General features: G+C 35.4%; 47 protein-coding genes and 3 tRNA genes. 20 read left to right on the top strand and 30 right to left on the bottom strand.

All coding sequences use genetic code 11. The features are described from left to right. Positions 1 to 489: 489 nt before the first annotated feature. From M0051_RS12615 to M0051_RS12630, 4 genes are all read right to left on the bottom strand, one after another. Entirely contained in the window at positions 490 to 2,943 is a 2,454-nt protein-coding gene (locus M0051_RS12615; protein WP_306741881.1) for a helix-turn-helix domain-containing protein, read from the bottom strand. A 499-nt stretch (positions 2,944 to 3,442) separates the two neighbouring features. Next, entirely contained in the window at positions 3,443 to 4,087 is a 645-nt protein-coding gene (locus tag M0051_RS12620) for a response regulator transcription factor (protein WP_054715478.1), read from the bottom strand. 7 nt (positions 4,088 to 4,094) lie between these two features. Continuing rightward, entirely contained in the window at positions 4,095 to 6,818 is a 2,724-nt protein-coding gene (locus M0051_RS12625; protein WP_306741882.1) for an ABC transporter substrate binding protein, read from the bottom strand. Between the two features lie 217 nt (positions 6,819 to 7,035). Next, positions 7,036 to 8,676 (bottom strand): Zn-dependent hydrolase, encoded by a 1,641-nt coding sequence (locus tag M0051_RS12630; RefSeq protein ID WP_306741883.1) that lies wholly within the window; start codon positions 8,674 to 8,676, stop codon positions 7,036 to 7,038. A gap of 188 nt (positions 8,677 to 8,864) precedes the next feature. On the opposite strand from M0051_RS12630, the gene M0051_RS12635 reads away from it, so the two are divergent. Beyond that, positions 8,865 to 10,058, top strand: coding sequence for an aminopeptidase C (locus M0051_RS12635; protein ID WP_306741884.1), 1,194 nt, complete (start codon positions 8,865 to 8,867; stop codon positions 10,056 to 10,058). Between the two features lie 198 nt (positions 10,059 to 10,256). On the opposite strand, the gene M0051_RS12640 is transcribed toward M0051_RS12635, so the two are convergent. Together M0051_RS12640 and M0051_RS12645 are read right to left on the bottom strand one after the other, a co-directional pair. Continuing rightward, on the bottom strand, positions 10,257 to 10,835 hold the full coding sequence (locus M0051_RS12640; protein ID WP_306741885.1) for a pentapeptide repeat-containing protein: 579 nt from the start codon (positions 10,833 to 10,835) through the stop codon (positions 10,257 to 10,259). A gap of 333 nt (positions 10,836 to 11,168) precedes the next feature. Continuing rightward, positions 11,169 to 12,779 (bottom strand): SulP family inorganic anion transporter, encoded by a 1,611-nt coding sequence (locus tag M0051_RS12645; protein WP_306741886.1) that lies wholly within the window; start codon positions 12,777 to 12,779, stop codon positions 11,169 to 11,171. Between the two features lie 292 nt (positions 12,780 to 13,071). On the opposite strand from M0051_RS12645, the gene M0051_RS12650 reads away from it, so the two are divergent. Next, on the top strand, positions 13,072 to 13,338 hold the full coding sequence (locus M0051_RS12650) for a hypothetical protein (RefSeq protein WP_120238203.1): 267 nt from the start codon (positions 13,072 to 13,074) through the stop codon (positions 13,336 to 13,338). On the opposite strand, the gene dxs is transcribed toward M0051_RS12650, so the two are convergent. Continuing rightward, on the bottom strand, positions 13,335 to 15,248 hold the full coding sequence (gene dxs, locus M0051_RS12655; RefSeq protein ID WP_306741887.1) for a 1-deoxy-D-xylulose-5-phosphate synthase: 1,914 nt from the start codon (positions 15,246 to 15,248) through the stop codon (positions 13,335 to 13,337). The two genes, M0051_RS12650 and dxs, sit on opposite strands and share 4 nt — an antisense overlap. Before the next feature lie 313 nt (positions 15,249 to 15,561). Between dxs and M0051_RS12660 the strand changes: the two genes are divergently transcribed. The 8 genes from M0051_RS12660 (at position 15,562) to M0051_RS12695 (ending at position 24,162) form a co-directional block, all read left to right on the top strand. Further along, positions 15,562 to 16,572, top strand: a complete 1,011-nt coding sequence (locus tag M0051_RS12660) for an OmpA family protein (protein ID WP_306741888.1) — start codon at positions 15,562 to 15,564, stop codon at positions 16,570 to 16,572. A 73-nt stretch (positions 16,573 to 16,645) separates the two neighbouring features. Next, positions 16,646 to 17,434, top strand: a complete 789-nt coding sequence (locus tag M0051_RS12665; protein WP_306741889.1) for a BtpA/SgcQ family protein — start codon at positions 16,646 to 16,648, stop codon at positions 17,432 to 17,434. 228 nt (positions 17,435 to 17,662) lie between these two features. After that, positions 17,663 to 18,037, top strand: a complete 375-nt coding sequence (locus tag M0051_RS12670; protein WP_268191876.1) for a BlaI/MecI/CopY family transcriptional regulator — start codon at positions 17,663 to 17,665, stop codon at positions 18,035 to 18,037. Between the two features lie 3 nt (positions 18,038 to 18,040). Beyond that, the gene (locus M0051_RS12675; protein WP_306741890.1) at positions 18,041 to 19,324 is read left to right on the top strand and encodes a M56 family metallopeptidase; all 1,284 of its coding nucleotides are present in this window, start codon (positions 18,041 to 18,043) and stop codon (positions 19,322 to 19,324) included. 375 nt (positions 19,325 to 19,699) lie between these two features. After that, positions 19,700 to 20,113: a hypothetical protein gene (locus M0051_RS12680; protein ID WP_306741891.1), complete on the top strand. Its 414-nt coding sequence runs from the start codon at positions 19,700 to 19,702 to the stop codon at positions 20,111 to 20,113. A gap of 308 nt (positions 20,114 to 20,421) precedes the next feature. After that, positions 20,422 to 20,619, top strand: a complete 198-nt coding sequence (locus tag M0051_RS12685; protein WP_306741892.1) for a hypothetical protein — start codon at positions 20,422 to 20,424, stop codon at positions 20,617 to 20,619. A 56-nt stretch (positions 20,620 to 20,675) separates the two neighbouring features. Continuing rightward, positions 20,676 to 21,518: a GLPGLI family protein gene (locus M0051_RS12690; protein ID WP_306741893.1), complete on the top strand. Its 843-nt coding sequence runs from the start codon at positions 20,676 to 20,678 to the stop codon at positions 21,516 to 21,518. 1 nt (position 21,519) lies between these two features. Beyond that, a complete protein-coding gene (locus M0051_RS12695; RefSeq protein WP_306741894.1) occupies positions 21,520 to 24,162 on the top strand; it encodes a hypothetical protein in 2,643 nt (880 codons plus the stop codon). A gap of 39 nt (positions 24,163 to 24,201) precedes the next feature. On the opposite strand, the gene frr is transcribed toward M0051_RS12695, so the two are convergent. The 6 genes from frr to rplM all read right to left on the bottom strand — a co-directional run bounded on the left by frr (position 24,202) and on the right by rplM (position 28,535). After that, the gene (gene frr, locus M0051_RS12700) at positions 24,202 to 24,765 is read right to left on the bottom strand and encodes a ribosome recycling factor (RefSeq protein ID WP_306741895.1); all 564 of its coding nucleotides are present in this window, start codon (positions 24,763 to 24,765) and stop codon (positions 24,202 to 24,204) included. Between the two features lie 221 nt (positions 24,766 to 24,986). Then, complete coding sequence (gene pyrH, locus M0051_RS12705; RefSeq protein WP_306741896.1) at positions 24,987 to 25,697, bottom strand: UMP kinase; 711 nt, start codon at positions 25,695 to 25,697, stop codon at positions 24,987 to 24,989. Positions 25,698 to 25,921: 224 nt separating this feature from the next. Beyond that, positions 25,922 to 26,746, bottom strand: a complete 825-nt coding sequence (gene tsf / locus M0051_RS12710) for a translation elongation factor Ts (protein WP_306741897.1) — start codon at positions 26,744 to 26,746, stop codon at positions 25,922 to 25,924. A 29-nt stretch (positions 26,747 to 26,775) separates the two neighbouring features. Further along, positions 26,776 to 27,585, bottom strand: coding sequence for a 30S ribosomal protein S2 (gene rpsB / locus M0051_RS12715; RefSeq protein ID WP_306741898.1), 810 nt, complete (start codon positions 27,583 to 27,585; stop codon positions 26,776 to 26,778). A gap of 102 nt (positions 27,586 to 27,687) precedes the next feature. Continuing rightward, a complete protein-coding gene (gene rpsI / locus M0051_RS12720; protein WP_054715526.1) occupies positions 27,688 to 28,074 on the bottom strand; it encodes a 30S ribosomal protein S9 in 387 nt (128 codons plus the stop codon). 5 nt (positions 28,075 to 28,079) lie between these two features. Then, complete coding sequence (rplM, locus tag M0051_RS12725) at positions 28,080 to 28,535, bottom strand: 50S ribosomal protein L13 (RefSeq protein WP_306741899.1); 456 nt, start codon at positions 28,533 to 28,535, stop codon at positions 28,080 to 28,082. 416 nt (positions 28,536 to 28,951) lie between these two features. Here rplM and M0051_RS12730 point away from each other — a divergent pair, with 416 nt between their 5' ends. Then, positions 28,952 to 29,464, top strand: a complete 513-nt coding sequence (locus M0051_RS12730) for a DNA-3-methyladenine glycosylase (RefSeq protein ID WP_306741900.1) — start codon at positions 28,952 to 28,954, stop codon at positions 29,462 to 29,464. A 4-nt stretch (positions 29,465 to 29,468) separates the two neighbouring features. Here the strand turns inward: M0051_RS12730 and M0051_RS12735 are convergent, their stop codons facing one another. Beyond that, the gene (locus M0051_RS12735; RefSeq protein ID WP_306741901.1) at positions 29,469 to 30,602 is read right to left on the bottom strand and encodes a hypothetical protein; all 1,134 of its coding nucleotides are present in this window, start codon (positions 30,600 to 30,602) and stop codon (positions 29,469 to 29,471) included. 307 nt (positions 30,603 to 30,909) lie between these two features. Between M0051_RS12735 and M0051_RS12740 the strand changes: the two genes are divergently transcribed. Beyond that, on the top strand, positions 30,910 to 33,846 hold the full coding sequence (locus M0051_RS12740; RefSeq protein ID WP_306741902.1) for a pitrilysin family protein: 2,937 nt from the start codon (positions 30,910 to 30,912) through the stop codon (positions 33,844 to 33,846). 139 nt (positions 33,847 to 33,985) lie between these two features. Here the strand turns inward: M0051_RS12740 and M0051_RS12745 are convergent, their stop codons facing one another. The 5 genes from M0051_RS12745 to M0051_RS12765 form a co-directional block, all read right to left on the bottom strand. After that, a complete protein-coding gene (locus M0051_RS12745; protein ID WP_306741903.1) occupies positions 33,986 to 34,183 on the bottom strand; it encodes a PspC domain-containing protein in 198 nt (65 codons plus the stop codon). A gap of 15 nt (positions 34,184 to 34,198) precedes the next feature. Beyond that, complete coding sequence (locus tag M0051_RS12750) at positions 34,199 to 34,693, bottom strand: DUF4252 domain-containing protein (RefSeq protein ID WP_306741904.1); 495 nt, start codon at positions 34,691 to 34,693, stop codon at positions 34,199 to 34,201. A 92-nt stretch (positions 34,694 to 34,785) separates the two neighbouring features. Next, positions 34,786 to 36,363: a PspC domain-containing protein gene (locus tag M0051_RS12755; protein WP_306741905.1), complete on the bottom strand. Its 1,578-nt coding sequence runs from the start codon at positions 36,361 to 36,363 to the stop codon at positions 34,786 to 34,788. Between the two features lie 20 nt (positions 36,364 to 36,383). Next, positions 36,384 to 36,707, bottom strand: a complete 324-nt coding sequence (locus M0051_RS12760; RefSeq protein ID WP_054715551.1) for a PadR family transcriptional regulator — start codon at positions 36,705 to 36,707, stop codon at positions 36,384 to 36,386. A gap of 20 nt (positions 36,708 to 36,727) precedes the next feature. After that, complete coding sequence (locus M0051_RS12765; RefSeq protein WP_306741906.1) at positions 36,728 to 37,144, bottom strand: hypothetical protein; 417 nt, start codon at positions 37,142 to 37,144, stop codon at positions 36,728 to 36,730. Positions 37,145 to 37,352: 208 nt separating this feature from the next. Between M0051_RS12765 and M0051_RS12770 the strand changes: the two genes are divergently transcribed. Continuing rightward, positions 37,353 to 37,574 (top strand): ferredoxin, encoded by a 222-nt coding sequence (locus M0051_RS12770; protein ID WP_306741907.1) that lies wholly within the window; start codon positions 37,353 to 37,355, stop codon positions 37,572 to 37,574. A gap of 100 nt (positions 37,575 to 37,674) precedes the next feature. Here the strand turns inward: M0051_RS12770 and typA are convergent, their stop codons facing one another. Beyond that, positions 37,675 to 39,474 carry a translational GTPase TypA gene (gene typA, locus M0051_RS12775; RefSeq protein ID WP_306741908.1) on the bottom strand — a complete coding sequence of 600 codons (1,800 nt, stop codon included), beginning with the start codon at positions 39,472 to 39,474 and terminating at the stop codon, positions 37,675 to 37,677. Positions 39,475 to 40,217: 743 nt separating this feature from the next. Between typA and M0051_RS12780 the strand changes: the two genes are divergently transcribed. The 3 genes from M0051_RS12780 (at position 40,218) to M0051_RS12790 (ending at position 45,134) form a co-directional block, all read left to right on the top strand. Beyond that, positions 40,218 to 42,770 carry a TonB-dependent receptor gene (locus M0051_RS12780; RefSeq protein WP_306741909.1) on the top strand — a complete coding sequence of 851 codons (2,553 nt, stop codon included), beginning with the start codon at positions 40,218 to 40,220 and terminating at the stop codon, positions 42,768 to 42,770. Between the two features lie 34 nt (positions 42,771 to 42,804). Beyond that, entirely contained in the window at positions 42,805 to 44,217 is a 1,413-nt protein-coding gene (locus M0051_RS12785) for a hypothetical protein (protein WP_306741910.1), read from the top strand. A gap of 203 nt (positions 44,218 to 44,420) precedes the next feature. After that, positions 44,421 to 45,134, top strand: coding sequence for a DNA-binding domain-containing protein (locus M0051_RS12790; protein ID WP_306741911.1), 714 nt, complete (start codon positions 44,421 to 44,423; stop codon positions 45,132 to 45,134). Positions 45,135 to 45,480: 346 nt separating this feature from the next. Here the strand turns inward: M0051_RS12790 and M0051_RS12795 are convergent, their stop codons facing one another. The 4 genes from M0051_RS12795 to M0051_RS12810 form a co-directional block, all read right to left on the bottom strand. Beyond that, on the bottom strand, positions 45,481 to 47,217 hold the full coding sequence (locus tag M0051_RS12795; RefSeq protein ID WP_306741912.1) for an endonuclease: 1,737 nt from the start codon (positions 47,215 to 47,217) through the stop codon (positions 45,481 to 45,483). Between the two features lie 233 nt (positions 47,218 to 47,450). Then, the gene (locus tag M0051_RS12800) at positions 47,451 to 48,890 is read right to left on the bottom strand and encodes an MFS transporter (RefSeq protein WP_306741913.1); all 1,440 of its coding nucleotides are present in this window, start codon (positions 48,888 to 48,890) and stop codon (positions 47,451 to 47,453) included. 42 nt (positions 48,891 to 48,932) lie between these two features. Then, positions 48,933 to 49,676 carry a phosphatase PAP2 family protein gene (locus M0051_RS12805; protein ID WP_306741914.1) on the bottom strand — a complete coding sequence of 248 codons (744 nt, stop codon included), beginning with the start codon at positions 49,674 to 49,676 and terminating at the stop codon, positions 48,933 to 48,935. Positions 49,677 to 49,773: 97 nt separating this feature from the next. After that, complete coding sequence (locus M0051_RS12810) at positions 49,774 to 50,697, bottom strand: AraC family transcriptional regulator (protein ID WP_306741915.1); 924 nt, start codon at positions 50,695 to 50,697, stop codon at positions 49,774 to 49,776. A 296-nt stretch (positions 50,698 to 50,993) separates the two neighbouring features. Here M0051_RS12810 and M0051_RS12815 point away from each other — a divergent pair, with 296 nt between their 5' ends. Beyond that, on the top strand, positions 50,994 to 52,328 hold the full coding sequence (locus tag M0051_RS12815) for an isocitrate lyase/phosphoenolpyruvate mutase family protein (protein ID WP_306741916.1): 1,335 nt from the start codon (positions 50,994 to 50,996) through the stop codon (positions 52,326 to 52,328). A gap of 123 nt (positions 52,329 to 52,451) precedes the next feature. Continuing rightward, entirely contained in the window at positions 52,452 to 53,210 is a 759-nt protein-coding gene (locus M0051_RS12820) for a radical SAM protein (protein ID WP_306741917.1), read from the top strand. 89 nt (positions 53,211 to 53,299) lie between these two features. Here M0051_RS12820 and M0051_RS12825 read toward each other — a convergent pair whose 3' ends face one another. The 4 genes from M0051_RS12825 to M0051_RS12840 all read right to left on the bottom strand — a co-directional run bounded on the left by M0051_RS12825 (position 53,300) and on the right by M0051_RS12840 (position 53,981). After that, positions 53,300 to 53,602, bottom strand: a complete 303-nt coding sequence (locus M0051_RS12825) for a GIY-YIG nuclease family protein (protein WP_306741918.1) — start codon at positions 53,600 to 53,602, stop codon at positions 53,300 to 53,302. Positions 53,603 to 53,666: 64 nt separating this feature from the next. Next, positions 53,667 to 53,740, bottom strand: a tRNA-Asn gene (locus tag M0051_RS12830). Positions 53,741 to 53,788: 48 nt separating this feature from the next. Then, positions 53,789 to 53,862: transfer RNA gene (locus M0051_RS12835), tRNA-Asn, on the bottom strand. A 45-nt stretch (positions 53,863 to 53,907) separates the two neighbouring features. Next, positions 53,908 to 53,981 (bottom strand) — tRNA-Asn (locus M0051_RS12840). Positions 53,982 to 54,361: 380 nt separating this feature from the next. Between M0051_RS12840 and kbl the strand changes: the two genes are divergently transcribed. Both kbl and M0051_RS12850 read left to right on the top strand, forming a co-directional pair. After that, positions 54,362 to 55,552 (top strand): glycine C-acetyltransferase, encoded by a 1,191-nt coding sequence (gene kbl / locus M0051_RS12845; RefSeq protein ID WP_110363603.1) that lies wholly within the window; start codon positions 54,362 to 54,364, stop codon positions 55,550 to 55,552. 80 nt (positions 55,553 to 55,632) lie between these two features. Continuing rightward, on the top strand, positions 55,633 to 56,295 hold the full coding sequence (locus M0051_RS12850) for an outer membrane beta-barrel protein (RefSeq protein ID WP_306741919.1): 663 nt from the start codon (positions 55,633 to 55,635) through the stop codon (positions 56,293 to 56,295). On the opposite strand, the gene M0051_RS12855 is transcribed toward M0051_RS12850, so the two are convergent. Further along, on the bottom strand, positions 56,292 to 56,906 hold the full coding sequence (locus M0051_RS12855; RefSeq protein WP_120238234.1) for a deoxynucleoside kinase: 615 nt from the start codon (positions 56,904 to 56,906) through the stop codon (positions 56,292 to 56,294). The genes M0051_RS12850 and M0051_RS12855 overlap by 4 nt on opposite strands. Positions 56,907 to 56,991: 85 nt before the next feature. Then, positions 56,992 to 57,606 carry a deoxynucleoside kinase gene (locus M0051_RS12860; protein ID WP_306741920.1) on the bottom strand — a complete coding sequence of 205 codons (615 nt, stop codon included), beginning with the start codon at positions 57,604 to 57,606 and terminating at the stop codon, positions 56,992 to 56,994. Positions 57,607 to 57,671 lie beyond the last annotated feature (65 nt).

A 57,671-nucleotide genomic window follows, 5' to 3' on the forward strand; every position in this document is an offset into this window, starting at 1 on the left:
TCGATAGACTAAAGGGTGGAGATACATATAAATTCAATTAATCCTTTCAATCATGCAAAATGATTCTAATTGATCCCAAAGAAAAATCCCGAACTTACGAGTCCGGGATTTTCTCTAACCACTATTTACTAACCTAAATCTAATTCTATGAAAAAACTTCTCTGTTTTGTACATTACAAATGTAGGGTAGAAGTGTGCTAAATGGTTTAAACAAAAGTTAATGAAACTTAAAAGTGGAGGTACATTAAGCAATAACTCCAATAAAATGAAGAAAGATTAATAAAGCTACCATAAATATAAATCCCAAAAACCCATTATCCATTCTTTTTGATATTTCCTTGTAGGAAGGTAATTTCTCTCTTTTATTGAATGATCGAATAATTTCAATTATATATCGTAAAAAATTTCCTATTTGTTTAAAGAAAAAATAGCTCATAATAACATTAATAAAGTATCCTTGTGTTTTATTTTTTGGCAAATTAAATGAATCTACTCCTTCGAATTCCTCAAAAAAGATTGTACATATCTTAGTTCCGAATAGCTGTAATCATTTCCCAATGCTTCTTTTACTGGGTTTAAACTATCGGTACCATGCTTTTTGAACTGCTCTTTAATTTTTTTGATTTTCTTTTTTTCCACAAAGTCTTTTAAATCGAGCATGCCCAGGCCAACATAGTGTGCCAGGTGCGATTCAATTGTGGTTTGTGACAAGTTGCGCAGAGCTGCAATTTCCCGAACATTTTTGCCATCGGAATACATGTCGTAACTCACCTCTTTGGTATTGGGTTTCTTGGGTTTTTCTTCTGGTTCGGGCGTAAAATTAAGCATGCCCAAACCTTTTTCTTGCCTGTATTCCATTACTAGCTTTATTACCTCGCCACCATATCGTTCAATTTTCTTTTTCCCAAATCCTTTTACCGCTTTTAGCTGGTCGGCCGAGCATGGCAACATGTTGGCAATATCAACCAAGCTGCGTTGCGAGGCAATCATATAAGCAGGAGCATTTATATTCTCCGATAGCTCTTTACGCCAGCTTTTTAATTTTCGAAGCAAGGTAGGATGTTCCACATTTTCATCTACCACATCGCTTTTTCGTTTGGCTCTATAACGAACTTTTTCCAAATGTGCCTTGGCCCTGATATCCAAATAAGAATCAAGCTTAAACCCATTGAGGCATGCCTTTACACAGCTAAGTTTCACGTGCGAAAGCTCGTGCAATTGCTTCAGGTATTCTTCAATCAGCTTTTCAATGGCCTGATTATCGGTTTCAAACGAATGATTGTTTAAGATGGAAATTAGATGCTGATCGAGCTTATCGGTGAAATACTTGCAGCCATTTTTTATTCTTTCCTGTGCTTCCTTGTTGTCATCCAATTTTTCATCTCCAAAGCAATACCTTTTTAAACTTGGAATAAACTTATCGGCAACAGTTAAAATCTCGGTTTGGAAGGCATCGAAGCCAGCTTTGATTTTCTCAGGCAGATTGCCCTGGAATGCTTTCAGGTTATCCTGTAGTTGCTTGTTGATATTTCGATACACTCTGTAAAGATCGGAGTAGGTAAACAGTTCCTCCAACAGCTGAAACTGGAAACTTCTTTTTGCCATTTCCAATTGTTCTTCCCTTGGTGGATTTTTCTCGATGTATTGGGTGAACTGAGAAACAGAACGATCGCAAATGATACCGCTTTCGCTTAATTTGGATTTTAATACCAAACCTTCGAGAGTTTTGCATCGGCTCAAAGCCACATAAACCTGACCATGAGCAAAGGCTGCATTGGCATCGATAATGGCCTTGTCGAAAGTCAAGCCCTGGCTTTTGTGAATGGTGATGGCCCAAGCCAATTTCAGTGGATATTGGGTAAACTGACCAACCACATCTTCCTGAATCTCTTTCGATTCCTGGTTGATGCTGTATTTAATGCTTTGCCACTCTTCAGGATGTACCTCAATTTCGGAATGATCGTCTTCACATTTTACCAGAATGGCATCTTCTTCGAATCCGGTAACGGTACCAATTTTTCCATTGAAATATAGTTTTTCGGGCGAGCTATCGTTCTTAACGAACATTACCTGAGCACCTTTCTTTAATTTCAAATCTTCATCGGTAGGATAGGAGTATTCGGGAAACTGTCCATCAATTCTGGCACTGAAAGATTCTGTGTTGCTTTTAAGCTTTTCCAGTTGTTCTTCGTTTATTTTTTGAGCTCGCGCATTGTGCGTAGTCAATGTAATGTAGCCATCCTTATTTTCTGGATTAAAATCAGGCAAATATCTTTTTTCCAATTCTTTGAATGAGGCCTGGGAAAGATGGTTGTTCCTGATTTCGTTTAAGATTTGAATGAAATCCTGATCTTTCTGGCGATAAACATGTTTTAACTCTATGCTAATGTGTTGCGAGGAACGAAAAGCACGACTGCTAAAGAAAAATGCAGTATCGTAATGCTGGCTGAGCAAACTCCACTCCTCATTTTTTACTACAGGAGGAAGCTGTTGCAAATCTCCAATCATGAGTACCTGCACGCCACCAAAAGGCAGGTTTCGGTTCTTGAATTTTCTCAGCACTTCATCAATTCCATCCAGTAAGTCTGCACGAACCATACTAATCTCATCAATGATGAGAAGATCCAAAGATTTAATCAGGTTGATTTTTTCCTTTCGGTATTTGCGCACCGAAGCTTCGCTTGCATTGGGTTTTTCATTCAGGATTTGACCGGGAAGAATGGGGCCAAATGGCAACTGAAAAAAGGAATGTATGGTAACACCTCCCGCATTAATGGCTGCCACACCCGTTGGTGCAACCACGACCATTCGCTTAGGCAATTCAGCCTTAAGTTGTTTCAGAAATGTGGTTTTACCAGTACCGGCTTTTCCTGTCAGAAAAATTGTGGTATTCGTATTTCTAACGAATTTATGCGCAAGTTCGAGTTGTGAATTGGATTCCATTTCGTGCAATTTTGTAAGAATTTAAAATTACAAAATGCTTATCAGACTAAACAAAATATCAATATGAATTTAATCAAAATTCAATAATTTTATTTGTATATGTTCCAAACAAATTTAAAATAGGTTTCACATCGTTGAGATCAAACATTTTTCCTACAAGAATATCAATATCATAAAAAACTTTTATGAAATAGATGAATTTTTGTCACCCAAATTCAATCATTATGCATCTCAATAATATAACCTAATATTAATTTAAAAACGAGAATGTTTAGAATTAGTGATAATCAAAAAAAGCAATTGGCCATGTCTTTTTACGTGAGTGTAATTTTGTTTTACGCGCAGACATCTAGTTATCTGGAAGCAACATTTATAAGTTTATTTGTTTGTGTTGCGGTCTATATCTCAATGGTTTTAAAAAATAAGGGAAAAGAAAGCAAATAAGTGCCAAAATATACTGACCAAAAAGCCGAGTTGAAATAGAATAATTAATATATAATTATTCTATTTCAATAATTTTATTCTTAACAGCATACATTACTAAGGATGTAGAGTTTTTGCAACCTGTTTTACTAAGTAAGTTGGCACGATGACGATCAACAGTTCTGTGACTGATGAAAAGGTGTTCGGCAATTTCTGCATTGCTAAAACCATCACAAATTAGCTTTAAAACTTCGAGTTCTCTGGTTGAGAGTTTAACCGTATCGGTTCTGAGTTTTTGCAATCTTTTTTGGTCCAATATATCCACAAGTAACTCTTGAGAGAAGTATGATTTTCCTGCGATAACAGCTTCGATGGCGGCGATTAGTTCATCGGCATCTGAGTTTTTAAGCAGGAAGCCTTTTACTCCTGCGTCCAGCATTTGGTCGTAGTATTCTTCTTCACCATGCATCGAAAGAACAATCACTTTAAGATCAGGATATTTCTCCATCGCAATTCGAGTGGCTTCAATGCCATTCATTTCTGGCATATTAATATCCATTAAGGCAATATCGATTGTTTCATTTTCAGCCATTTTAAGAAACTCCTTTCCGTTCGAGGCTTCTCCAATAACAGTAATGTTTGGAATATTACTTAATAAGAAGCGCAATCCGCTTCTAAACATCTTGTGATCGTCAACAATTATTACCTTATTTTCTTCCATTTTGCAATTATAATTTTATTTCAATAACAGCCATCATTCCGCCGCGTTCCGGATTACTTTTTATTTTGTGTGTTCCATTTAAAGATCGGATACGACTTAGCACATTATACAATCCCATTCCGCTTGAAGTGCCAGCATTTATCTTTTTAGAATCAAAACCTATTCCATCATCAATATAAATTAAGGATAAAAGTTTGTCTTCAAGTGAAAGGTTGATTTCGATATTTGTGGCCTTGGCATGCTTGATGGTGTTATTGATAAGCTCTGTTACTACCCTAAAAATAACAACTTCTACCTGGTGATTCAACCGTTCCTTCATATTTTCGGCATAAAAACTGATGTTTATGGCCTGGGAAACATTAATCTTATTGGTGAATGATTGAATTGCTTTTTCTAAACCAAAATCATTTAAAATATGAGGACTCAAGTTGTTCGATATTTCTTTAATACTTACCAATGCTTCGTTTACGGCGTCTAAAGAGGCACTTATGATATTATCCTTGTCATCTTTGGTTTTTACTTTTCCCAGTGATGAGAGGTATAGATTTATACTTGAAAGCAATGGACCAATGGAATCATGCAAATCGGTTGCAAATCGCTTTCTTTCGCTTTCTTCAGTGTTGATAACAGCATTTAAAATCTTACGTTCGGTTTCTTGTCTGATACTGATATCGGTACCAACAGAAAGAATTAGTTTGCTATCCTGAAGCTCAATTAAACTCAGGTGAATTTCAACAGGAAAAGTGCTACCATCTTTACGACGTTGCACCGATTCAAATGAAACTGAAGGATTTGAAGTGCTTAGTTTCTTGCGATAAGTATGAAGTTTTGAACTGCTGTGAACCGTATCAATTTCACTATAATTTAATTCCAGCAATTCGCTTTGCTTGTATCCCAACCATTTGCATGCAGCAGAATTGGCATCCAAAATCTGACCATCAATATTGTAAATCAGAATTTCATCAGAAGCTTGTTCAATTAGCGAGCGCCAGCGTTGTTCCGAGACTCTAAGTTTTTTTTCTTCCTCACGAATTTGTTCTTCGGCAACCTTACGTTGGTTGATATCAATCAGCGTTCCCACCATGTTTAAGGGTTTTCCATCTTCGGAATAGTCCAGAATTTTCCCTTTTGCCTTGAACCACATCCATGTTTTATTCTTGGAACAAATTCTAAATTCGATTACAAACATTTCGCTTTTACCCGATCTGTTCTGCTTGTCTTTTTGTTTAATAATAATCAGATCCTCTGGATGAATAACCTTACATAGTAATTTCCGGGTATCTTTTTTGGTTACTGAATGGTACCCAAGTTTGTCCCAAATGGTTTTACTAATGAAAATCTCATTAGTCTTAAAATTGTGCTCCCATACACCATCCGAATTCGAATCGAGCATGTGAAGCAACCTGTTTCTACTACTTTTTAATTCCTCATTTGCATGTTCAAGGTTTTCGGTTCGTTCCTTGACCAATTCCAAGAGGTTATGGCGGTGATGTTCGAGTTCTTTGTTTTGTTTTATAATTTGCTCAGTTTGCAATTCCAGTTTTTCATTGGCAAAAATGATTTCTTTGGTACGTTCAGCAACTCTTCTATCCAGTTCCTCATTAATTCTTTTTAATCTTCTTTCATTTCTTTCGCGCTTAATGGTAGTGTATCTAAGAATGAAAATAATTACCACAATAAAAATGGCAATCACAACCAATGAGGTTTGGTATTGTTTTATGATTGAAGGAGGTTGATGGCTGATAAAGCTACCTTTGGGCAGTTGTCGAGGTAGGATTTTAAATCGCTTCATCTGTTCAAAATCAAACTTGAATTGATTATAGCCTTCCTTTATTATGGGAATATCCGAAGCGTTTTCACCATTTAAAATCATCAAGGCTGATTTTGCAGCCAGTTCTCCTTGTTTAAGTCCACTGGTTATCATTCCACCAACAATACCTTCGTTAAAATAAAATTCCCAACTGCTGTATATTGGTAGGTTTGTGACTTTGCGTATGATTTCTATACTTTCCTGATAGGAAATATAGTTTCCTTCTTTATCCCGACTAAAATTGATGAGATATATAATGCTTTGCGGATCAAGTTTTTCTACATTTTGAACAAGTTCATCAATTGATAAATTTTCAAGAAAAACCAATTTGGCATCGGTGTCAACCTCAGGCCAGATATCTTTTACATTATTTCTATTTAAAATTGCTGATCTGGTTTGGTTATCGTTAATCACCACCAATTGTTTGGTTTTGGGATGTAGTTGAAGCGCAATTTCGATGGTTTTTTTCGAATCAATTTCTTCGGTAACACCTGTAACCTGGTCAAAGCCATTAATTAAATTGGATGAATATTCATCGACACCGCAAAATACAATTGGGATTTTATCAAAATAATTCCGATAATAGGTCCTTACAAAATCGAGGGCATTGTTATCGCAAACTATAATAACATCGAAAAGGTTTTTTTGATGTTTTAAATCGTAAAGTTTTGCAAACTCGGTCAAATATTCAGCCTCGGAATGCCTTTTTGTATCCATGTATTCAAAGATGATTTCTATGTCATCATCTTGATCAAGAACGGACAAAATTCCTTCACTGATATTATCAGTCCAATTTAATCCCTGGTGATAGGAGTGAAGTACAAGAACTTGCTTTTTTCGGGCAGCAGTTTCAAAACTGCAAAGCAATACACAAATGCATATTAGCAGAATCCCGATTGATATATTTTTAAAATACTTCATTCTCTTTATTCAGAACAACACATCAAATTAGTTGAATGTTTGGAAAGATACTAAGCTTAATGATGTTTTACAATGTTGTAAAATACCCATTTTTTGATCCAGTTCAGGTAATGACTAATTCTAAAAAAATAAAAGGCTGATTCTTTAATAAGAGTCAGCCTTTATATCTTTTATGAGTAATCAATTATTCATTACCAATTACTCATTATTAATTGAATTATAGTCCAAGAACTTTAGCGCCTTGCTTAAATACAACATCTTTAGGAATTCCCGCAGAGTTTACACGATCAAGATCTTTTTGTAAATCTTCACGGATATAACCTCTTTCAGCAATCATTTGTTTTGCCTTTTCGTAGTTACCGTCACCCTGAACAATTAGAATTTGTTTTCCTAATTCATTCATAGCAGCTTTCATTTTTTCGAAATCTACTTTGTAAGTTCCGGTTTCAGGATTTCTTGTGAAAGCACCTTGTTCTTCGAAGAAATAGAAACGCATCATGTTTGCTTTACCATGAGCACTTGCCGCACCAAAGCGAACAGAACGGAAAATACCAGCCATGAAAGTAACATAGTTATCCATTAGCTTGCTCTTGTCCATTTCGCCCCACTCAGCCATTTGAGTAATCATGTATAATCCTAAAATATCAGCTTTACCTTCCTCGATAGAAGTGTAAGTATCTTTAAGAGCCTTACGAACGCTTACCTTATCTTTTAAAGTGTAGTTGATACCTAAACCATGAGCTACTTCGTGGAACATTACATTTTCGAAGAATGCATCAAAAGTAACGTTCTTACGTTGGCTTTCGTCAATCAATAAATCTGAAATAGGAACCAAGATCTTATCGAATTTAGCTTGCATAGCATTTTTCAACTGAAGTTTTCTACTTCCTTTTGCAGCGTGTACACGAGGATCGTTTGGTAGGTTAATTGCGATGTTTTTGCTACCTGCGTTGCAATCACCAGCGTAGTATATTACATCGTAAGCATTCATGTCAGCATTGGCATTTGCTTTTTCAGCTTTGTATTCAGCAGGAACAGGAAGACCTTCTTGTAAACGTGGCAATAAAGAAGCGAACTTCGATAGTTTTTCACTCCAAACTTTGTCTTTCACCAAAATCTGACCAGAGTGAGAAGCTTTGTATCCGTAAAGGGCATCTTCATAAGTTTCGATAGGACCAACTACAAAATCAATGGTATTCGATTTCATATCCATCCAAGCCAAATCAGAAGCCAAGTAATCATCAGTTAAAAGAGCTTCAGCACGAAGTTCAAGGTATTTCTTTAAACCTGCGTCTTCAGCTAATTCAGCAGCTTTCTTTAACAAGTCAGATGCTTTTTTAATTTCTTCGGGATATACTTCGTGGTAAGGAGCAACTCTTAATTTGCCATCTTCATCACGAACGATTTTAGTATACCAATCAGTTTTCATTTCATCCTCGATAGCATCGAACTCTTCAGCAGTCATATCTTTTGGATAGAAATTAGCTCCTTTTGGTTTAGCTCCAAATCCATCAATGAAAGCTTTATTATCATCTAATCTGTCCCAAGGGCCATAGTTAATTTTTGAGTAAGCAACAGCTGCTGGATCAGTTAATTTAGAAAGGAATTCTGATTTGTCACCAATTGCATCTTTCCAGAACAATTCTTCCATGATATCAGCTACCTCAATTAAAATAGGAAGCATTTGTTTTTCCTTCTCAGTAAGAAGATTCAAATCAGTAGTTAGCTCGAATTCAGCATACTGATCTACCAACTTTTGAGTTGGAGAAACCACTACTTCTTTTTTTTCTTTTTGGTTACAAGCTACTAAACCAATAATTAGGCCTAACAACAAAGTAACAGATGCGAGTTTTTTCATTTTTGCAATGATATTAGTTAGAAAATGTTGTTTATGATATTTGAAATCAGGGTAAAAGTTGATTGATTATTTTTACCTTGCATGATCTTTCAAAACATTCAAAATTACAAGCAAAGATTTGCATTATCAAGATTTATGCATGGAAAGCTGGCAGTTTTGATTTTTTATAAACAACAAACAAAATTACCATGAATTTAAGATTCGTTTTATCGGCTTTACTGGCAGTAGCTTTAATATTGCCTGTAAGCGCAAAAAAGAAGAAGGAAGAAAAGAAATCTTACCAATTTACCATAGAAAAACAGTTGGATGCGACCTCGGTAAAAGATCAGCACAGATCAGGAACTTGTTGGTCCTTTGCAACCATTTCATTCATCGAATCGGAACTGCTGAGAATGGGTAAAGGGGAGTTTGACTTATCAGAAATGTTCATTGTGAACAGAAACTATCACCTTCGAGCAAAAGATTACGTTCGTTTCCATGGAAAGAAAAGCTTTTCTGCAGGAGCCGAAGGTTGGGATGCCATGAATGTGGTAAAAAAGTTTGGAATGATTCCGCAGGAAGCTTATTCAGGCAATACATTTGATGAAACTTTGCCTGTTCATGGAGAAATGGATGCGGTTTTAAAGGCTTATGTGGATGCTGTTGTGAAAAACAGAAATAAAAAATTGACTCCGGTTTGGATGAAGGGATTCGATGGAATTCTAGATGCTTATTTGGGAGAGATTCCTGTGACTTTCAACTATAAAGGAAAGGAATACAGTCCAAAATCGTTTGGCGAAGAATTGGGTATTAATCCAGATGATTACATTACCATTACATCCTACAATCATCATCCTTTTTATGAATCATTCATTTTCGAAGGTCCGGATAACTGGTCGCTAGGAGAGGTTTACAACCTGCCAATAGATGAAATGATGCAATGTGTGGATCATGCCATAGAAAATGGATACAGCATTGCCTGGGGTAGTGATGTAAGTGAAAAGGGATTTGCTTTTAGAAAAGGAGTTGCAGTTGTACCTGATACGGAAGTAAAAAACATGGCTGATTCGGAAATTTCGAAATGGCAAAACATGAGTCGTGATCAGAAAGCTGCTTATGGAACCGAGTATCCTGTAAAAGAAAAGGCAATAAGTCAGGAAATGCGCCAAATGGCTTTCGATAACTACCAGTCAACCGAAGATCATTTGATGCACATGACTGGGATTGCTAAAGATCAGAATGGAACCAAGTATTATTTAATCAAGAACTCTTGGGGAACCGATTTGAACAATTACGAAGGGTATTTTTATGCATCGAAAGCATTTGTACAGTATAAAACTGTGGGATTAATGATGCACAAGGATGCAATTCCGGCTGTCATTAGAAAAAAGTTGGGACTATAGCAATGAAATATACATGATGTGTTGGAATAGAATTTATCATGGAATAAAAATGAAATGCGTTTCGAAAGAGACGCATTTTTTATGAATCAAAAACACTCCATTACTGCTCGAGTCCTCAAGAGTCGTTTGGCTTTAGAAAGGGATTGAGATAGAATTGCGAACCAACATTAAGAGCTAATCTTTTAGTTGAAATTAGCTTTAATCGATATCTAATTGATATTTATTCAGTAAGCCTTCAAGGTTAAATGCTGAAAATTTCGCTTTCTTTACTTTATTAGATTCAGGGTCAATCGAAAAGTTATTTGCCGTTTTAAAATTCACTTTTTCTAGATTAGTATTTAAAAATCTTGCACCTGTAAGGTCACAATCGGAAAATATTGAAGATGATAAATTCACCTCCGAAAAGTCAGTCTCTTTCAAAGAGCATTTATCGAATTTTGTTTTCATCAATTTTGTTCCAAAGAAGGTTGAATAATCCAAGAAACAATTGTGAAAAGAAAAAGAGAACATGAATCTGTTGCATTCCGAAAAATCAACTCCAAGAATTTTACACTCTTTGAACTTTGCATTTCGAAAACCTGCACCTCGAATTTTCGCCATTGAAAAATCGCAGTTTTCAAAGTAGCAATCTTCAAAACTGTTACCAATAAGGTCACTTTTTGAAAAGCTACATCTTACAAATTTACATTTAAAAAACTCTCTATCCCTTAAAGTTTTTTCTGAATAGTCTATATTTTCAAATAATTTTCTTTCGTGTATTTTTATTTCAATTGTCATCAATCTTATTCTTTGCTAATTACTTTATAATTCAGACTTTTTGCATAATTTCCACTATTTGGCGGTCCCATTTTTAAAGGATAAACGTAATAAATTTATTTCGGCACTTCAAATGTTCCGCAGTCTTTCCTTACGTAAAGTGGATGGGCTGGTTCTTGTCAGAATCGGCAGGCTTGTGCTCTATATCCCACCAAATGATGATTTGGAATGGGAAATGTCTCATAAAGGGCAGGGGAGTAAACAAAAACACCTCCTCCCAGCGTGGGAAGGAGGTGAAAAAAAAGTCTGAGGAAAAAGATTCCTCAAACAGGTATTTTCTAATATTTTAAAGCCTTACTCAATTTTTGCTTTATCTGTTACAACATAGTAACGAGGGTCATCGATATCTCGAATAATTACAGTTCTAAAATGATCATCAGCACGATTCAGCAAGTTAATACAGTCTTCACTCAAGTGCTTCAACTTAATGGTTTTTCCTGCATCTTCGTATTTCTTCACCAAACTGCTAATGGCTTCAATTCCCGAGTGATCAGAAACTCTTGATTCAATAAAATCAATTTCTACAGATTCAGGATCGTTTGCAATATCAAACTTGTTCATAAAGGTAGTAATTGATCCGAAAAACAGAGGTCCCCAAATCTCATAAACTTTGGTGCCGTCTTCTTTCATCGATTTACGGGCACGAATTCTTCTTGCATTCTCCCATGAGAAAACCAGTGCGCTCACAATTACACCTACAAGAACTGCAATCGCCAAATCGAAAATAACGGTTAAACCGGATACTAAAATCAGTACGAAAGCATCAGATTTTGGGATTTTATTTAGAATACGGAAGCTCGACCATGCAAAGGTTCCGATAACTACCATAAACATTACACCAACCAATGCTGCGATAGGAACCATTTCGATATATGGAGCAGCAAATAGGATAAATGCCAATAAGGTAACAGCAGCAATAATTCCTGATAATCTTCCACGACCACCAGACTTTACGTTGATTAATGACTGTCCGATCATTGCACAACCACCCATTCCACCGAAAAATCCAGTAACGATATTGGCAGCACCCTGTGCCATACACTCGCGGTTACCATTACCACGACTGTTGGTAATCTCATCCAATAGGTTCAATGTCATAAGAGATTCGATCAAACCAATAGCGGCCAAGATTGAAGCATATGGCAGTACAAATTTGATGGTTTCCCATGTGAAAGGAACCATGGTAAATAGTTGCGACTGGAATGTTGGCAAACCACCTTCCAAACCGGAACCACCACCATCTCTAATGAATGATCCAACGGTGCTAACATCTAATCCTCCAAAAATTACAATGGCCGAAACTACCACAATACCTGTTAAGGCTGCTGGAATTTTAGAGGTTAATTTTGGTAGGAAGAACATGATTGCCATGGTTAAAATTACCAATCCAATCATGGTGTAAAGTTCTGCTCCGTGTAACCATACAGCTTCTCCTGCTATTTTTTCGGTAAACATTCCCAATTGAGAAAGGAAGATTACAATTGCCAATCCGTTTACGAATCCCATCATTACTGGATGCGGAATCAAACGAACGAACTTACCAAATTTGAACACTCCGGCTAAAAACTGAATGATACCAGTAAGAACAATTGTAGCGAACAGGTAATTTAGTCCCATATTTTCTACAGGAGTAGCCATAGCCATTCCCATTTCGTTTCCTTCTTTTACAAGGCTAACCAATACCACAGCCATTGCTCCGGTTGCACCGGAAATCATACCCGGACGACCACCAAATACCGAAGTAATTAATCCGATCATAAAAGCGGCGTATAAACCTACCAAAGGATCTACACCAGCTACAAATGCAAATGCAACAGCTTCTGGAACCAAAGCAAGCGCAACGGTTAAACCGGATAAAATATCATCTTTAGAATTCTTAGCTTTCTTTTTGAAAAAATCTACCATGTTTTAAAACCTAAAATTTTGATTAAGGGCGCAAAAATAGGCTTTTGGTTTGAACTGGCATGCACTTTATATCAATAAATTGTAAATATTTTGAGCGAAAACGATATAAAACCAATTGGCAATTAAGAATTAACAATTATCCACTCTAAATTTGCTTAAAGCGAGGTAAAATATTTTTTTCTGCTATTTCTAATTTCCTTAAATTGATATCAGCAAAACAATCCTGATTTATACACTCTTACCCGAAAGGGATTACATGATTTGGTTTGATAAAAATGATTATCAGTAAGAGATGAAAAGAGTAATTAAGGACTATAAAAGTATTGGAATGGATTTGTTGCAATTGTTGATCAAATCTTTTCCAGATGGAATCTACGAAGATGATTTAATAAAAATCACAAAGCCTAATGGTAAGAAAATTAATGTGATTGAATTACGTACCGAAGATACTGTATACTTAATTAAAATGGATAAGGAAATGCAATCGCAAATGGATTCCTTTACTGGAGATTTTGAAGGCTTAGATCCTTATTCGGATGGATACAGAGATGGAGTTTAGTTTGTGTGTTTTGCCAGTACTTTGTTTACAGTTGCTATAATTCCTTCTTTGTCGTAACCACATTCTTTGTAGAGTTCTTGCTGGGTTCCTTGTTCAATCCATTTGTCAGGAACTCCAAGGCGGGTTATTCTGCTTTGGTATCCATTATCGCTCATAAATTCTAAAACTGCTGATCCCAATCCACCAACAATACAACCATCTTCAAGAGTAATGATATTATTGTGTTTCGATAATACTTCATGCAGCAATTCTTCATCAAGAGGTTTCAAATATCTCATGTCGTAATGAGCGATAGACATTCCCTCTTTTTCCAATTCTTCAATGGCGTCCATTGCTTCTGTTCCGATTGCTCCGATTGATAGAATGGCTAAATCGTCACCCTCTTTTAGTTTTTGACCTTTTCCAACAGGCAGAATTTCAAAATCTTTTTTCCAATCAATAATTCTACCTCTTCCGCGAGGGTAGCGAATAGAAAATGCACCCATATTTTCCTGTTGAGCGGTAAACATGAGATTACGCAATTCAATTTCGTTTAATGGAGCTGCTATGGTTAGGTTTGGAACACAACGCATAAAAGCAAGATCGTAAACACCATGGTGAGTTGCACCATCGGCACCAACTAGTCCACCTCTATCCAAACAGAAAACAACATTTACACCTTGTAAGGCTACATCATGAATTACCTGATCGTAGGCACGTTGCATAAAGGATGAGTAGATGGCACAAAACGGAACTTTTCCCTGTGCAGCCAATCCGCCTGAGAATGTAACGGCATGTTGTTCTGCAATACCAACGTCAAAGGCTCTTTCGGGCATTGCTTCCATCAGTTTGTTCATTGAACTGCCAGTTGGCATTGCAGGAGTAATCCCTACAACCTTGTCATTCATTTTGGCAAGATCAACCAATGTTTCCCCAAATACATCCTGAAACTTTGGTGCTTGTGGTCCATTGTCCGTTGATTTTATAATTTCCCCGGTTTCCTTATCGAATTTACCAGGAGCATGCCAATAGGTTTGATCGATTTCGGCTTGTTTAAATCCTTTGCCTTTTTTGGTAATGCAGTGCAGGATTTTTGGTCCGGGAATCTTTTGCAAATCACTCAATACTTTTACCAAATGATTTACATCGTGACCATCTACCGGACCGAAATATCTAAAGTTAAGCGCTTCAAAAAGATTGCTTTGCTTTAGTAAAATGGTTTTTACACCGTTTTCAACTTTTTGAAACAACTTTTGAGTATTAGGATTGATTCTGTTGAATTTCCCAAGAAGTCTCCATACATCGTTTTTAACCTTGTTATAAGTTTGCGATGTGGTGATGTCCAGAAGGTAATCATTCAAACCACCGGTATTTGGATCGATAGCCATATTGTTATCGTTCAGGATTACCAATAAGTCGGCCTTGTTACCAGCAGCATTGTTCAAGCCTTCGAAAGCTAAACCTGCCGTCATCGAGCCATCTCCAATTACAGCAACCGTTTTTCTATCAGTTTCTCCTTTTAATTGGGCAGCTACAGCCATTCCTAATGCTGCAGAGATAGAAGTCGAAGAGTGACCTACAGTGAAAGAATCGTATTCACTTTCTTGTCTGTTGGGAAACCCACTAATTCCTTTGTATTGACGATTGGTATGGAAAATATCTTTTCTTCCGGTAAGGATTTTGTGTCCGTAAGCCTGATGACCAACATCCCAAACCAAGTTGTCATATGGAGTATTCATGACATAATGAAGGGCAACAGTAAGTTCAACTACACCCAAGCTGGCACCAAAGTGACCTGGGTTATTTGATACCTGTTCAATAATTTCCTGTCGCAATTCAGAACATACCTGAATCAAATCATCTTCAGAAATCTTTTTAAGATCTTCCGGATAATTAATCTGATCCAATAATTTTTTATCTGCTTGCGTCATGTACGAAATTCCTCCTTATACCGTTAAAAATATTGCACGAAGATAATAAATAATTAACAAGTAATGTTGGCATGTTATTCGTATATAAAACGCCGTATTCATATATTTGTTTAGGTAATACCAAATTAACTAAAGACTAAGCAATAAAATTATTTCTTTTGCACTTCTGCTTCATTAAAAAAGCTGCGTCGTAACTCTGCTATGACTTACTTTTTTATCTTGCACAAGCACAAAATATTCTAATTTTAAAAAGCTTATCCTTTAATGAAATTGGTATAAGAGAGTTCTATTACTAATAAAAGTATTATTTAAAATGATTAAAAAATTAAGCCCATCAATATTCGCTTTGTTATTAGCGGTAAGTCTTTTTTCATGTGTTCCGACAAGGCAATATCAAGAACTTCAGAACAAACAGGCCAATTGTTTAGAAGAACTTGAAATGCAGAAAGAGAAAAATCTTGAATTGAGTGAGAGTAATAACGAGCTGAAAGGAAAATTGGATGTTTTAAAAGGAAAGTATGACAATATTCTTTCTGATACCATTGCTTTATCCAGAAGATTACAATCAGCACGAGAAAGGTTAAGCAGAGCAGAACGAAGCAATCGAGATTTGATGGATCAATTGGCAGGTATGCAGGCTGGTAATGCTAGAGAAACAAAAGCTTTACTCGAACAAATCCGTAAAGCTCAAAACGATTTGCAACTGCGAGAAGATGAGGTTTTGGCTCTTGAAAAGCAAATGGATGCTCGAAAGAGAAAGTTGGATGCATTGCAGGCAGAATTGGGAAAAAGAGATCAAAAGCTTAGAGAGTTGGAATCGGCCCTAAGAAGGAAAGAAGAGGCAGTAAAAGCTCTAAAGGATAAAGTAATGAGTGCATTGACAGGTTTTGAAGGAAATGGTTTGTCAATTAGCACCAGGAATGGAAAGGTTTATGTTTCTATGGATGAGAAACTCTTGTTTAGATCTGGTTCTTATACTGTTGATCAACGCGGTGTTCAGGCATTGGGACAATTGTCAAAAGTATTGGCTCAAAATAAGGATATCAATGTAATGATTGAAGGACATACCGACAATGTACCTTATAATGGAAGCGGTGTTTTAAAGGATAACTGGGATTTAAGTGTAAAAAGAGCAACTTCAATTGTAAGAATCATTATTAAGAATAAAGGAGTGGCTCCAAAACGATTAACGGTTGCAGGTCGTAGTAAGTATGTTCCTGTTGAAACCAATGCAACTTCGGCAGGACGAAGCAAAAATCGTAGAACAGAGATTATTTTGACTCCTAAGTTGGATGAGTTGTTTCAGATTTTGGAGAGTAACTAGGTTTTGAAGAGACGCACGGCTGTGCGTCTGTACGTCAATAAAATTATTTTACGTTTGAGTGAAAAATAAAGTCATGAACTTAAATAAAACAATCATCGGCATGGTACATTTGCAAGCCTTGCCAGGAACACCCAACAGTAAGCACAGTATCGAAGAAATTTGTGAAATTGCAGTTCAGGAAGCTAAAACTTATGAAGAAGCTGGCCTGGATGCCATCATGATTGAAAACATGCATGATGTTCCTTACCTTAAAGGCGCAGTTGGACCGGAAATTACTGCAAGCATGGCGGTAGTGGCAAAAGCCATTCGCGAAGCGGTTGACTTAGCATTGGGCATACAAATATTGGCCGGAGCTAATAAAGAAGCTTTAGCAGTGGCCAAGGCTGCAAATTTTCAGTTTATAAGAGCAGAAGGTTTTGTGTTCGGACATGTGGCGGATGAGGGGTATATAGATTCTTGCGCTGGTGAACTATTGAGATACCGCAAAGCAATAGGAGCCGAAGATGTGAAGATCTTTACCGATATAAAAAAGAAACACAGTTCGCATGCCCTTACTGCCGATGTTGACATTGATGAAACCGCAAAAGCTGCTGAATTTTTCCTGAGTGATGGGCTAATTGTAACAGGATCATCAACAGGGAAAGCTGTGTATCTTCACGAGTTAAAAAGTTTGAAAGATAAGGTTCAAATTCCGGTATTGATAGGATCGGGGATTACTGCTGAGAATCTGGAAGAATATTGGAATTATGCTGCGGGCTTTATTGTTGGCTCACATTTTAAGGAGAATGGTTTTTGGAAGAATTCAATATCGAAAGAGCGTTTAAAGATATTTGTGGAGAAGGTGAAGCAGCTTAGAAAGTAGAATCCGTAATTAATAATAGAATTGTAAAAGTCCAAGGGATAATATCTCTTGGACTTTTTTTGTATGTACAAGCTAATATTTAAAGCGATTTTATACAATCTAAACTATAAAATTCGTTCCTTAACGAGAAAGATAGTTAAGGAACGAGAAAAATAGTTGATAAAACGAAAAAAATAGTTACATTTGAATTGTCAACATTATTCATGGTATATAAAAAAGGTAATTTAAATGCATACAAAACGATTAACGAAACGGGAAGAAGATGTAATGAAGATATTGTGGAATGCAGGTAAAGGTTTTGTGAAAGACTTGCTAAAACAGCATTCGGAACCTAAACCACACTACAATACTTTTAGTACAATTATTCGCGGATTAGAGGAAAAAGGCTTTGTATCTCACAATTCCTATGGTAATACACATGAATATTATCCGGTAATAACAAGAGAGGAGTATCGGAAGCTATTCATTAAAAATGTAGTATCGGATTATTTTGAATCTTCCTATAAAAGTGTGGTTTCATTTTTTGTGAAGGAAGAAAAACTAAATGTTGATGATCTTAAGGAACTCATTGATCTGATTGAAAAAAAAGAAGAAAAGGAGTAAGCTATGATCGAAATGTTTTGGGAATATCAAATTAAAGGAGGAATTGTACTGGCAGTATCAGTTCTTTTGTATGTGCTCGTATTATCGAATGATAGCTTTTTTAAGCGTAACAGGTTATGGCTGGTTGGTAGCCTTTTATTACCATGGATAGTGCCATTGATTACCATGCCTGTTTGGATGAAAAGGATGTTGTTTACTGATATGGGTGTCACTGTACCCTTACATACTTTTGTATCGGTAGGTCAAACGAATACGGATATAGTTCAGGCAACGAATCATTTTTCTTTTTCGATAGAGTTTTTGGGCATTGTGCTGTATGGGCTGATTAGTGTTGTATTCTTAATCAGACTTTTTTACGGCTATGCATCTATTTTAAGTTTAAAAAAGAGTGCAGAATGTAAATCCTATAAAGGATTTTCGTTAGCAGTTCTGCCAGACTCAAAGCTTGGGCCATTTTCCTTTTTCAGAACGATTTTTATTCCTAAAGAATTGGAAAAAAGCAAAGAGAGTAGACTTATTTTGGAGCATGAAAAAGCACATTGCGCCGGATGGCATTCTATCGATCTTACTTTAGTTGAATGTATGCTAATCTTTCAATGGTGGAATCCTTTTGCATGGTGGTTACGAAATTTAATTGCCAATAATCATGAATTTTGTGTTGACAACATCATGCTAAAGAATTTATCGGATCCGAAAGATTATCAATACTCCTTACTCAATCTTGTACGTGGGCAAGGACAAAACCATTTGGTTAATAATTACAATCAAAGTCTTACTAAAAAAAGGATAATCATGATGAACAAATCAAATAAAAATAGAACGATACATAGATTAAAAGGATTACTCTTATTGCCTATATTGACTTTTAGCCTCTTGGCATTTACCAATCCTAAGCAGTCCGAAGATGTAAAGGTGGAAAAGAAAGCGGAACAGACAATCGCTAATATGTTGGATTTGCAGAAGAATATTGCCAGAAACGTAAAGTATCCTGTAAAAGCTCAAGAGAATTATACACAAGCCGATGTAATTGCCCATGTTACTATTGATAAAAATGGACAAGTAAAAGATGTTAAAATTGCTCGGAAAAGTCAGGGTAATGTGGTTAAAATTGATGAGGTTGTAATTACAGCCTATAAAAATTCTGGAGGAAATCAGGATAATAGTCAGGCAGGCATAAAGAGCCTGGAAAAAGAGACTACACGTATTTTAAAATCCTTACCAAGATTGACTAATCAGGCTTGGATAGGGCAGAAACTCGAATTCAAGCTTAAATTTAAATTACAGTAGTATATTATAACATCTTTATAAGATAAAATGTTAACCCATGAGAATTTGTTTTTCATGGGTTTTGTTTTTTTAATAAGATATGATTTTTTCTTCTGCCTATTTATTAGGCATGGGAAAAGTAAGGTGAGAATGTTTGAAAAATAAGTAAAATAAAATAGAGCATTAATTATATCGGACGATCACTTGATAGGTGTGATTAAAGTGCAAAAATACCTGATAAGAAACTTAAATAACGTGATTATTAATTGAAATTACGTATTTGTGAAATGTCGCAATAAAAATTTTGTGTTAATAAAAAAAACGACTAAGTTTGATTGTTGTTTATCAAAAACAAATTATAACTCAATTCAATATTAACCCTAAAACCCCAAAGGAATGAGTATTAATTTTAAACCAGTAGGTCGTAAAAACCCAAGAGACCGACAAGCTCCAGCTAAGTATTATGCTTCAATTAATGCTAAAGGCAAAAGAAACATTCGTTTTATTGCTGAAGAGATTGCTGATCGTTCCAGTTTAAATCAAATGGACATCATGTCTGTAATTGAAGGCTTCCTTCAGATTGTTCCCAAAACCTTGCTCGATGGTTATACAGTAGATCTGGGTGAGTTTGGTAATATGGGATTAATTGCCAAGAGCGAAGGCGTAGAAAAGGAAGAAGAACTTAATGCCAGCCATATTGATGGTGTAAAAGTAAGATTCCGCCCAGGAATATTGTTTAAAGATGAATTGGCAAGTGCTAAATTCGAGAAAATTGCCACTATTCACGAAAGCGAAGTGGCAAGCGAATAAATAAGATCAAGTATTTTTTGAAAATAGTCTAGACTTTATTTAAAAAAGTCTAGACCTAAAAAAATAAAGTCTAGACCTTTTTACAAAAAGGTCTTGATATTCTTTTACAAAGGTCAAGATGTTTTTTCATAAAAGTCTTGAGAAAGAAAAAAGCCGCTTTGAGTTTTTAAATAACTTATAGCCATCCTCATATCAAAGCGGCCTGGTAGCTAAGCTACGCTGCAAGTGCAAAGCTACCTAAACGGGGTGAATTATGCAATTGGCAACTGCGTAAAGAAGGTATCTTATGCCAATAAAAATCAATTATTATGAAGATTAAATCTTTATTAATCGCAATTTGTTTTGTATCTCTTATGGGTTCTACTTATTCAGCTAATGCTGAAACTCATTGTATTACTGTGTCAATTGATTGTGGTAATGGAACAGGTACAAATACAGTAGCGTGTGGTGAAACTACAGCAGAAATTGTAAAGGAAGCAATGGAAGTAGCAGATGTAGTTTGTTAATAATAGTAAAGTACTAGTGGGAGACTTTTAAGTCTCCCACATTTAAATGAAAATTCATGATAAAATATTGTTTTTTATTTGCAACGATTTTGATGTCAACTTGTTGCTACTCTCAAGAATTTGTAAAAATAGATGCTGCAGTTAAGGAGTTTTACTATGATTATACATTTCAGCAGGATTCTACTGATCACACTAGTGAAAAGTACCAGGAAATGGTTTTACAAGTAGGGGAGAATAAATCTAAATTTACAGCAGTAAACAAATTATACACCGATTCCTTACTATTTACGGTTAAGGATATGGATCCAAATGCAGGTTTCCTTAAAATATGGCCCCAATTACAAGCTTTAAGAATTCATAAATTTTGCACCTACAATATTTATAAAAATTACCCACAAAAAAAGAATGTAAGATTTGTTGGTGATTTAGGTTCTAAGAAAACCTTAATGGTTGATGAAGAAATTAATATTAATTGGAAAATAGAAACCCAAAAGGATACTACTATTTCGGGTTATTCGTGCCAGATGGCTACATGTAATTTTGCTGGTAGAGATTATATTGCATGGTACACAATGGAAATTCCGGTTAGTGATGGTCCATATAAGTTTCATGGTCTGCCAGGATTGATTGTTCGTATTTCCGACATGAAAAATCAACATATTTTCCAGATGTATAAAGTTAAAAATTGTGATACATCAAAGGATATGTTATTTGTTGCTGAGAATAATATTCAGGAAACAACTGCTCCTAAGTTTGCCAAGGCCATGAAAGCACATATTGCTGATATGTATCGAAAATATGGTGGTAGTGCTTCTCCAATTCAATACAAGAGCCCAGAACAAGAGTCGAAAGTGTTAAGAAATATCCGCAGCAGGAACAATTATATTGAGAGATATTAAGATGCAAAAAGTATTTTTAACGCTTTTTTTAAATCTTTTCACACTGTTCCTTTTTTCTCAAAGCACCATTCAAGGTTATTTATTAACCGATAAGAAAGAGTCGGTAGAGGGCATTGTAGTTAGTTTGCATGCCGATGCAAATACCAAAAAGTTCCTGGCTTATTCAATAAGCAATGCTGAAGGGTTTTACCAATTAAACTACGATGATGATATTGAAGGGAAGGCACTTCGCTTGCGTTCTTTAATGTATCGTGATACTTGTATTATTTTAAGTGGTGTAAAGCATGAATATAATATTAGCCTAAAGGAAAGTATTAAAATGCTAAAGGAGGTGAAGGTAAAGTCGACACCAATTATTGGTAAAGGCGATACGGTAACCTATATTACTGCTGCTTTTGCTCAAAAAAGAGATTTTTCGATTGCTGAAGTCATTAATCGAATGCCTGGTTTTGAGTTAATGGATAATGGTAAGGTGTTGTATCATGGACGTGAAATAGAAAAGTATTATATAGAGGGATCAGACTTGTTAGAGGAAAGGTATGCTTTGGCCAATAAAAATTTACCTCATAAGGCAGTGGCTTCGGTGGATGTAATGCACAATCATCAAAGTAAAAAAATATTCGAAAATAGAATTGCCTCTGATCAAACCTCGCTAAATATTAAACTAAAAAAATCAGTTGCTTTTACTGGGCGTGGTGAACTTGGTGCTGCCTACAAGCCTTGGGGAAGATATGTAAATCTAACCCCAATGATGTTTACCAAAAAATATCAGTTTATTGGTTCCTATCAATCTAACAATATTGGTTCCGATTTATCCGATCAGATGTCTGGTTTGAGGTATAAAAATGGCAAACTGGAAGGTGAAGAGAAAATGCATTTTAGCTTTTTAGGCTTGCCGTCGCTTCATTATCCTAATATTAAGAAAAGCCGATACTTAGACAATGATGCCAACTTGGTAACCATTAATGGGCTTCGTAAATTAAATGATAAAACGGAGTTGAAAATTAATTCGGCTTACCTATCGGATAATATCGATGAGTTAAAGAATAGTGAAACATCTTACTATTTGGATGAGGGTTTGTATAAAACAAACGAGCTTTATGAAAATCGATTTAAGAACCGATCCTTTTTTACCGATTTAAATTTAAGAAAGAACCTTTCATCGGTTTACCTCAACAATAAAATTGGTTACATTCAGTTTTGGGACAAATCCAAAGCAATTATTCAGGAAGGTACAACTCAACAAATAAATGCGCGAACTCCTCACCGTAGCTTGTATAATATTTTAGATTGTACTCTGCCTTTTTTTAAGGGATTTGCTAGTTTTTATTCATCGGTAGATTTAAACGAAAGCGACGAGGATTTGACTTTTACGCCAAATGTTTTCAATAATATTTTAGAGTATGGAGAAGACATATCTGTAAACAAACAAAATTTGAAGAATAGAAGTTTTGTGAGTAAAAACCATTTTAAATTTACCAAAAAATGGCATGCATTTATTTTAGAATCTTTGGTTGGATTTAATTACGAAAGTCAGGAATTAGAGTCTTCTATGTATTCATCCGAGGAGATTTTAGACTTCGATGTCCTATCTAATGATATCACTTGGAATAAAACGGATTATGTGTTTAATCCTTGTTTAAAGTACGAAACCAGCGATTTAAAACTATCTTTTGATTTGCCTTTGAATTACTATTTTTTCAAGTATAATGATCACAAATACTCTTCTCAAATCCGACAGGATAAAGTCCTCTTTAACCCTCGATTTTATTTAAAGTATGAATGGAACTCTGCTTTTGATGCAAGGCTTACGCTAAGTGAAGTAAAATCAATGGGAAATCCCAATTCAATGCTGCAAGGCAATATTGTATACGATCATAGAAGTATGCGCAGTAGAGTAGCTCAAATCGATGAAAGTAAAAGTAGATCGTTCAGGCTTAATATTGGATATAGAGATGCGATTAATGGCTTGTTTATGCGGTTTGGTTACAATAAGCGAATAAAAGAAAAGGACTTCATACTCGATAAATCTATTTTATCGCCAGGCGTATTTCAATATAGTCTAATAGAAAAAGAAAATGATGTTGACATTAACCAACTCACAGGTGATTTTTCGCTGTATCTGTCCAATTTACATTTAAATTTGGCTTTGAAATCTGATTTTACCAATCAAAAATCGGATTACCTATTAAATGGCGATCTTAAAGAATTTAAGTTGAATAGCTACAAGAATCATTTTAAGCTGAATTTTGACAAGTGGAATTTCTTGGCTCTGGATTATGGATATTCTATATTATGGGGTAGACAGGAGAGTAATGGAAATAAAACCAAATCAACAGAACAAGTGCATACTGCTCGCATTTGCTACTATTTTAATTCTAAACAATGGCTTGAGCTTCGACCGGAGTATACCATTTTTAGTCAATCAGAAAATAAAACACAGGAATCATTATTTACAGACCTAATTTATTCTTTTACGCCCAAAGGAAGCCGTTTTTCTTACTTATTGGAGTGTAAAAACATTTTTAATAGTAAGAATGTTTATTCCAGCTTTAATTCAGATTTAAGCTCGGTTTATAGTGAATTTAATCTACGACCAAGGGCTTTTGTAGCTCGAGTAAGGTTTTCTTTTGGGAAGAATTAAAAGCAAAAAAAAAGCTGCCATTTGGCAGCTTTTTTTTTATTATATGGTCATTATATCTTTCTCTTTTTCTGCAAGCATAGCGTCAATCTTTTTACCGAAATTATCGGTCATGTTTTGCACTTCTGCTTCAGCATCTTTTTCAAGATCTTCTGATAATCCTTCTTTAATTAATTTTTTCAACTCTACGTTGGTATCACGGCGAGCGTTACGAATACTTACTTTAGCATTTTCACACTCTGCTTTCGATTGTTTTACCAAGTCACCACGACGTTCCTCGGTTAAAGCAGGAATATTAATACGGATAATTTCACCGTTGTTATCAGGGTTGAAACCTAAATTTGCATTTAGAATTGCTTTTTCGATAGGAGAAATCATGCTTTTTTCCCAAGGTTGAACAGCAATTGTTCTAGGATCAGGAACACTCACATTAGCAACTTGAGCTAAAGGAGTCATGCTTCCATAGTAATCAACCATAACACCATTTAACATGCTAGGACTAGCTTTTCCAGCACGTATTTTAAGTAATTCTTTTTCAAGATGGTCTACTGCAGATTCCATCTTTTCCTTTGCATCATCCAGATACATTTGAACTTCTTCGGTCATAGGAGAAAGATTTTAATTGTAATTATTGATCAATGTATGTGTTTACAAAAATAATAAAATTTAGCTTCTAGCTGTTGGCTATTGTCTTTTAGCTTCTTGTCTTTCTAGTATTAAGAATGCTTATCTAATGGAGCAATCTTAAAAGTCCTCCTTCAAATATCACTAATAAAGATAACATTTTTTCTTAAAGCTAACAGTTAAAGGCTAATAACAAGAAACTTTTAGTTGTGTACTACAGTTCCAATGTTCTCTCCTTCAATAACTTTTTTCAAGTTTCCTTTGGTGTCCATATCGAACACTACAATGTTCAAATCGTTTTCTTTGCACATGGTTGTAGCTGTAAGGTCCATAATACGAAGATTTCGATTGTAAATTTCGTCGAAAGTAATATTTTCAAACTTAGTTGCTGATGGATCTTTTTCAGGATCTGCTGTGTAAATACCGTCAACGCGAGTACCTTTTAGCATTGCATCAGCTTCAATTTCGATACCTCTTAATGAAGATCCGGTATCGGTAGTAAAGTAAGGGTTACCTGTTCCTGCAGAGAAGATGGTAACATAGCCATTGTTTAGGTAATCAACGGCTTTTTGCTTCGAATAAAACTCTCCAATTGGCTCCATTCTAATGGCTGTAAGTACTCTTGATTTACATCCGATTGCATCCAGGGCAGAGTTTAGGGCTAAACTATTAATTACGGTTGCCATCATACCCATTTGGTCTCCTTTAACACGATCGAAACCTTTGGCCGCGCCGCTTAAACCACGGAAAATATTTCCACCGCCAATAACAATTCCTACTTGAACGCCAAGTTCGGTGATTTCCTTAATTTGTTCTGCATAATCGTTCAAACGTTGCGAATCGATACCATATTGTTGTTCACCCATTAATGATTCGCCACTTAGCTTTAAAAGTACTCGTTTGTATTTTGCCATAATTTTATCAGCTGTAAGCTAAAAGCATAAAGCTAAAAGCTTGAGGTTTATTTTTTAGCTACCGTCTTTAAGTAATTTACTTCAAGCGGTTTGTTGTGATTCTAAAGATAAATAAATTAGATATTTAAAAGATGTCAGCTAAAAGCTTTTTGCTAATATCTTTTAATAGTATACAAAAAAAGAGTTCCGAAAAGGAACTCTTTTTATATGTAATAATAATTGTATTAAGCATTCAAAGTAAAACGCTTCATTGCAGTAACAGTAAGGTCTTTGTCAGCTTCTGCAAGATATTGCTTAACTGATTTCTTACCATCTTTTACGAAGTCTTGGTTCAATAAAGTAACCTCTTTGAAGAATTTACCTAAACGACCTTGAGCAATTTTATCAAGGATCTGCTCTGGCTTACCTTCAAGACGAGCTTTTTCTTTACCAATCTCCAACTCTTTAGCTACAACGTCAGCAGGAACTGCATCTTCGTTAATAGCGATAGGAGCCATAGCTGCTGCTTGCATAGCAACGTCTTTACCCATTTGTTCTTCAACTTCTTTGTTGAATCCAATCAAAGTCGCCAATTTGTTACCTGCGTGGATATATGCAACTGCTGATTCAGCTTCGATTGTTTCGTATGTACTCAAATCGATTTTTTCGCCGATTACACCAGTTTGCTCAGTAACATGCGCTTCAACTGTTCTACCATCCATTTCCAAAGCTTTCAAAGCTTCCAAATCAGCTGGCTTGTTTGCTAAAGCAAGATCAAGGATCTGAGTAGCGAAAGCTACAAAGTTTTCATTCTTTGCTACGAAGTCAGTTTCGCAGTTCAAAGTAATCAATGCACCTGTTTTCTTGTCTTCTGAAACTTTTGCTAATACAACACCTTCAGTTGCTTCTCTGTCGGCACGTTTGTTAGCAATTGCCATACCTTTTTTACGAATGATTTCTACTGCTGCGTCAAAATCTCCTTCTGCTTCAGTAAGAGCTTTTTTACAATCCATCATTCCTGCGCCAGTTGCTTTACGCAATTTGGCTACGTCTGCTGCTTTAATAGACATGATATATCGAATTTTTTTGTGTGAATAAATTACTCCTTATCATTCTTTCCTGCTTCAGTAGCTGGGGCTTCTGGTGCAGCTGGAGCTTCTGCTTTAGTCGCTTTTTTAGCTTTAGCTGATTTCTTATCTGCAGATTCTTTTTCTTTTTCTACTTTTCTTTCAGCTAAACCGTCTTTAATAGCTCCGGTAACTTTATCAAGGATAATAGAAATTGAGTTAGAAGCATCATCATTCGCTGGAATTACGAAATCAACACCTTCTGGGCTTGAGTTAGTATCTACCATAGCAAATACTGGAATACCCAAACGGTTAGCTTCTTTAACTGCGATGTATTCTTTCATTACATCAACTACAAACAAAGCTGCTGGTAATCTGGTCAGATCAGCAATAGAACCTAAGTTCTTTTCAAGCTTAGCTCTCTGACGAGAGATTTGTAGTTTTTCTCTTTTAGAAAGGTGGTTAAAAGTTCCATCAGATTCCATTTTATCAATAGAAGTCATTTTCTTAACTGCCTTTCTGATGGTAGGGAAGTTAGTTAACATACCACCTGGCCAACGCTCAGTTACATATGGCATGTTTACAGCACTTACTTTTTCTGAAACGATAGCTTTAGCTTGCTTTTTCGTTGCAACAAAAAGAATTTTTCTACCTGATTTAGCAATTTGTCTTAATGCTGCTGCAGCATCATCAACTTTAACCGCTGTTTTGTGTAGGTCTATAATGTGGATTCCATTACGCTCCATGAAAATATAAGGAGCCATTTTAGGATTCCATTTTCTTGTTAAGTGACCGAAGTGACATCCGGCTTCTAACAATTCTTCAAATGTAGTATTTGACATTTTTTTGTTTTTTTAATCGTTTACATTCATTTTATGGCAATTGTCAAGTAGTTCTTAATAAGAAGTCTTAACAATTTAGATACTAAACCTGCCACAAAAACATTAACGTTTACTAAATTGAAATCTTTTACGTGCTTTAGGTTGACCTGGTTTCTTACGTTCAACTTCACGAGGATCACGAGTCATGAAACCTGCAGTTCTAAGAGCAGATTTTGATTCAGCATCAATTTTTACTAGAGCTCTAGCGATAGCCAAGCGAAGTGCTTCTGCTTGACCTTTTACACCACCACCATCAAGGTTTACTTTGATGTCATACTTATCAGCAACCTCAAGAAGGTTTAATGGCTGAGTAACGATGTATTGTAGAGTTCCGGTAGTAAAGTACTCTTTAAGCTCTTTTTTGTTGATGGTAATCTGACCCTTACCTTCGCTAACGTATACACGAGCAACTGCTGCTTTTCTACGTCCGATAGCATTAATTACTTCCATACCTCTTATTTAATAGTGTTTAAATCTAATTTCTTTGGCTGTTGTGCTTCGTGCTTGTGCTCACCACCTACGTAAACGTGAAGGTTAGTGTAAAGCTTTCTACCTAAACGGTTTTTAGGAAGCATACCTTTTACAGCTTTTTCAATCAATCTCTCTGGGTGCTTCTCCATAAGATCAGCTGGAGATTTAATTCTTTGTCCACCTGGGTGTCCAGTGTAAGAGAAATACTGACGGTCAGTCATTTTGTTTCCAGTCAAACGAACCTTTTCAGCATTAATAATAACCACGTTGTCTCCACAATCAACATGAGGAGTGTAGTTAGGCTTGTATTTACCTCTAAGTAGTTTAGCTACTTTCGAAGCAAGTCTACCTAACACTTCATTTTCTGCATCGATAACAACCCACTCTTTGTTAGCAGTTGCTTCGTTAGCAGAAACAGTTTTGTAACTTAATGTATCCACTTCTAAAACTTTTAATAATTAATACTTTAATACAATTATTCCAATTTGGCTTGCAAAAGTACAAGAATCTCCCAAATACACCAATTTTTTTCTTGATTAATTGATGGATACTTAACCAGTTGTGGATAATCGGGATGATGTGGAGTGATTAAGCGTATCAAAAAATCAAAATTGATATATTACCCAGTATTGAATTTGGTACTTGCTAAGGGTAGTCAAATCAACATGTTGGGGAGGGATTCGTTCTCAAGAAAGCCCATCGTCACAATTTCACTGCAAAAGTATGAAATAATTTTTGCTTCACCTGTAAATTTATCGCTTTTTTTTACGTCAAAATGATTTCTGATTCTTTGATATGCAGTTGGTAAGATGTGAAATTGTTATTTTGTGAACGTTTAATTTCGAAATTGATTCTGATGATAGAAAAATTAGGAAAAGAATTTTTTACACGTGATATAAAATTAGTTGCAGAAGAGTTGATAGGGAAGTTGATTGTGCACAGAAAACCCGATGGAAAGATCGAAAAATTCAGAATTACCGAGATTGAAATGTATATCGGTGAAGAAGATTTAGCATGTCATGCGGCAAAGGGACGAACGGCCCGTACCGAAGTAATGTATGCTGAAGGTGGTTTGGTATATGTTTACTTGATTTATGGAATGTATTGGTTGCTAAATATTGTAACAGGAACAATAAATAAACCTCAAGCCATTTTAATTCGGGGAGTAGAGAATATAAATGGACCTGGCAGAGTAGGGCGAACTTTAAATTTGGATAAAAGCTTTTATGGTGAGGATTTAACTTTATCTGAAAGGTTATGGATTGAAGATGACGGGTACAAGTGTGGTTTTATGTGTCATCCTCGTATTAATATCGATTATGCTGGTGAAATCTGGAAAAATAAACCTTTCAGATATAGAATGAAGTAGTATATTATTTATTCCATTTTAGTTTCTTAAGGAAAAAGTCACCATTTATTCTTAAGTAAATGGCGGCTGCAAAGTTCTCGGCGGAATTCTTAAGGTCATAATAAACATCTAATTTGCCACCAAAGTGAATGCCACTGGCAATTTTATGCTCGTAGTAATAATTAAGAGTTGCCAATTCTCTTCTGGCTTCAAAATATTCAGGAGAATCAATTGCAACAGATTGGAACAGTTTCGATCCACGTGAAGATGCAAAATGATAAGCGTTCCAATAACCTAAGTTTAGTTTAGATTTTTTTGTTGTAATTCCCACTTGTGGATAAAAAGCATGTCCCTTATCAAATAGGTAGTCTTTTTCTGAAGAGTTATCTGAAAAGAAGTAGCCCATTGCTTTTACATACCATGAGGTGATTTTTGAATTTGATATGTTTTTCTCCAACACAAGTCCCGAACCATAATTGCCTATGGTTTGAACCGATCCTTCCGAACTATCTATTTCACCACCACGATGAGCAAAAATTACTTCCAAAGGCATAGATAATTTGGTTTTTGAAGATTGGTTTAATTGCCAGTTTCCTGATAAACCAAATGTAAATCTTTCCTGAAAAGGATCATTTTCTAAAATAAACTTTTCCCAGTTAATCCATGTTTGAAACTGTAATTTGGGAGCATTGTATAAGAATTGAAATCCATTTTCGGCAGTTTCCATAAAGTATCTTTCTGGTTCGAACATTGGTTCGGAAAGATTATGGTTGTTGTTCTGATTTAAACTACCCATAATAAACTCAATTTTATCCGAAGGTTTATAGATAGCTGAAAATATAGGTTCTGTTTCAGTAAAATCTTCTCTGCCTGAATATTTTTGGAGACGAACACCAGCTTCAATTCTAAAATTAGAACTTGGATAATAAACTAGCTTGGGTGATGCAACATATCCAATCCAGGTAGCACCTTTCGAAAATTCACCACTGTATTCGTTGTTTTTTACAAAGTTTAGATTTTCGAAACGAAGAAATAGCTTATTGCTGTCAGCTACCTGAAACTCTTTATGGTGTATGTAAGGAGTATTGACTTGGGCAAAAGTGTTATTGATAAAAGTTGTAAGGGACAATATCAATATTAGGGCATTTAGTTTTTTCATCTGTTTAGTTTACTTTTTACGCTGCAAAAATACGATTATCTATCTTGATTGATTGTTAATAATATATAAAAAGTTTAAATCGAATTTAAATAACGAAGGCTTTAGTTAAAAAATGTAAAAAAAGATATGTAAATATAATGTAATTTGTAAATTTAACAATCTGCGGATTATATTATAATATACTTCGAGAGTTAATAAACTAAACCAAAACAGGTTGTGTGGATCGCACAAGGTTTGTAATCTTTTGCGAATAGAAGGGTTTGAGGATGTTGTGTGGTTGACATGATCATTTAAAACCAAACAAACAATGAAGAAAGTTAATGTTCTTTTTGCCTTTATGCTGGGAGTAATTTTATTTGCTTGTACGCCAAAGGAAAAGTATCAAACTGTTCAAAACACAGACAAGAATGGCTATCGTTACGAAACAGTTACCAATGATCCCATGGGAGTAAGAATTTATACTCTTGACAATGGATTAAAGGTTTACTTATCTGTTAATCGAGATGCTCCAAGAATTCAAACCTTTATTCCAGTAAAAGCTGGTTCTACCTATGATCCTTCAGAAACTACAGGACTTGCTCACTATTTAGAGCATATGATGTTTAAAGGTACTGATGATTTTGGTACTGTAGATTGGCAAAAAGAGGAAGCCTTAATTCATGAGATTTCTGATTTGTATGAAGAGCATAAGTTGGCTTCTACAAAAGAGGCAAAAGCAAAAGTTTATGCAAAAATCGACAGTATATCTGCTTTGGCATCAAAGTTTGCTGTAGCAAACGAGTATGATAAGTTGGTGTCATCAATTGGTGCTAAAGGAACTAATGCTTATACTACTTACGAACGAACAGTTTATATGAATGATATTCCATCGAATGAACTTGAAAAATGGTTGAATATCGAAAAAGAAAGATTTAGTAAACTGGTTCTTCGTCTATTTCATACCGAATTGGAAACAGTTTATGAAGAGTTTAATATGTCTCAGGATAATGACTTTAGGAAGTTGCGTTATGCCTTAATGTCTGGTTTGTACAAAAAACACCCTTACGGCACACAAACTACATTGGGAAGAGCTGAGCATCTTAAAAATCCATCAATGGAAAATATTCACAAGTATTTTGATACTTATTACGTTCCTAACAATATGGCAATTGCCATGTCAGGAGATTTGGATTTTGAAGAGACCATTAAATTAATTGATCAGACTTTCGGAAAACTAGAATCAAGAGAAGTTCCTGAGTTTGTTGCTCCAGTAGAAGATCCAATTACCAAGCCAATTGTTAAAGAAGTTTTTGGTCCTGATGCCGAAAGATTATCAATGGCATTCAGATTTGATGGAATTGGTTCGGAAGATCAGAAATTTGTAACTCTTATTGATGGTATCTTAAATAATTCAAAAGCGGGTTTAATGGATTTGAACCTGAATCAGAAGCAAAAAGTGCTAAGAGCTGGTTGTTACGCAAGTTTTAATATTGATTATGGAATGCATTCATTTTATGGAGTTCCTCGTCAAGGTCAAAAAATGGAAGAAGTAACAGAATTGATTCTTGGTGAAATTGAAAAAATCAAGAAAGGAGAGTTTGAGGACTGGATGCTTGAGGCTGTAATCAATGATTATCGTTTAGGTAAAATTAGAGGACAAGAATCAAATGGTAGAGCTCATGAGTTTGCAGTTACTTTTGCAAACAATGTAGCTTGGGCTGACAACCTAAAAATGCTTGATGAGCTTGAATTGGTTACAAAGGAACAATTGGTTGAGTTTGCGAACAAGCATTACAATAACAACTATGTTGTAGTTTACAAGAGAAAAGGTGAAGATAATAAGGTTGTAAAAGTTGAAAAGCCAGCAATTACTCCAGTTAAAATTGACCGTAAAAAACAATCGGAATTTTATAAGGAACTAACAGCAAAAGAAACTCCTGCATTAAAGCCGTTATGGGTTGATTTTGAAAAAGAAATCCAATCCGAAGAATTGAAACCTGGTGTAACTTACGATTACTTGGAAAACAAATCGAACGAGTTGTTCAAGTTAATTTACATTTATGAAATGGGCAAGAATCATGATAAGATGTTGTCTATTGCTGTAAATTACTTGCCATACATTGGAACAGATAAGTATTCGGCTGCCGAATTGCAAAAAGAATTGTTTAAGTATGGTTTATCGTTTGGCGTTGAAGCTGGAGATGATAGGTGTTATGTGTATATCTCTGGATTGAAAAAATCATTCAACAAAGGAGTAGAGTTGATGGAGCATGTGTTGGCCAATGCCAAAGCAGATAGTGATTCTTACTCAAAGTATGTTGATGGAATTATTAAAGACCGTGCAGACAGTAAGCTAAACAAGGGTGAAATTTTGTGGGGAGCAATGTATAGTTACGCGAAATATGGAAAAAAATCGCCTTATACAGATATCTTGTTGGAAGATGAATTAAGAAGTGTGGATCCAAATCAGTTAACTGAAATGTTGGCTCAGTTAAAAGATTATAAGCATAGAGTATTTTATTATGGAGCAGAAGGAAAGCAGCAAATTGCAGAGAATTTAAAAGTCAATCATAAAGTTTCAGACCAGTTGAAAGAGATTCCAGAGCCAACAAAATATCCAGAATTAGATTATACTAAGAATGAAATTTTCTTTGTTAATTATGATATGGTTCAGGCAAACATCATCATGTTAGCAAAAGATGAAAAGTTGGATATGAACTTAATGCCAGAAATCAGATTATTCAATGAATATTATGGTGGAAGTATGGCATCAATTATTTTCCAGGAAATTCGCGAGTCAAGAGCTCTTGCATATTCTGCTTTTTCATCTTACAGCACTCCTTCTAAATTGGATGATTATGGATATTCATTCTCATATGTTGCAACAAGTGCCGACAAGGTAAAGGACGCAACTGAAGCATTGGTTGAGTTGTTGAATGAAATGCCTTATGAGGAGAAGCAATTTAACGAAGCCAAGACAAACATGCTTAAAAAGATTCAATCAGAACGAATCACTAAAGAAAGAGTATACTGGACTTATTTGAGTAACCTTAGAAAAGGTGTGAAGCATGATTACAGAAAAGATGTTTACGAGAAGGTAAAGAATCAGAATATTGATGATTTGAACAAGTTCTTCAAGAAACATATTGCCAATAAAAGCCATTGCTATTTGGTAGTTGGTAACAAGAAAGATATCAATATGAACGTACTTAAAAAATTAGGTAATGTTCATGAGTTGAGCTTAGAAGAAGTATTTAATTATTAATTAGGATTTAGTGTTTATAATTAAATGAAAAGGCCTCTTCCGTTAATGGGAGAGGCCTAACTTTTTGAATACTTTTGGTAAAGCAGGTGAAAAAGACAAACCCTTCTTCACCAAATTGGGGTAAAGATCGCATTCAAATTTATGCCGTTTCGCAATTTGCGTCTGGCAGTGCCATTGCAAGAATAAAATAAACCAACAGCATTAATGGATTGAATAATGTTAGGATTAAATATCCTGCTCTAATAATTACTGGATCGAGTTCCGGATTGATGTATTGAGAAATACCACCGCAAACACCTGCTATCTTTTTATCTCTTGATCTGAATAATCGTTTCATAGTATACTGTTTTAATTACTCTTCATCTTTGTCGATACTGTAATGCGACAAAGTTTCTAATTCGTCCACATGGAAGTCTCCAAAAAATGAAATCAATGATGTTCTGTGTTCATTGTAGTGAAGGATGTGGAATTCGCTAAACTTCTTTCCTTTTCCTTTGGCAAAGAAATGAACTTCGTCACTATCTTTATCTTTTTCCTCAGTCAAAACTTCTTTGTATGAGTTCCCTTTCGAAAGCTGCGATACTACAATCTTTTTAAACTTAGATTCATCACCAGTTTCGTGTTTAAAACTTAAGAGTTTAATGGATTTACAATCGCCTGTTACGTTTTTCTCTAATTCATCCTCGTCGACATCAAAGTCCAGGTTTTTTAAGAATGATCCTGCGAAACTAAAACTGTTAAAGCCATCAAGATTTGAATATTTGGCGTGTATTTTTTCTCCTTTGGTTTGAGCCTGAGAAAGGATAGGTAAGGCTATTGCAATCAGAATTACTAATAATTTTCTCATAATGTTTGTTTTAAAATTAGCCATGTTTGCACCGATTGTTGTGTGTGATGAAAAAGGTATCGGTGCAAAACATGGATAGAACAACTAATTTATTATTTAACTAGGCTTAAGCCTTCTTTTTTCATGATCCATTTTTCACCAAGCATGTCGAAATCCCAGGTGTTACTTACATTGTCGATGTCGTGAATGATTTTACTCATTGATTCATCGAGGTAAACAACTTTTCCTTCCGGAACTTTAACAGTTATATGTAATCTTTGATTTCTCCATTTCGAATCATCTTCTAAGGTGAAAAATTGATTGAATACGATTACAGAATCATTTTGCACCCATTTATAGTTAATTCCTTCTGCGTTTTCTACGGCTCTATCTAAAGTTCTTCCGCGAGCTTTTTTCTTTAGTTTGATCTCAAAATTATCCGAATAACTTCTTTCGATATCTAAAGTAGGTTCGCCTACTATGATTTCTTCATCATCATTCATGTATACTTTAACATTGTCTAAATCAATATGACCTTCGTACCAATGATCTCCAATGTTATTTGTGCTTTGTAAATACAATGTATCATTGGTTATTTTTTCGATTGGTTGATTTTCGGAGTATCTGGTACTGCTATGCATGTAACCTTTGATCTGTGAAAAACTCAGACTGATTAAAAGAATAATTCCTGTAAGCCAAACTGCCAAAGCTGTAAAACCTATAATCTTATTGTTGGTTTTAAAGTTGAAAAGCAATTTAATTCCTGCAAAAATCAAAAGCATTAAAGGAATGGCAATTACTACAATAATTCCAATGGTAAATAAAGTAATGCTTGTTCCGTCAAGAAATAATTTAGGAAACATTGCACCCGGAAAATGGAAATCTGCAAAAGGTCCAAAGAAGCTATGAGCAAAAATCATAGATCCAATAAAGCTTATTAGAGAAACAAATCCTGCAAAGATAAATCCAATACCCAATAAAATGATAATCACTTTCAGTACCAAACGGAGAGCTGAACCAAGGAAGTCAACAGCTCTGTCGAATCCATCTTTTACATGAGGTCCATTTTTTTCTCTCATTTTATCGAAGTTTTCTTTCACTTCGTTGTATTCATCTTTTATCGATTCTTCGATGTTGGATATGTTTACCTTTTTGCCTTTCATTTCAAGTTTTTGACTTGTAGTGGTTGCTTTGGGTACAACAATCCATAGAATGATATACAGTAGGAAAGCAAAACCATATCCAAGGAAGAAGAAGAGTACAAATAGCAATCTGAATACGACTACATCAATACCAAAATATGCTGATAAACCACTTGAAACTCCTCCAAATACTCTTTTGTCCGGATCGCGATACAACCTACGTTTCTTTTTGCTGGTGGTTGTGGTTTGTGATTGATTTTGTGATTCTTCGGTAGTTTCATCATCGGTTTCGAAAATTTCTTCCGGTCTACCCATAATGGTTATTACTTCTTCAACCATATCAACATTTACGACCTGATCTTTGCTGCTTAGTTTTTCCTGGAAAATTTCTGCAATTCTGGATTCGATATCAGAAATGATTTCTCTTCCTTCTTCGCCAGCACCATAGTGACTGTTAATCGTTCGCAGGTAATCTTGTAGTTTTTCAAAAGCATCTTCATCTATGTGAAATATACTTCCGCTTATATTAATTGTTAATGTCTTTTTCATAGTGTTAACAGTTTTTGGACTTACTTTTTAATCGTATTTACGGCATCAACCAATTCTTGCCAAGAACCATCTAGTTCTTTTAAAAATTCATTGCCTACTTCTGTACTTGTGTAATACTTTCTTGGAGGTCCTTGTGTAGACTCTTCCCATCTGTAGCTTAATAAGCCAGCATTTTTCAGCCTGGTTAGTAAGGGATAAAGTGTCCCTTCCACTACAATCATTTTGGCTTCTTTAAGTTCCTTAATGATATCTGATGCGTAAGCATCGCTTTTTGAGAGAATGGAAAGAATACAATATTCCAGCACTCCTTTTCGCATTTGGGCTTTTGTGTTTTCTATTTTCATACTTGGAATATTTATATTGATTAAATTGTAGATCTAATGTTACCAGGGAAGTTCCTGAAGTTTTTAGATCTTTTCTTTTTTGATGTTACTATAGTTGTGTTTTGTTTTAAAGTAATCGTATCCTTACAAACATTACATTTTATTGATGTATCCATGTTTAGTTTTGGATTGTTGTAATCATCTGAATCTCCTGATACGATGTCTTTACAAACTTTAAGGTTTTCTTTAAAGATTAAGATTCCATTATCTAGATATCCTTTCTCATTAATTATTTCCTCTGCTGGAGATTCATTACCATGATTGGATTCGATTTTAAAAAATGGCATAAGAAACTTATCGATTGTTAACAATTGAGCCTTTGACTCAATGGAGAAAGCAACTACCGTTAATGTCAGGAGTGAATATCTCAATATTTTGTCTTTTAATAAGGATTTCATTTGTCTTTTTTTTTATAATACTATCTCTAACATATAAGTTGGTATTACAAATATACGTAGAAAAAAAGGTAATATGCAATACATAGTACTAGATATTTTCGAAGTAAGTGTGTAAGTGGTTGTAAATCAGTATGAAAAATTTTAAAAATATTTTGTGCTATATTTGAGATTCTCTTAATTTTTTATTAAAACAGTTATTTTTGTGTTTATGAAACGGGTGTATCAAAGAAGAAGTAAGTGCATTGGATGTGGGTATTGTGTTGGAGTAGCACCTGGTTTTTGGCTTATGAATGAGAGCGACGGGAAATGTAATTTATTAGGAGCAAACCTTATAAAAGATGAATTTGTACTTGATATTTTCGATGATGAGCTTGAACAAAATCAGAAAGCTGCAGAAATTTGTCCCGCCAATTGTATCAGAATAGAATAAGATGAGTTTCATCTGAAAGTTCAAAATGTAAAATTATAGCATAAAAAAAGGAACTTTATTAATAAAGTTCCTTTGTGTATATCTCAATTGTTTAATTTATCTATTCTTTCGAAGCTCTTTTTCTGTCGTGTTCAGAAAGTAAGATCTTACGAAGTCTGATATTATTTGGCGTTACTTCAACATATTCATCACCTTGAATATACTCTAAAGCTTCTTCCAATGAGAAAATCACTGGAGGAGCCAATCTAATCTTATCATCAGTACCTGAAGTACGCATGTTGGTTAGCTTCTTTGTTTTGGTAACATTGATATCTAAATCACCAGCACGAGTATTTTCTCCCACAACCTGACCTTTATAAATTTCGGTTTGAGGAGCTACGAAGAATCTACCACGATCCTGTAGTTTACCCAATGCATAAGCAAATGTAGTACCTGTTTCCATAGCAATTAATGAACCATTAATACGTCCTGGAATTTCACCTTTGAATGGTTGGTATTCATGGAAACGATGCGACATTACAGCTTCACCTGCAGTTGCAGTCAAAATTTGGTTTCTTAAGCCAATAATTCCTCGCGATGGAATGTGAAATTCAAGGTGAATACGATCAGCTTTACGTTCCATGGTTAACATTTCACCTTTGCGCTGAGTAATTAATTCGATGGCTTTTCCTGATACGTCTTCAGGAAGATCGATGTATAAAATCTCCACCGGTTCACATTTTTCACCAGCTATATCTTTAATAATTACCTGTGGCTGTCCAACCTGAAGTTCGTAACCTTCACGTCTCATAGTCTCTATCAATACAGACAAGTGAAGTACACCACGACCAAATACATTGTATGAATCTGCCGAATCAGTTGGAACAACGCGTAAAGCCAAATTCTTTTCTAATTCTAACTCTAAACGATCGATCAGGTGACGAGAGGTTACATATTTACCATCCTGACCGTAAAATGGAGAGTTGTTAATGGTAAACAACATACTCATTGTTGGTTCATCGATAGCAATTGGATCCAATGCTTCAGGATTTTCTACATCACAAATTGAATCTCCAATATCAAAGCCATCGATACCTACTAAAGCACAAAGTTCACCCGATTTTACACTTGATACTCTTTCTTTTCCTAAACCGGTAAATACGTGTAATTCCTTTATACGAGATTTTTTAATGCTACCATCGCGTTTGGCAAGGCTAACATTCATGCCTTCTCTTAGTTCACCTCGATGAACTCTACCTACGGCGATACGGCCAACATAGTTCGAGAAGTCAAGAGATGTAATAAGCATTTGTGGAGTTCCTTCCAAAACTTTTGGCTCTGGAATGTATTCAATAATCGCATCAAGAATTGCGGTAATGTCATTGGTTGGCTTTTTCCAATCTTTCGACATCCAACCTTCTTTAGCAGAGCCATAAATGGTTGGGAAATCAAGCTGTTCTTCCGTAGCTTCAAGATTGAACATTAGTTCAAAAACTTGTTCTTGTACTTCTTCAGGACGACAGTTTGGTTTGTCAACTTTGTTTACGACTACTACTGGTTTTAGACCTAAAGCAAGTGCTTTAGACAATACGAAACGAGTTTGAGGCATGGTTCCTTCAAAGGCATCTACCAATAAAAGTACCCCATCAGCCATATTCAAAACACGCTCAACCTCTCCACCAAAGTCGGAGTGACCTGGGGTGTCAATAATGTTAATTTTTACATCTTTGTATTCAAGAGATACGTTTTTCGATAAAATGGTAATACCTCTCTCTCTTTCCAGGTCGTTATTGTCAAGAATAAGGTCTCCTGGATTTTCATTCTTTCTGAAAATGTTACTGTGCATTATCATTTTATCAACCAAGGTGGTTTTACCGTGGTCAACGTGAGCGATAATCGCAATGTTTCTTAGTTTCTTCATCTCGTATCTTCTTTATGACTCTGTGTCTTAAAAATCAGTCAATATCATTGAAAAAGGATGCTTTCATTGTAAAGCTTCTCCTTGTAAATGTCAAGATTCGCACACAAAAATTGTGAATTAATTGTGGCAGAATCGATTGCGCTGCTAAAAATGCGGCTGCAAAAGTACGGTTTATTTTTGTGAATAAATCTTTTTAGTGTTAAAATTTCTGCAATTAGAAAATCTGCAGTTTATTTAGTACTTATTTAAAATTCAATTAACGTTCAAATTTGCAGATCGGGCTAGATTTGCAAATGTGTTTAAAACCGAGAATGTAATTTAGAATCATGTTAATTAAGACTGTGATAAAAATAAAAAACAGTACCTTCGCAGAATTATTGGCGGATTCGACACTTTCGTAGTTTGAGTATTTAAGTGGAATTGCTTTTAAACTAAATATTTGGGAGGTTTTTTAATTGTGGTAATTGAATAAAAAATATTATCTTCCGCATCCTAAATTTAAAAAGTGATGAACTTATAATTCGATATTTTTGCGGTTGAAAGAAAAATGTGCCTTGATTTTTGATGTCAAAAATAATTTTTCGACGAACCATTGAATTTATTGGATGAACCTTAAGCAACCGAATGTTGATTGTTTGTTAATAAGTTTTAAACGAACCATTTTATAATCTTTTTCTCCAAGGAAAAGTGTGATGATTTTGTAGCACTATTGCTACACTATTACTAACCTAACAATTCGTTTTATGAAAAATGCTATGAGAAGTATTTTGACAATGGCGGCTGTGTTAATGCTGTCCGTTGCAGCTATTGCTCAAACCACCGTAAAAGGTGTGGTCGTAGACGGAGATTCTGGTGAGAGTTTGCCAGGGGCTTCAATTGTTGTACCAGGAACAACTTCGGGTACAGTTTCAGGTTTTGATGGTTCTTTTGCTTTGCAAGTGCCTCAGGGAGCATCAAAAGTTATTGTAAGTTTCGTTGGTTTCCTTGATAAGGAAATCGCATTATCAGGAGCTCAGGATTTAGGTAAAATTAAGCTGGAATCTGATGCTGTTGGCTTGAATGAGGTAAGTGTTATGGCATCGGTTGTAACCGATCGTCAAACACCAGTTTCGGTATCTACTGTAAGTGCTGAACTTATTGAAAATAAGCTAGGTGCTCAGGAGTATCCGGAAATCTTAAAATCTACTCCATCTATTTATACTTCTAAAGAGGGTGGTGGATTTGGAGATGCTTCGGTTTATGTTCGTGGTTTCGACTCAAACAATGTAGGAGTATTAATTAACGGTATTCCTGTGAACGACATGGAAAATGGTAAAGTATACTGGTCGAACTGGGCTGGTCTTTCTGATGTGTCAAGAACTATGCAGGTTCAGCGTGGTTTAGGTGCTTCTAAACTTGGGCTTTCTTCAGTTGGTGGTACTATCAATATTCTTACGAAATCTACTGATGCTAAAAAAGGTGGTGTTGTTAAAACAGGTATTGGTAACGATGGTTACAGAAAACAACTATTTACTGTATCAACAGGTTTAATGGATAATGGTTGGGCTGTTACTTTATTGGGTTCTCATACTTATGGTGATGGTTATATCAAAGGAACAAATTTTGATGCTTGGTCATATTATGCAAATGTATCTAAGAAAATCAATGATAAACACACAGTGTCTTTCATGATTACTGGAGCTCCTCAGTGGCACAACCAGCGTGGAAACAAACATACTATTCAGCAATACAGAGATCATAAAGATGAGTTCAAGTACAATTCTGATTATGGTATCCGTGAAGGAAAAATTTATGGTGGTGGATATGGTTACAACTACTATCACAAACCACAGGCTCAGTTAAACCATTATTGGAATATTGATGAGAAAACTTTATTGACTACGTCTCTTTATGGATCAGTGGGTTCAGGTGGTGGACGTAGAGTATCTGGAAACAAGTCTAACTGGTTAGGTGTTGATAATAAGACTGGTGAAGATAAAGATGGTATTATGAGAACTGCCGATGGATTATTGGATTTTGATGGTGTAGCTGCATTAAATGCAACTTATACTGTTGATGGATCTCAAGCTATCATTGGTAACTCTGTAAACAATCACTCTTGGGTAGGCTTGTTGTCATCTTTAAGTACTACAAAGCAAGCAATTACCTATACAGGAGGTCTTGATTTAAGATATTACAAAGGTGAGCACTATAGAGAAGTTGAAGATTTATTGGGTGGTGCTTTTTTCCTAGATGATAGTAACGACAATCGTCCTGCGAATACAAAACTTAAGAAGGATGATAAGTATTCATACTACAATGATGGTAAGGTATTGTACACAGGTTTATTCGGTCAGGCTGAATATGTAGGTGATAACTATACTGCCTTCTTATCTGTTGCAGCTTCAAGAAAATCATACAAGCGTATTGACTACTTCCAGTATGCTCCGGGTGAGCAGGAAACTGATTGGGAACATTTCTTCCCTTGGAATGTAAAAGGTGGTATTAGCTACAAAATTAACTCTATTCACACTGTGTTTGCTAATGGTGGTTACGTTCAGAGAACTCCTTACTTCACTAATGTATTCATTAACTATGGTAACACCGTAAATGATGATGTGAAGTATGAAAAGATTATTACTGCTGAGTTAGGTTACAAATATACTTCTCCTAACTTCAATGCAACTGCTACTTTATACAGAACAAACTGGAAAGATAGAGGTTTGGTAAAAACTTATGGTGATGATGTTGCAAATATTAGTGGTTTGAGTCAGTTACACCAAGGTATTGAGATTGAAGCGGAATACCAGCCTTCAAAGAAATTATCTGTTAAAGGTATGATCTCTGTTGGTGATTGGACTTATACTGATGATGTTAATGCTAGAATTATTGACGAAGAAACTCGTGAAGTTAAGAATGAATTTAATGCATACTTAAAAGATGTTCACGTAGGTAACTCTGCTCAATTAAGTGCTGCAGCTTCAATTAGCTACGAAGTATTGCCTAAGCTTAGAATTAATGCTGACTACTTGTATTATGGAAATCACTATGCTGATTTTGATGCAACAAAGAGAAATGACGCTGATTTCATTGGTGACTCATGGGAGATGCCAGAAGTTGGTTTAGTTGATGTTGGATTCCATTACAAGTTCAAGATTGCTGGTCTAAATGCTTCTGTTTATGGAAATATGCACAACTTATTCGATGTTGAGTATGTTTCAAAAGCTCAAGACGGTACTACTCACTCATCGAATGATGCATTGGTGTATTACGGCTTCGGAAGAAACTGGTCAACAGGATTGAAAGTTAAATTCTAATAGAATTATTGTCAACATTTAAATTTAAAGACAGATGAAAAAATTATTATATATGGCATCGGCCCTTGCATTGATGTTCACAGCTTGTGATCCAATGGAAGATACATACGATGATTTAGATAATTTACAAGAGCCTTATACGCAGGAAGTAGAGGTTGAGTTTACTGACGCTGACTATGCTACATTAAGTGGAATTGCTGAAGCAGCTGCGAAAACTGATGATGAAAAGGATGATGCAAAAGATATTGCTAAATACAAAAGCTTTAGTAAATATCTTCCTGCAACTAAATATGTTCCAATGTTTTTGGCATCAGAGTATTCTACTTTGGAAGAAGGGTCTGTGGCAACTGTTACCTATGACTATTATCAAGGTGGTTTAACATATCTTTATGAATATGAAGACTATGTGAATGATCTTGAAAATATGGAATCCTATACGCTTACAAATGCAGATTATGATGCTATGGGTGATGGTCCTGGTCAGTATAACAACTTCTCTAGTTCACACCCTGCTGAAGATTATTTACCTGATTTCTTATTAGGAAAATACCTTGATGCTGAAGCGGGTGATGAAATTGCCATAACATACAAGTATTATGATGGAAGCGTTAGTAATATTACAGAATTCTGGGCATTTGATGGTTCTGAATGGGCTAAAGCTGAGAAAGAAGCTCCAGCAATTCCTGAAGGTGTAACTCTTTATGAATTGACTACTGATGACTATGATTCAATGGGTGAAGCTTATGGACAGCCAGGAAGATATAACAACTTTGATAATAATATCTCTCCTGATGATTACCTGTCTACTTTCTTGAAGGTTAACTTCCCATATGCTGTAGAAGGTGATAAGATTGCAGTTCAATACAAGTTCTATAAGGGAAAGATTGATGGTGTTAATGTAACTGTTCAAGAATTAAAAGAATTTACTTTCGACGGTGAAATGTGGCATGAGTACGAGTCTACTGTGAAGATGTCAGGTCAGTATATGATGACTAAAGATGGATGGGTATTTGATCCAACAGTTATCTTCACAATGACTTCTGAAGACTTCCAATTAATTGTTGATTATTCAGTTGCTACACATGGTAAAACATCTAAGTATCCAGATTCTGAGTACTACTATGGTGCAAGTGCTAAGTATATCAACTTCGACTTGAGATTGAAGAATAGAAATACTACAGATTATCCAATGCCTGCATTTGATGGTTTATCTGATGAAGAGGCTATTGCTTTAACTTACACAAGAATGGCTGAAGGTGTAGAAGCATTGTTAGGTATTAAATATCCAGATGCTGTTGCTCAGGTTAGCGGTATTGATGTATTCTACTTTGTTACTTTTGCTGCTTACGAAGAAGGTTCAATTGATAGAGAATATACTTTGAAATTCCAGTGTACTAAGTCGGGTCCAAACCCTGAGTTTACTTACATTGAAGGTCTACCTGAATAATTCAGATTACTATAAATACAAACCCCGAATCATAAAGATTCGGGGTTTTTTGTATCAAGTAGCAGGCAACGCTTTAGTGGATTAATTATTGTATGCAGTGCTATGTTTAATGACATAATAATAATTCTTGACATTATAATAAAACTATCCGAACTTTCTTGGTGTTAAATAAATATTGATCAAATCCACTAAAATTTAAAGTTATGAGTAAAGTAAGTTTATGGTTGCAAGATAACCTTTTAACCCCAAGACCTAATGATTTTTATGCTCGTGTAAAGCCAATGGGGAACATAAGAATTGAGGATATTGCCAGGGAGATTATTAAAGGAGGCTCGGAACACAACAAGGCAACCATTATTGATATCCTTTCGCGTTGTAATCAGGTTATTATTGAAAAGATAGCGCAAGGATATAGTGTGAATACAGGGGTATTTTACAGCCATATAACGGTAAATGGTGTTTTTAACGGTGCTACCGACCGTTTTAATCCTGACGAGCATCGCTTAATTGCTTCGTTTACCAGTAGTAATGAATTACGTGCCGAACTTAAGAAAACACAGGTAGAAATTGTTGGAACCTTAACTAGCGAGCCTGTAGTAGGAAAAGTAATTGATAGCTTAAGTGAAGTAGAAGACAGCAATATTACACCTAATAATGTGATTATTGTGAAAGGCAATCGCCTTAAAATTTCAGGTGAGGATGTATCGGTGGGTGTATACTTAATTAATCAGACCGATAACACTCGCCATAAGTGTGAGCAAATTATATCGAATGAACCTAAGCAGCTAATGGTAATGGTTCCTGCTCTTGAAGCAGGGAATTACGAACTGGAAATAGTTACACAGTATTCATCGGGCAGTGCAACTGTAAAACAACCAAGAAGCACTAAGTTCGAGCATGTTTTAATTGTAGAATAGGTGTGCATCATTCTTTGAGAGGGAACAATCCGGGTAGCTTTAACTGTCCGGATTTTTTCGTGGGACCCCCTCGTAGATACTTATGAGGGTCTCTCGTAGGTATTAGTGACAATCTTACATAGCTACTTGTGTTGATGTCTCGTAGGTACTAGTGAGAATCTACCAAGTGAAAGCATGGTGAGATATTGCACTTATTTAATTTCTGATCATTGTGAATGAAGGATCTGTTTTGTTAGCATAAGATCCGTTGCACTGGCCTTGTATAACTGTACCAATTGGTTTTAAGGCAAAAAAAAGACCATTCCATAAGGGGAACAGTCTTTTTGCGATTATAAACTCTTAAAATTTATCTTTTCAATAGTTTTTTAGTGATTCTACTGCCATCATTAGATATGAAAGTAACAAAGTACATTCCCTTTGGCAAGTTTCCAATAGGAATACTCGTATCTGGTGACTTTACCTCCATAATGTTTCTTCCAGTTAGGTTTGTAATGCTAATAGAAACCACCTTTTCAATATTCGTAAGCTTTATTTCTCTTGTTGCAGGATTAGGGTAGAAGGAAGGTACTCCTTTGGCATATAAATCATCTATTCCAGTAATCACCTCTGTGGTAAAGGTCCAGTAGGTGTCATCAGAAATTCCTTCATAGGCAACGTTGTTTGTACTGATAAATGCATTGTTATCAATTAGCACGTAGTACTCTGTAGCTCCTTCCAAATCATTTGGAAGGTCAACAGTTGCTATTTTGCCATTGAAAGTTACATCAGATGAAGATGTGCTGATACTTTCAAATACACCAGAATCATCGTACACGGTAATATTACCCTCACCAGCTTGAACATCTTTATCAAAAGTTAATTCAAGATTAGTATCAATAGCAACTCCATTGCTATTATCAGCTGGTGAAAAATCAACCAATTTAGGTGCTGTGTATGCAGCTGTAAATGTCCAATAGTCTTTATTAGAAATACCATCGAATGTATTCGAAGAAGCATCTGTAATGGCTCCATTATCGATTAAAACATAGTATTTTACTCCTTCTTCGTAAGTTGCCTTTGAATTAATTAGCAATTGGTTTCCTGAATATTGTAGTCTGGCACTAGGTATTGTTAAGGTTTCAAAAACAGTTTCAGTGTTGTATCGTTTAATGGTAACCGAACCAGTTCCCTCTTTAATTTCTTCGTTGAATTTGATGATAAGGTTTGCTGTTGGTGATACTCCAACTGCACCTTTTGCCGGAGACAACTCAGTTACGATTGGACTATCGGTATCTACAACTGTTGTCCATACCTCTTCAACCCATTCAGGGTGATCTATAAATGGATTTCTGTTGCCTTGTATTTCATATACTTTTTCATTTCGAGCTAGCTCGGCTTCATCCACAGGATCTTGTTCATGCCACTGCTTTAAAACAGATAACTTTCCAAATACAGGAGTTTTATCGGTAATGGTGCTGTAACTTAGATCATCTGTCATTTTCAGGTCAGGATGTCCATCTTCACCATCGTAACGAACGGCCATATAAAAAATCATACGGGCAATATCTCCTTTAACCGCATTGCGAGGTTCCCATGTAAAATCTTCATTGTCAAACTTACAATCGGTTGCTTCGTCGTGTACCGTTCCACCATTATCGAAAAAACGATTGCTACGATCCGAATTTACACTGGCATCACAAGGTCTTAAGGCATGTATATCCGTACCAGGTCCTTCATTGGTTCCAAAATCACCATGCGATTTTGCCCAAATGTGTTCTCTATTCCAGTAATCTGCTTCATTGTTTTTAGATTTCTCAGCTTTAGGAATAGATCTACCTGTATAGATAAGAATCACATTGTTCTCGTTATCCGGATCTTGATCTGCTTGATCTAATGCATCCCATACATCAAATTCGCTTGAAGTGTAAGGAAGCTCAGTATGTCCCTTGATGATATTGTGCAATGTGGTTTTTAACTCACTTCCGGTTTTTCCGGTGGCTGATTGATAATATTCTTCAACACTTACTTGTGCAAACAGAATACTGCTCCACAGAAGTAGTGCATTAAGAATGAAAAGAGTTTTTGTGCGTAAAAGTTTTGTCATATAGTATGCCTTATCAAATTTGTAAATTATTGGTTGATAGCATAAAATGGTTGTGGTTGTATATACTACGAACAAATCACAGAAAAGTGACTACTGTTGCACGGAATATTGAGGCCAAATTATGAAATATCTGCTATATAGCCTTATTTTTCAATAATATTTTGATGAAAAGACATAAAAAAATCCCGCCGAGGCGGGATCAAGAATTGTTAACCATTTTGCGATGGTAATTCTTAAGACTTTTTATTTAATAGTAATTTATCGTAGAAATAAAGTGCAACTACGGCAAATAAACCAATTGCTAAAATCACATACCAGATGTTACCTGGATTGTAGCTATTCCAAAGAAATTGAGTCAATTCACTTTGGTTCATACCCATTAATTCGCCAGCTCTATTAAAATACTCTGTAGCCGAAAAATCCTTAGAGATAGCTGGGATATCCAAACCTCTTTTTTCAACTTCTTTAATCAATAGATTTACCTTATCTGACATGCTACCATATACATTACCTGAGATTACACCACCAAGAGTACTACCTGCAAATACAGGCAAGAATGAACATCCCATGTATAATCCAACTTTATCTTTTGGCGCAATTCTACCAATGTATTCCGTAATTTTTGGAGAACTGGCCATTTCACCAATCGAGAAAATAAAGATCGCTGTAATTACAAACAATACATTTTGTGTGTAAAGAGTTAGTGCCATACCAATGGTACAAACTAAAATTCCACCCATCATAGCCTTCAATGGTTTTAGCTTCATAACAATGGATGAAATGATAATCTGGAAGATGATGATGAACATGGCATCGAAGTTTACGATAAACTCTGAGTCCATTTGTCCACCTTGACCATAAGTTTCAGTTACTGCTGGCATAAAACCTTCGAAGAAATGGTAAATCGATGAAGTATCAACCCATTGTGTAATAAATACCGGTAAGGTAAAGAACAATTGATAGTACATGCTCCAGAATGCTGCGACAAGAAGAAGGAAAATCACAAATTTAATATCACTAATTGCAGTTGCAATATTCTTAAATACATTGCCAATTGCTTCTCCTAATGATTCTTGTTTTACTTCTCTTTCAGGTTCCTTGTAGAACAGAATCAGGATGAAGTTGATTAAAATTACACCAGCTGAAATATAAAATACTGTAGTGTATCCACTGTCTTTATAGGCAAGTGTTACCAAGGGTCCAATAAAGGCACCAATGTTAACCATCATGTAAAAGATTCCAAAGCCAATTGATGAGGTTTCTTCATCGGTTGTTTTTGCTACCGTAGCTGATATAATAGGCTTAAATAAAGCTGCACCTAATGCCAAATATAGATACATGGCAAAAACTCCGGCAAAAGTATTAAATAGAGGCAAGGCAATAAAGGCTGTACTATATACAACAAATGAAATCCCTAAAACACGCTTGTAGCCATATTTGTCAGCAATTGCACCGGTAATTACAGGAAGGAAATATAAAATACCTGTACCAACTCCCATAATTATTCCTTTTTGTGCTTGCGATAATCCCAGAGCTCCAATATCTGTTGATCCTGTCAGGTAGTTGGCAAATAACATGAAAAAGCCATACCATGCCCATCGTTCGAAAAGTTCAATGGTGTTGGCTACCCAAAAGGTTCTGGGAAATTTTTTAAATACTTTAGTGATACTCATAACTAAGAAGTTTTTGGTTGTGTAGGTTGTTTCGGTTGTTGTTTAAAATTTGATTACAATTCCATTTCCACTAAACAATACTCTCTGATTTTTACGTTTGTGAAAATAAAGGCCTGCAAAATAGCCAATTCCTCCGCCTAAAACAACATCTGAGAACCAGTGTCTGTTTCTGTACATTCTGGATAAGCTCACCGATGCTGGAATTACATAGATCCATTTGCTGTATTCTTCGGCAAAAGGAGTAAACACAGACCATGCAACAAATGAATGCCCGGACGGAAAAGATTTGTTATTGTTATCGTTTCCCCCAAAAGCATCAAAATGCATACTGCCATACATCTGATCAGGACGAGAACGACCCGCAATAATTTTAATTCCTTCAGTTAATATTGCTCCGGTAACCAAAGCTTTCGCAGAGTTTAGTGCTGTATTGGAAAGTCTTTCGTCTTTTATAATTGTACCAATTGCCCATGTAGCCAATATCGAAGGTGCAATGATCTTTTTTTCACCAAATTCATTAAAGAAATTTGTGTATTTGTCGCCAAAAGAAAATTGATTGTGCCTAATTCTGTCATTGGCCCATTCGTCCATCAAGAAAGCACCACCAAGTAAACTTCCAAAAATAATTAGGTTCTTGCTACTAAAAACTTCTTTGCCTAAGCCTGGATTTAAGATGTTTCTAGAGTTTTTAAAATAGGGAATAGAATCTTGTTGAACTGTATTAAAACCTTTTGATTGGATTGATATAATCAAAAGGAATAGAAGTGTTAGTAGCTTATTTTTCACGGGTTAAATTTTTAAACCCAACAAAAATAGAAGATTTTTTGAATAGGAGAGGTGAGATATGAAAAAAGCCACCCATGATATGAATGACTTTTAGATTTTAATTCTCTGCTTTCTGGATGTATTCTTTTGGACTCATTCCAGTTTTCTTTTTGAATAACTTGCTAAAATAGGGTGCATGTCCGAAGCCCAAATCAAATGCAACCTGACTAATACCACCTAATGAATTTAAAAGATCAGTTTTTGCTTTTTCGATTACAAAATGATGAATGTGATCGAGTGCATTTCGGCCAGTCTCTTTGCGTAGCAAATCGCTCAGATAGTTTGGAGACATTTGAAGTTCTTCCCCGCAATACTTCACACTTGGAATGCCTAATTCCAGTTGCTTGTTTTGCTTGTAGTAATCTTTAAGAAGTTTTTCAAAACGACTTACGATATCTTTGTTTAGGTTTGTGCGGGTATAAAACTGTCGATCGTAGTAACGTTTGCTATAATCCAGTAATAATTTCAGATTGGTAATGATTAGTTCATTGCTGTGTTTATCAATAATATGACAATATTCCTGTTCAATGGTTTGGACAATATTCAGGATAAACTTTTTTTCTTTATCGGATAAATACAATGCTTCATTGGCATCATAGGAGAAAAACGAGTAATCATCAATTTTGTCTCCCAATTCTGTTTTACGAATCAGATCAGGATGAAAACTTAATGACCAGCCTTTATTGTGATAACTTTTGTAGCTACCATCACTATAAAACATTTGTCCAGGTTTCAGAAAAATCAAAGATCCTTCCTGAAAATCATACGTGCTACCTCCATACCTAAGCTTACCTTCTGCACCTTCCTCCAAAACGATTTGATACAATTCCAATACATATCTTTTATCTACTGAATTGCAACACGATTTGCCTGGTTTGGTTAAATCAAAATAATCGATGGAAATTAATGGGTGAGAGGGTTTATCGGTTCCCATTAATTCGTTAAGCTGTGTAATTGTTTTGATAAAAACGATATTTCTCATGGTTTGTTCTTCTTTCCTGATTATACAAATGTATTGAATTCTTCCAACTTAAAATTGATTGATTTTACTGATTTTCAGATACAGATTACAGAATTACTAAATGCTGGTTTTTTGGAGGTTTTAACTCAATATCAGCTAATTCATGCATATCTGTAATCTGTATCTGACAAACTGTGATCTGTATAAGGTTTAGGGGGTTGGACTATCTACTTTTGTCGGGGTAAGTTATTGAAACAAGGTTTGCTAGCTCTTTGTGGAATTTCAAAAATAGTAGTGTAAACAAGAAAGGAGAATAGATGAATTTTAGAGAATTGCATTATCAAGACAAACCATTGCTATTATGCAATGTGTGGGATGCATCAAGTGCTAAAGTGGCTGAAAAATTGGGATTTCAGGCAATCGGAACAGCAAGTAGTGCATTTGCAGATATGTTTGGTTATGAAGATGGTAAAACAATGACTTTTGAAGAACAAAAGTTCATGATAGAACGCATCGTTAAATCTACCAATCTGCCACTAACAGTAGATTTGGAAGCAGGCTATAGTGAAGATCCCATAGAAATAGCCAATAAGATTAAGGAATTAGCAGGATTAGGAGTCGTAGGTGTTAATTTGGAAGATAGTACAATCGTAAATGAACCTTTGTTAATTGATGCAGAAGCTCAAGCACAAAAGTTTTCTGCCATTAAGAAAGAACTGGCACAAGATCAAATTGAAATGTTTATTAATGCTAGGGTAGATACATACATCATGGGCTTTTTTGGCAGGGAACTTCAAAACACTCTTGAGGAAACTTTAAAGCGTGTAAAACTCTACGAGCAGGCTGGAGTGGATGGCATTTTTGTGCCATTTATTAGTGAGTCAGGTGATATTAAAGCTGTAACAAATGCCACAAGCTTGCCTGTAAATATGGTTCAAGATCCTAACAGTATTGATTTTGACAGATTAAATGATTTAGGCGTAAAACGTGTAAGTATGGGGAATTCATTATTGACAGCAATGAATCAAAACTTAGAATCAACTTTATCAGATTTAGTAAACAAACAAGAGCAAAATAGTATGGAAAGTATAAATGCAAAGAAAGAGCAAATTCATAATGAAATTGATGATGTAATTAAGAAAAGAATCTACCAAAATGGTGTTAGTGGCATGACTGAAGAATTTCGTGAGAAACTGATTGGAATTCTTTCTTCAACAATGGATATGACAATAGCCACAATTCGAGAAGATGGATGGCCACAGGCAAACACTGTTGGTTTTGTTAATATGGGAGAGAATATTTATCTCGAAACTTTTAAAACATCATCGAAAGTAAAAAATATAACACGAGATCCTCGTGTATCTATTACAATTGCACCACCATATGAGCTGGTAACTGAAGGGTGCGGTGTTTCGTTTGCTGCTTATGCAGAAGTTGAAACTGATGTTGAAGTGATAAAGGAATTTCACAGATTGTTGCTGGAGAAGTTTCCTGATATTGTAGAGGCGACATACGGTGATGGAGATAAGGTTTATCCGGACCCGAATACCATTCTTTACCGTTTCCGTCCTGTAGTTGCTTCATTACTTGATTTCTCAAAAGGATTCGGACATGCCGATTTCATTGTATATGAAGATGATTCTCAAAAATAAAACAATTATTCCCTATCAATTGAAATTCTTTTGATAGGGAAATTTGTTTGTTAGACACTTTGCTACTTTCTATAGATCTATAGTTTTGTAGAATAATTAAAAACTTATTACTCTTCCTGATAAATGCCGGAATCTAATATTACAGTTCAAGAGAAAATAGCCAGAAGTATTCTGTCTACTTCAAAAGTTCATACCTATACCTTAAATGCTTATACCGGGTGCGAGCATGCTTGTTCGTATTGTTATGCACGGTTTATGAAAAAGTATACAAAGCATGATGAGGCATGGGGAAAATTTGTCGATGTAAAAACAAATGCGGCAGAATTATTAAAAAAAGAAGTTCTAAAAAAACAAAAAGGGAAGGTGTGGATGAGCGGCACTTGCGACCCATATCAGCCACTGGAGAAGGAATATGAAATTACCCGATCCTGCCTGGAAGTTTTAGCTGCAGAAGATTGGCCTGTGATTATACAAACACGTTCACCACTTGTTTTAAGAGATCTGGATTTGTTTCAACAATTCACCGATATCGAAATTGGATTGTCAATACCAACTGGTCACGATAGGGTAAGAGAAATATTTGAACCTTCAGCACCTGCAATTATAGACCGAATTAATGTGCTGAAGGAATTAAAAGTTGCTGGTCTAAGAACTTATGCTATGATTGCTCCACTTCTTCCAAGAACCGAAAACCTGGTAACAAGTTTGGCAGGAGTAGTTGATTATATCATTGTAGATAAATTGAACTATCATTATGCTGATCATATTTTTAAGAAACTAAATAGGGAGCAATATCTTAAGAATGAGTATTCTAGAACGGCTGCTAATCAAATGAAAAAGGAATGCGACCGATTGAATATAAAATGTCAGGTTGTATTTTAAGGTGTATAAACGAAAAAAGCCATCCGATTGGATGGCTTCTTCTTGCTCCCCCTCTAGGACTTGAACCTATCCCGAAGCCTCGGGACTGATTAACAGTCAGGAGTAATCTTTAGTAAAAGATCTTTGAATATTTTTTTGCCTTCGTTTGGAATCAATAGTTTTTCAATGAATTTACGACTTTTCATATTTTTGATTTTCCGTTCCATTTTTAAGGCAATAGTCTTGTTGTTGCCTACTTCAAATGACTTTTTAAGTTCCCAAGGTAGGTGTTTAGAAGTGTATTTACTGTCTATAGGATTGTTATGCATGTACAATCTTTTGGAAGTATTTTCAGTATAGCCTATATAGTATTTGTCTGAAGAAACTGAATAGAGTATGTAAATATGAAACATGAATTGAATTTAGGAATAATTCATGAAACGAAAAAAGCCACCCAAATTGGATGGCTTCTTTTTGCTCCCCCTCTAGGACTTGAACCTAGGACCCCCTGATTAACAGTCAGGTGCTCTAACCAGCTGAGCTAAGGAGGAGTGTATAACTCCTAATTTATTTTTAAACCCATTAAGAAAGGTTTTTTGCTCCCCCTCTAGGACTTGAACCTAGGACCCCCTGATTAACAGTCAGGTGCTCTAACCAGCTGAGCTAAGGAGGAGTATAACTCCTAATATATTTTAAAACTCATTAAGAAAAGTTTTTGCTCCCCCTCTAGGACTTGAACCTAGGACCCCCTGATTAACAGTCAGGTGCTCTAACCAGCTGAGCTAAGGAGGAGTATAACTCCTAACTTTCCTCTACACCTCACGTTTGAACTGTGTTTCTTGAGGAAAATTGCGATGCAAAACTAACAGGTTTTCCTCAATAATGCAACAGCTATTTCAATATTTTTTCAAAAAAGATTCATTTTTTTTCTCCCGGCATTCTGTGGAATAATCGGGATTAGTTTCTATCTAATTGTTTATCAATATTGATGGGGAGTGTAGGCTGGAAAAGTAAGATTGAAGTAAATTTTTAAGAAATACAGTAAAGATTACTTTGGTATGTTGAAAAAGGCAGATAAAAAACAGAATTTCCCTGCTTTTAGAGACGAATTTTATTGTAATTTTGGATTGTAATTTTCAAACGATAATTCAAATATCTAAAACAACATACACATGTACGGAAAATTCAAAGACTATCTTGCTGAAGAGATACAAGGCATTAAAGATGCTGGTTTGTACAAAAACGAGAGAATCATTACAACTCCACAGGGAGCAGAAATTAAAGTGAATACTGGTGAGACAGTATTAAATTTCTGTGCTAACAATTACCTTGGATTATCATCACACCCACGTGTAATGGAAGGAGCTAAAAAAGCTTTAGATTCTCACGGTTATGGAATGTCTTCGGTTCGTTTTATCTGTGGAACTACTGATATTCATAAAGAATTAGAGCAAAAGATAGCTAAGTTCTTCGGTATGGAAGATACCATTTTATATGCAGCAGCTTTTGATGCTAATGGTGGTGTTTTTGAACCATTGTTCACAAAGGATGATGCAATTATCTCTGATGAGCTAAACCATGCTTCTATTATTGATGGAGTTCGTTTGTGTAAAGCTGCTCGTTACCGTTACAAGCATGCTGATATGGCCGACTTGGAAGAACAATTAAAAGTTTCTCAAGCTCAACGTTACCGTATCATTGTAACCGATGGTGTTTTCTCAATGGATGGTGATATTGCTAGATTGAACGAAATTTGCGATTTGGCTGACAAATACAATGCATTGGTAATGGTTGACGATAGCCATGCTTCAGGTTTTATTGGTGAAACTGGTCGTGGAACTCACGAATACCACAAATGTATGGATCGTGTAGATATCATTACTTCCACATTAGGAAAAGCATTGGGTGGAGCATTAGGTGGATTTACTACAGGTAAGGCTGAAATTATCGATATGTTGCGCCAGCGTTCTCGTCCTTATTTGTTCTCAAATTCATTATCTCCAGTAATTGTTGGTGCTTCTATAGCAGTATTCGATATGTTGAGCGAATCAACTGAGTTGAGAGATAAAGTAATCTGGAATGCTCAATATTTCCGAGAAGGATTATTAAAAGCAGGTTTCGATGTGAAGCCATCTGATTCTGCAATTAATGCTTTGATGTTATACGATGCAGTACTTTCTCAGCAATTTGCTGCTAAATTGTTGGATGAAGGAATTTATGTAATCGGATTCTATTATCCAGTTGTACCTAAAGGACAGGCTCGTATTCGTATTCAGCTTTCTGCTGCACACGAAAAAGAGCACTTGGATAAGGCTTTGGAAGCATTTATCAAGATTGGTAAAGAATTAAAAGTGATTGAATAGAACTAACAATAAAATAATGAAACCGGAGGCTCATTTGAGTTTCCGGTTTTTTTATAATTTAGTTCCAACAAATTAATTAAATGATGATGACGAAGCGCTATTTATTCTTGTTTTTAGTTCTGATTTTTTCTTTTGAATCTTATTCGCAGTACTACAAAGATCAAAACTATTTTGTTGGTGGATCAATTGGTTATCAATTTCCTCTTGGCGATTTTGGAGATCAGGCAAATGGAGGTCCAAACTTTCGTTTGACTGTTAGAAAAATGCTGAACAAGAAGTTAAGTGTTGGAGCAGAATTGTCTTTTAGTTTGTTGGGACAAGATAAATTTTGGGATGGAAGCCATTTGGGAAGCTATGATGTAAACTACAATATTGGTTCTGCATTGTTACGTGCATCATACTATTTTGATGCTTGGGACAGGGATTTTAGGCCTTATGCCTCACTTGCTTTTGGATATTTCTATTATCGGAATGAAATAGATTATACTGCTTCTTCTTTAGGTTCGAGCAATAGCAAGCGAACAATAACTGAAAATAAAGTAGGTTTGACTCCAAATATTGGCTTTTTATATCACATATCTGATACATGGAGCTTTGATATGAATTTAAGGTATACCTTTATTCCGAACTTTCCTGATTCAGTTACGGCAAAAGATGAATATGGGGAGGATTATTCATATTATTTAGGATTCGATAAAATCTCACTCCCCGAATTATCAATAGGTTTCTTTTACAGATTTTAAAATAGTCCGTGGATCTTCGCTTCAACTTTGTCCACAATACTATTTAAATCAGCTGGATTTTCGAGGAAATCGATGTTGTCAGCATCAACAATTAGCAAATTGCCATTGTTGTAGTTGGAAATCCAGTTTTCATATCTGTTATTTAAATTTTTCAAATAATCCAATCGGATCGTTTCTTCATAATCACGACCTCTTTTTTGAATTTGATTAACAAGGGTAGGCACCGAAGATCGCAAGTATATTAATAAATCGGGTGCTTGTACCATCGAACTCATTAATTGAAACAGGTTACAATAGTTTTTAAAATCGCGTTCCGACATTAAACCCATATCGTATAGGTTAGGAGCAAAAATTTTGGCATCCTCGAAAATGGTTCGATCCTGCACCACATTTTTTCCCGAGTTACGGATATCCATTATCTGGGTAAAGCGACTTTTTAGGAAGTAAATCTGCAAATTGAATGACCAACGCTGCATGTCGTCGTAAAAATCATTCAGGTACGGATTTTCATCCACATCCTCGTAATGAGCTTCCCATTTGTAATGTTTGGCTAATAGTTCTGTTAAAGTAGTTTTTCCTGATCCGATGTTACCAGCTACGGCTATATGCATTGTGTTATAATTATCAGTTATGAATTAAGAATCAAAAAATTACAAGTTCATTTTCAACTCATAATGATTAATTCATCATTTATAATTAAAAAAGTCCATGAAGTTGAGCATCAATCTTAGTGATAACGGAGCTCAAATCTTTGGGTTGATTTAGGAAATCAATATCATCAACATCAATGATTAAAAGCTTTCCGTTTGTATAACCATTAATCCAGGCTTCATATCTTTCGTTCAATCTTTTTAAATAATCCAGTCGAATGGTTTCTTCGTAATCACGACCTCTGGCCTGAATGTGTTCTACTAAAGTAGAAATAGAAGCTCTAAGATAGATCAACAAATCAGGAGGCTGAATTAATGAACTCATAATATCGAATAGAGACAGGTAATTGTCAAAATCTCTTTTCGGCATTAAATTCATTGATTCAAGGTTTGGAGCAAATATGTATGCGTCCTCGTATATTGTTCTATCCTGAATGATATCTTTTCCAGATTCGCGTAAAGCCAGAACCTGATTGAATCTGCTATTTAAAAAATGGATTTGCAAAGCGAACGACCAACGATTCATATCATCGTAAAAATCATTTAAATATGGATTATCATCCACATCTTCGAAATGAGCTTCCCAGCCGTAATGTTTTGCCAATAATCCAGCCAGTGTTGTTTTCCCGGCACCAATGTTTCCCGCTACAGCAATATGCATATTTATGTTTAGTTATTAGTGGAAAAATGCAACTAAAATTAGTAATATTTTTTTGGATATCAACC

Source organism: Marinifilum sp. D714 (assembly GCF_030851345.1).
Lineage (GTDB): Bacteria > Bacteroidota > Bacteroidia > Bacteroidales > Marinifilaceae > Marinifilum.

Coding starts and splice junctions, on each gene's coding strand:
- M0051_RS12615 (WP_306741881.1), bottom strand. CDS start 2,943: ATGGAATCCAATTCACAACTCGAACTTGCGCATAAATTCGTTAGAAAT.
- M0051_RS12620 (WP_054715478.1), bottom strand. CDS start 4,087: ATGGAAGAAAATAAGGTAATAATTGTTGACGATCACAAGATGTTTAGA.
- M0051_RS12625 (WP_306741882.1), bottom strand. CDS start 6,818: ATGAAGTATTTTAAAAATATATCAATCGGGATTCTGCTAATATGCATT.
- M0051_RS12630 (WP_306741883.1), bottom strand. CDS start 8,676: ATGAAAAAACTCGCATCTGTTACTTTGTTGTTAGGCCTAATTATTGGT.
- M0051_RS12635 (WP_306741884.1), top strand. CDS start 8,865: ATGAATTTAAGATTCGTTTTATCGGCTTTACTGGCAGTAGCTTTAATA.
- M0051_RS12640 (WP_306741885.1), bottom strand. CDS start 10,835: ATGACAATTGAAATAAAAATACACGAAAGAAAATTATTTGAAAATATA.
- M0051_RS12645 (WP_306741886.1), bottom strand. CDS start 12,779: ATGGTAGATTTTTTCAAAAAGAAAGCTAAGAATTCTAAAGATGATATT.
- M0051_RS12650 (WP_120238203.1), top strand. CDS start 13,072: ATGAAAAGAGTAATTAAGGACTATAAAAGTATTGGAATGGATTTGTTG.
- dxs (WP_306741887.1), bottom strand. CDS start 15,248: ATGACGCAAGCAGATAAAAAATTATTGGATCAGATTAATTATCCGGAA.
- M0051_RS12660 (WP_306741888.1), top strand. CDS start 15,562: ATGATTAAAAAATTAAGCCCATCAATATTCGCTTTGTTATTAGCGGTA.
- M0051_RS12665 (WP_306741889.1), top strand. CDS start 16,646: ATGAACTTAAATAAAACAATCATCGGCATGGTACATTTGCAAGCCTTG.
- M0051_RS12670 (WP_268191876.1), top strand. CDS start 17,663: ATGCATACAAAACGATTAACGAAACGGGAAGAAGATGTAATGAAGATA.
- M0051_RS12675 (WP_306741890.1), top strand. CDS start 18,041: ATGATCGAAATGTTTTGGGAATATCAAATTAAAGGAGGAATTGTACTG.
- M0051_RS12680 (WP_306741891.1), top strand. CDS start 19,700: ATGAGTATTAATTTTAAACCAGTAGGTCGTAAAAACCCAAGAGACCGA.
- M0051_RS12685 (WP_306741892.1), top strand. CDS start 20,422: ATGAAGATTAAATCTTTATTAATCGCAATTTGTTTTGTATCTCTTATG.
- M0051_RS12690 (WP_306741893.1), top strand. CDS start 20,676: ATGATAAAATATTGTTTTTTATTTGCAACGATTTTGATGTCAACTTGT.
- M0051_RS12695 (WP_306741894.1), top strand. CDS start 21,520: ATGCAAAAAGTATTTTTAACGCTTTTTTTAAATCTTTTCACACTGTTC.
- frr (WP_306741895.1), bottom strand. CDS start 24,765: ATGACCGAAGAAGTTCAAATGTATCTGGATGATGCAAAGGAAAAGATG.
- pyrH (WP_306741896.1), bottom strand. CDS start 25,697: ATGGCAAAATACAAACGAGTACTTTTAAAGCTAAGTGGCGAATCATTA.
- tsf (WP_306741897.1), bottom strand. CDS start 26,746: ATGTCTATTAAAGCAGCAGACGTAGCCAAATTGCGTAAAGCAACTGGC.
- rpsB (WP_306741898.1), bottom strand. CDS start 27,585: ATGTCAAATACTACATTTGAAGAATTGTTAGAAGCCGGATGTCACTTC.
- rpsI (WP_054715526.1), bottom strand. CDS start 28,074: ATGGAAGTAATTAATGCTATCGGACGTAGAAAAGCAGCAGTTGCTCGT.
- M0051_RS12730 (WP_306741900.1), top strand. CDS start 28,952: ATGATAGAAAAATTAGGAAAAGAATTTTTTACACGTGATATAAAATTA.
- M0051_RS12735 (WP_306741901.1), bottom strand. CDS start 30,602: ATGAAAAAACTAAATGCCCTAATATTGATATTGTCCCTTACAACTTTT.
- M0051_RS12740 (WP_306741902.1), top strand. CDS start 30,910: ATGAAGAAAGTTAATGTTCTTTTTGCCTTTATGCTGGGAGTAATTTTA.
- M0051_RS12745 (WP_306741903.1), bottom strand. CDS start 34,183: ATGAAACGATTATTCAGATCAAGAGATAAAAAGATAGCAGGTGTTTGC.
- M0051_RS12750 (WP_306741904.1), bottom strand. CDS start 34,693: ATGAGAAAATTATTAGTAATTCTGATTGCAATAGCCTTACCTATCCTT.
- M0051_RS12755 (WP_306741905.1), bottom strand. CDS start 36,363: ATGAAAAAGACATTAACAATTAATATAAGCGGAAGTATATTTCACATA.
- M0051_RS12760 (WP_054715551.1), bottom strand. CDS start 36,707: ATGAAAATAGAAAACACAAAAGCCCAAATGCGAAAAGGAGTGCTGGAA.
- M0051_RS12765 (WP_306741906.1), bottom strand. CDS start 37,144: ATGAAATCCTTATTAAAAGACAAAATATTGAGATATTCACTCCTGACA.
- M0051_RS12770 (WP_306741907.1), top strand. CDS start 37,353: ATGAAACGGGTGTATCAAAGAAGAAGTAAGTGCATTGGATGTGGGTAT.
- typA (WP_306741908.1), bottom strand. CDS start 39,474: ATGAAGAAACTAAGAAACATTGCGATTATCGCTCACGTTGACCACGGT.
- M0051_RS12780 (WP_306741909.1), top strand. CDS start 40,218: ATGAAAAATGCTATGAGAAGTATTTTGACAATGGCGGCTGTGTTAATG.
- M0051_RS12785 (WP_306741910.1), top strand. CDS start 42,805: ATGAAAAAATTATTATATATGGCATCGGCCCTTGCATTGATGTTCACA.
- M0051_RS12790 (WP_306741911.1), top strand. CDS start 44,421: ATGAGTAAAGTAAGTTTATGGTTGCAAGATAACCTTTTAACCCCAAGA.
- M0051_RS12795 (WP_306741912.1), bottom strand. CDS start 47,217: ATGACAAAACTTTTACGCACAAAAACTCTTTTCATTCTTAATGCACTA.
- M0051_RS12800 (WP_306741913.1), bottom strand. CDS start 48,890: ATGAGTATCACTAAAGTATTTAAAAAATTTCCCAGAACCTTTTGGGTA.
- M0051_RS12810 (WP_306741915.1), bottom strand. CDS start 50,697: ATGAGAAATATCGTTTTTATCAAAACAATTACACAGCTTAACGAATTA.
- M0051_RS12815 (WP_306741916.1), top strand. CDS start 50,994: ATGAATTTTAGAGAATTGCATTATCAAGACAAACCATTGCTATTATGC.
- M0051_RS12820 (WP_306741917.1), top strand. CDS start 52,452: ATGCCGGAATCTAATATTACAGTTCAAGAGAAAATAGCCAGAAGTATT.
- M0051_RS12825 (WP_306741918.1), bottom strand. CDS start 53,602: ATGTTTCATATTTACATACTCTATTCAGTTTCTTCAGACAAATACTAT.
- kbl (WP_110363603.1), top strand. CDS start 54,362: ATGTACGGAAAATTCAAAGACTATCTTGCTGAAGAGATACAAGGCATT.
- M0051_RS12850 (WP_306741919.1), top strand. CDS start 55,633: ATGATGATGACGAAGCGCTATTTATTCTTGTTTTTAGTTCTGATTTTT.
- M0051_RS12855 (WP_120238234.1), bottom strand. CDS start 56,906: ATGCATATAGCCGTAGCTGGTAACATCGGATCAGGAAAAACTACTTTA.
- M0051_RS12860 (WP_306741920.1), bottom strand. CDS start 57,606: ATGCATATTGCTGTAGCGGGAAACATTGGTGCCGGGAAAACAACACTG.